Origin of the sequence: Cohnella rhizosphaerae (assembly GCF_029525575.1) — a bacterium.
Taxonomy (GTDB): Bacteria; Bacillota; Bacilli; order Paenibacillales; family Paenibacillaceae; genus Cohnella; species Cohnella rhizosphaerae.
The window spans coordinates 403130-460800 of sequence record NZ_JAPDIA010000003.1 but is presented as its reverse complement, the minus strand read 5'-3'; the positions used below and the strand labels follow the sequence as shown (position 1 = coordinate 460800).

Genomic DNA, 57671 nt, shown 5'->3' with positions numbered 1-57671 from the left:
TGTCAAAATCAACGGGATGAGGCAGCGGTTTCGCTGCTTCGTCCCGTTTGCGTTTTCGTCGCTGGACGGGGCCTCCCCAAGGCCAGCCGCTCACCTGACACTCCAAAATAGCGCAAAATCGTACGCCTGTTGATTATCAAAAAAATGGTAGCAAAAAAGACCGCTCATTCCTGTAAAGTGTTTGTACCCCTACAAACCCTACGGAAGGTGAGACGGTCTTATGAAACATCGTACAATGTTAGCTCCCATTCTTCAATCCCTGATTCCTAACGAGGAGCTTCAACCTTTGTTACAGGAAGCCAATTATGTCGATACAGCAAGGAAATTTACAGTTTACGAGCTCTTTATCTTTCTTGCTGAAGCGGCGCTGGGGAAGTGGGATGGCTATCGGGACGGAGAAAAGCGGATGGTCGCCTGTGGGCTGCGCCAAGCGGATCACTCTACGATCTCCAAAAAAAGCGAAAGAGGTTCCGTTCAGCGTCTTTAAGCAACTGCTTCATCTGTTGATTCGTAAATGCAATCGCTCCACGCGCCGGCGTCTTCGGCTTCCGAAAGAGCCGCTGGCGGTCGATTCCACGACCATTTCCGCCGGTCACAATCGACTGCCTTGGGCGCCATCGGCCAAAGGAGAGAAGAGCGGCATTAAGCTGCACGTATCTTTGTTGACAGAGACCGGCGAAATCCATCGTGTAACGGAATCGACGGGAAAACAGCATGATTCGACCTTATGCAGCAGGGTAACAGACCCAAATTTCATTCTGGTTGCGGATCGTGCATACGGAAAGCATAAGCAATTTGATACCTACATGGAGCAGGAGCAACGGCAGTATTTTGTCATCCGGGTGAGATACAACACGTTCCTGCATGAGCCTGTTTATCGCGATCGAAAACGGCCCTACAAACATACGATTGAGCAAGATTTGACCTGCCAACTCGGAACAAAGGCGCGCTTGACCCGCCATCGATTTCGGGTCGTGAAGCTAAAGGATCCCCAAGGCAACCCGGTTGTTCTCGTGACCAACTTGCACCGTCCCTCGGCGGAGAAAATTGCAGAAATCTACCGACAACGGTGGCAAATCGAAGTATTTTTTCGATGGATTAAACAGCATTTGAATGTGCCCAAACTATTTGGAAGGACACCGAATGCCGTTTACGGACAATTATATACCGCATTGATCGTATACGTGCTGCTTCAGTACGTGTATGTGCAGGGAAATAGCCAGGTTCACCCCAGCGCACGGTTGTCTTTTGCGGCGTTTGACCGACTAATCAGCTTGGCTGCCTTGCCTCCCGAATGGGTGGTTTATTTGGCTCACCATTTAACACTACCATGACCTAGATACTGGTAAATCAACAGGCGTACAATATCGCGCTATTCTCGCACTTCTCGCACTCACTCTCCCGCTCGCAACTCCGCCGCTCCCCATCATGCGGAAAAACAAAAGCGCCCACCTCCCCATCTCCCAATCAAAACGATAGAAATCCAATCGCCGTCTCGTGGATGCGCTTACCGCCAAACCTTTATGATGGATTCATAAGGAGGATGGCCATGTACGCTAAGTTTTATAAACATCGTTGGCAATACTTGATGATCCTGCCGAGCGTCGTGCTGCTGTTCCTGTTCAGCTATATGCCGATGGCCGGCATTCTCGTCGCCTTCCGCGACTTTCAGATCGGGACGTCCATCTGGAGCGCGCCATGGGTCGGGCTCGATAACTTCGCCTTCCTGAACGAACCGCAGTTCTGGACGGTCGTGCGGAATACGCTGTACATCTCCGTGCTGAAGTTTATCTTCGGCTTCCCGGCGCCGATCTTGCTGGCGCTGCTGATCAACGAGGTGACGCATTCCACCTTCAAGCGGTTCGTGCAGTCGGTCAGCTACCTGCCCCACTTCTTCTCCTGGATCGTGGTGGCTTACATGCTGCAATCGTTCCTCACGCTGGACGGCGGGCTCGTCAACCAGCTGATCGGCAAGGCGGGCGGAGACCCGGTGTTCTTCCTCGGATCGACCGAATGGTTCCGGCCCATCGTCGTCGGCAGCGGACTGTGGAAGGAGACCGGCTGGAATACGATCCTCTATCTCGCGGCGATCACGACGATCGACCCGCAGCTGTACGAAGCGGCCAAGGTCGAGGGCGCCGGCAAGATGGCGCAGATCCGGCATATCACGATACCCGGCATCCTGCCGACGATCTCTATCGTGCTGATCCTCAGCATCCCCAGCCTCATCAACGTCGGGATGGATCAGATCTACCCGCTGATGAACTCGGCCAATATGGAGGTCTCAGACGTGCTCGATACGTACGTGCTGCGAAGCGGGCTGCAGCAGGGCTACTTCGGGATGTCGACCGCAGTCGGGCTGCTTTCCTCCGTCATCGGTCTCGTGCTCGTCCTCGGGACGAATCAGCTGTCGCGCAGAATAAACGGCGAAGGATTGTGGTGAGACGATGAAAAAGAATTCCGCGGAAAAAGTTGCCTACGGCTTCATCGTCGCCCTTCTGGCATTATTGTGCTTAAGCGTCGTATATCCGTTCCTGTACATGCTGGCCATCTCGCTCAACGACGGCGCGGACGCGGCCCGGGGCGGCGTCTACATCTGGCCGCGCAGCTTCACGACGATCAACTACGAGATCGTGCTCGGCAACGAGGTTATCCGGCACTCGTACCTGATCACGATCGGCAGGACGGTGCTCGGCACGGTCCTCGGACTGTTCGTCACGCTGCTCGCGGCGTACGGCCTGTCGTACAGGAAGCTTCCGCTTCGTTCGACGATTCTCGCCTACGTGCTGATCACGATGCTGTTCAACGGCGGGCTCGTCCCGCTCTACATTCAGCTCAATAACCTGCACTTGCTCGACACCTTCTGGGTGTTCATTTTCCCCGGCCTCTTCTCGGCCTGGAACATGTTCGTCATGCTGAAGTTCATCCAGGGCATCCCGGAGGCGCTCATCGAGTCCGCCGAGCTGGACGGCGCCGGCCCGCTGCGGACGCTGCTGCAGATCGTCATACCGCTGTCCAAGCCGATGCTCGCCGCGCTGGGCCTGTTCACGGCGGTCGGGCATTGGAACGATTGGTTCTCGGGCGCGTTCTACGTGACCTCCCAGTCGCTCATCCCGGTGCAGACGTTCCTGCAGCAGCTGCTGTCGGCGTCTGATCTGTCGACCGTGCTCGGCTCCAACTCGAACCAGGAAGCGCTCGCCCGAAGCGCCGAGATGCAAAATATTACGCTCATGTCGATCAAGATGGCCGTCGTCATGGTGAGCGCGCTGCCGATCCTGTGCGTCTATCCGTTTCTGCAGAAGTACTTCGTCAAGGGCGTGCTCATCGGTTCGGTCAAAGGCTAGACTTGTATCTCCCGTCGGGTATACGCAAGATGTTCATATACCAATACCACACAGAATAGGGGAAATCGAATGCGCTCCATCAAGAAGGGCAAGGGAACGGTCGCGCTGTCGCTGGCGGCCATGCTCGCCGTGCTCGCAGGCTGCTCCGGCAACGGCGACAACAATGCGAACGCCGGCTCCGAAGCCGCGGGCACGTCATCCGCGCAGACAACGTCATCCGCATCGGCACCCGCCAGCCAGGCTTCGGGCGATCCGCTCGCGTTCAAGCTGTGGCTGGGCTGGACGGCCACGATCAACAACGACAGCCTCGTGCAGAAGTACTGGCGGGAAAAAGAGCCCGGCGTCGACGTGAAGCTCGAAGCGACCCAGGGCGACGCGCTGACGGCGCTGAACCTCAATATCAATACGGGCGGCTTCGACGACGCCGCGATCTTCAGCCGCAACGATACGGTCAAGAGCGCGATGGGCCGCTCCAACCAGATCATGTCGCTCGAGCAGTACTTCGACATGCCGGATCAATATCCGGGCCTCGCCTCCATCCCGAAGCAGTATCTGGATCGGATGAAGGACAAAGACGGCCACATCTGGTCGCTCCCGGCCTGGTTCGACCAGAATCCGAGCGATCCGTGGCCGGGCTGGTCCTCGCTGGCCTGGACGGTGCGCACGGACGTCGTGGAGAAGGCCGGCATGAAGCTCGAAGACCTGTCCACGCTGGACGGCGTCGAGACGTTCCTGAAGAAGGCCGCCGAGCAGAAGGACGCCTCCGGCAAAGCGCTGCTCCCGATGTCGTTCCTGATGGACACGAACGATACGGCGGGCTGGAACGACGAGAACGCCATTCTGACCGCCTTCGGCGTGTCGACTTCCGGCAAGGGCGTCGCGAAGAAAGGCGACGACTTCGTATTTACGTTCGACGATCCGCAGTACAAGGCCGCCTACCAGTGGATGAACAAGCTGTACCGGGAAAAGCTGATCGATCCCGAGGTCGTCACGGACAAGAAGGAACGGTACAAGGAGAAAAACAAGTCCGGCCGCGTCGCGCTTAACGTAGGCAGCTTCTTCAATATCGATACGACGCTGTGGGAGACGCTCGACGGCCCGACCGAACCGGGCTGGTACTACCAGGTGATCCCGTTCCCTAAGGTTCCCGGCGTCGATCAGGTCGGCACCAACCAGGTCGTCAATCCGTACCCGGGCTATGACGTCTACATCAGCAAAAAGACGAAAAACCTCGACGCGATCCTGAAGTTCTTCGATTATACGCTGGCGCCGAAGCCGGAGCAGCAGCAGGTCATCAACGAAGGCCCTGCCGGCTTGTATTGGGACTGGATCGATCAACCGCTTGGAAAGTGGAAATACATCGACGATAATTATAAGGCCGACCGCAACTCGGGCGACGTCGCCCGCAAAGCCAAGGTCACGCCGGAGCTGTACATGACCTCCTCTTACAACAATAAGTGGTATCCGTGGTGGAACAGCGAGGTCGACAAAGCCGGCGCGGCCAAGACGCCGGCGTTCACCGAGGCCGTCGGCAAGATGGGCGGTGTGCGCGCGGCGCACAATTACGACCTGTTGACGCCGAAGGAAGGCGGCACCTGGGAGAAGTACGCGCCCGAGATCGAGAATCTACGCAAGGAATACCGCGCGAAGCTGCTCATGTCCAAGGACGACGCGCAGTTCGAGTCGACCTGGAAGGCGTTCCAGGATGCGCTCGAGAAGCGCGCGCACTGGAGCGAGATGAAGGCCGAATGGCTCGAGACGTACAAAGCGGACGTCGCGGCGAACGGCGAATTTTAAATGAAGCAGGAGCAGCCCTTCCGGGGTTGCTCCCTTTGCCTTTGTAACGGCTCGAGGCGATCAGAGGAACGGGGGAACGGCATGAAGTTCGGACAATCGCTGGAGAGATCGATCATTCGGGCCACCAGGTCCATGAATATGCGGGGCAAGATCGTCCTTCTCTACGGATTGATCGTCTTCATCCCGACCGTCCTGCTGGCGCTGGGCGCGGGCTACCTGACGTTTCACAACGTGCGGTCCAACTACCTGCTCACGATCAAGGAAGCGGTCAGGCAGACCGCGCAGAGCATCGATTTTCGCAAACAGACCTACGATCTGCTCGCGACGCGGACGGCGACGGACGGCGAGCTGATCTCCCGGCTGTCCCGGAATTACGCGGACATGGCGGAGCAGCTCGAGACGGTGAAGTACGTGGACCGCTCCTTCCTGTTCACCGCCAAATACTTGCCCGGCATCGAGGACTTCCGCATCTATCATACGAACGACACGCTGGTGCAGGACGGCGGGCTGCTGTGGAAGCCCGAGGACCGGACGCTCGCCGGCATGCCCGAGCGCGACTGGTACGAGCGGACGATCGGCGATCCGGGCATCCTCAGCTGGACCAACGCCCAAGACGACGCGCGCAAGCTCGTCGTGTCCCGCAAGATCATGGACGGCTACGGCCGCGCGCACGGCGCGATCTACCTGCTCCTCGATTATAACGACGTGTTCGCGGAGCCGCTCGATCACCCCTTTAACGGGGCGGGCGACCTGTATATCGTCGACCAGGACGCGCGGATCATCGCCTCCTCCGAGACCGCCGCGATCGGCGCGGATCTCTCCGCCTCCTCGCTGGGCCGCTACTGGAGCCATGCCAACCAGGTGAACGACGCCATCGCAGGCAAGGTGCTCATCGTGCAGCGGATCGCCGGCGGCTGGTCGGTCGCCGCGCTCGTGCATATCGAACAGTTGGAAAAGCAGTCCAAGCGAATCTACTACGCGGTCGGCGTCGGCATCGCCTTCTTCCTGCTGCTGTCCGTCTTCCTGATCACGGCCGTCGTCAAGAACGTCGTCTGGCGCATCCGCAAGCTCGGCAGCCGCATGACGGACATCTCGCAGGGCGTGTTCGAGGTCACCGTCCGGAACAGGGACCGCGACGAGCTCGGCGAGCTGGAGGTGCTGTTCAACTCGATGTCGGGCCGGCTCGGCCGGCTGGTCGAGGAAAACACGCAAGCGAACCTCAAGGAGCGGGAGCAGTCGTTCAAGGCGCTGCAGGCGCAGATCAATCCTCACTTTATCTACAACTCGCTGAGCCTGATCCGCTGGCGCGCGATGGATTTGCAGGACGAGACGCAGCTGCGGACGATCGACGCGCTGACGACCTTTTACCGGCTGGCGCTTAACAACCGCGTGAACGTGACGCGCATCCGCGACGAAGTCGGACATCTCAAGGCGTATCTGGAAATTCAGCAGCTGCGCTATCCGGAACGCGTCCGGGTGGTTTGGGAGATCGACGAGGATACGCTCGACCTGTATACGATCAAGCTGCTGCTGCAGCCGATCGTCGAAAATGGCTACCTGCACGGCGACATTACGAAGCGTCCGGGCGCGCTCATTCGCATCGCCGTCCGCCGCGAGGAGCGATCCGTGCGTTTCCTCGTCCAGGACAACGGGAAGGGCATGACGGCAGACGTGCTGGCGCGAGTGCGTGCCGGCGACTATGAAGGCACGAACAACGGCTTCGGGATGAACAACATACGGGAGCGCCTGCGCCTTTACTTCGGCGACGAAGGCCTGCTCGACATCGACAGCGCCCCCCGACGCGGGAACGTCCGTCACGATCCTGATTCCCGTCTGCGAGGAACGGCCCGAATTGAAGCGAGGTGAAGGATGATGATACAGGCATTGATCGTGGACGACGAACCGCTGCATATCCAGGGACTCGTCCGCCACGTCGGCTGGGAGCGGCTCGGCTACGCGCCGCCGCTGACGGCCGAATCCGGCGAGGAGGCGCTGGAGCTTCTGGGCGACATGGACGTCGACGTGCTGATCACGGACGTCTCGATGCCCGGCATGACCGGGATCGAGCTGCTCGCGAAATGCAGGGCGGACTATCCGAAGCTCCAGTCGCTCCACACGCTGATGATCAGCGGCTTCGACGAGTTCGAATTCGTGCAGGAGGCCATTCACCTGGGCGCCAAAGCGTACGTGCTCAAGCCGATCCGCACGGAGGAGATCGAGGAGAAGCTGGCTGCCTTCCGCGCGGCGATCGAGAAGCGCGAGCAGATCGAGCGCGAGACCCGGGCGCTCCAGGACAAGCTCACGGGCAGCCTCGACGTGCTGCAGGACCGGTTCGTGAACGATCTGATCGAAGGCCGCTCCGAGGATGCGGAGCTGATGGATTCCTGGCGACGTCTGTTGGACCTGCCCGGCGAGGTGCGCCACCTTCGGCTGTTCCTCTTCGCGTACGATCGCCAGGAACGAGGGGCGCCTGCCGATGCCCGGCGGCGGATTCTGCTCGCGGACGGCCTGTGGAAGGCCGTTAAGATCGGGCTGTCCGGCTGGGAAGGAACGTATGTCGGCAAGACGGGCGCGAGCGAGACGGCGGTCGTTCACCTGAACGCGAAGCCGCTCGACCGGGCCGGCATGGAGAAGCAGCTGCAGTTCATGCAGGAGATCATCCGCGAGCAGTACGACGCCTCGGTCACGATCGGCGTCAGCCGGGACGGCGACGGCTGGGAGGACGTCCCGCCGCTGTACAAGGAAGCGAAGCATATGCTGGCCAAAGCGCGTCTGGGCGGCGGGGGCCGCATTCTGTACTTCGACCGGGCCGAGGCGGAGGAATACCGCGAATACCTGCTTAAGGAAGAAGAGGTGCCGGAGATGATCCGGCTGCTGGAGCGCGGCGAAGACGATCAGGCGCGCGTCATGTTCGACCTGGCGTTCGAGCGGCTGCTGGCCCGAGAGCCCGTGTCCTTTTCGTACGTGCAGGCGTTCGGCATGGGGATCATCAGCGAGCTGGCGAAGATCGGCTCCGGCAAAGAGGACGGCGCGGACAACGCCAACATCCTCGTCTGGCAGCGGCTGATCGACTGCACCGGCGCCGGCGAAGTGCGGGAGGCCGTGCTCGACTACATGGCGCGGTTCAGCCGGTCGATCAAACGGGAGGACGCCGCGCCGCAGCACAATCTGATCCGCAGAATCGCGGACTACATTGCGGCCCACCTGCAGGACGCGATGACGGTCAAGCAGCTGGCGGAGCAGTTCCATCTGAACGCGAGCTACCTGAGCGTCCTGTTCAAGAAGGAGACGGGCCGCACGATCTCGGACTACGTCCAGGACGCGCGCATGACCCGGGCCAAGGAGCTGCTGCGGGACCCGAACGTCAAGATCTACGAGGTCGCCGCGCAGGTCGGCTTCCAGACCGCGGCTTACTTCACGTATTTATTCAAAAAAGGTCGTGGGCCAGACGCCCCAGGAATATCGCGACTATGCCAAATAATCGAGCAGAAGGTGATCGCTTGTTAACGACAATCGACCTGTCCGGGTCATGGAACGTTCAACTGGATGCGGGGAAAAGCGGGCTGCGGCTGCCGTTCGGGGATACGATGCGGCTCCCCGGCACGACCTCGCACGCCAGAAAGGGCCCGCGGAACGAAGCGGTCGAGGCCGGTCATCTGACGGACGAATACAAGTTCGAGGGCTGGGCCTGGTTCTCGCGGGAGGTGGAAGTGCCCGAGGCGGCGGCGGACTGCTCGGTCTTCCTTTACCTCGAACGGACGCGGATGACGACCGTGTGGATCGACGGCCGGGAGGCGGGCGCGCGCGACAGCCTGGGCACGCCGCACTTGTACGAGCTGACCGGCCTGCTTGGGCCGGGCAGGCATACGCTGACGATCCGCGTCGACAACACGGACTATCCGACCAAGGGCGGCCATCTGACGTCGCCGGACACGCAGACCAACTGGAACGGGATCACCGGCCGGATCGAGCTGCGGTTCGCGGCAGCGACGCATCTGCTGGGCGTGCAGGTTTACCCGAGCGTCGCGGACCGTTCGTTCGTCGTGCGCGCGGATTGGGCCGGCTTCGGAGCGCGGCGGCTTGCGGTCTCGGCGTCCGGATTTAACGGGCACAAGCATGCCGCTGCGGAGCGGATGTACGACTTGGACGTGGGCGGCGGCATTGGCGATAGGGATGGCAACGGCGGCGAAAACGTCTCCTCGACCTTCTCGGCTTCCGTCCGGTACGGCCTCGGCGAGGACGCCCGGCTGTGGAGCGACGCGGAGCCGCATCTTTACCGTTTCGACGTCCGGCTGCTGGGCGCGAGCGGCGAGACGCTGGACGCGCGCGAGATCGTCGCGGGGCTGCGCGAGTTTAAGGCCGACGGGGACAAGTTCGCGATCAACGGGGCCCGCACGTTCCTGCGGGGCAAGCACGACGGCCTCATCTTCCCGCTGACCGGCTTCGCGCCGACCTCCGTCGACGAATGGCTGCGTATATTGGGCATCGCCAAGTCCTACGGCATCAACCATTACCGCTTCCATACGTGCTGTCCGCCGGAAGCCGCTTTCGAGGCCGCCGACCAGCTCGGCATTTTCATGGAGCCGGAGCTGCCGTTCTGGGGCACCGTCACCGAGGAAGGCGACGCGAATCACGACCGGACGCAGCAGGATTACCTCATCCGCGAAGGGTTCGCCATGCTGGACGCCTACGGCAATCATCCGTCGTTCGTCATGATGTCGCTCGGCAACGAGCTCTGGGGGGAGCAAGTCCCGGCTGGACGCGATCCTGGCAGCCTACAAAGCGCATGACGACCGCCATCTGTACGCGCAGGGCTGCAACAACTTTCAGTTCGCGCCCGTCATCCTGCCGAACGACGACTTCTACGTCGGCGTCCGGTTCGCGCGGGACCGCCTGTTCCGCGGCTCGTACGCGATGTGCGACGCGCCGCTCGGCCACGTCCAGACGGACCGGCCCGGCACGCGCAAGGACTACGACGCGCAGATCGTGCCGCCGGCGCGCGGCGGGCGGCCGGACGCAGACGCGGGCGGCGAAGGCGTGGATGCGGCTCAGGGCGCGAGTTCGGGCGCTGGCGCAGGTGCGGGCGAAAGCGCCATCCAGATCCAGTTCGGCACGGGCACCAAGACCGTGCAGGCGGATGCCCCGGGCGAAACGCTCGTGCCGAAGATCCCCGTCGTCTCGCACGAGATCGGGCAGTACGCGATGTATCCGCGCTACGAGGAGATCGCCAAGTATACGGGTTCGCTGAAGGCGCGCAATCTGGAGACGTTCCGGGAGCGTCTGGAGGCTAAAGGGCTGGGTGAGCTGGCCGACCGATACTTCGAGGCTTCGGGACGGTTGGCCGTGGCCTGCTACAAGGAAGAGCTGGAAGCCGCGTTCCGCTCGCGGCGGCTCGCCGGCTTCCAACTGCTCGACCTGCAGGACTTCAGCGGCCAGGGCACGGCGCTCGTCGGCATTCTCGACGCCTTCATGGACAGCAAGGGGCTCGTGACGCCGGAAGAGTGGCGTTCCTACTGCTCCGACGCCGTGCTGCTCGCGCGGTTCGACAAGTTCAACTATGCCGCCGGCGAGCGATTCGACGCGCATGTAGAGCTTGCGTACTATCGGCAGGCGCCGCTTGGCTCTATTCGGCTCCGCTGGGCCATCACCGACGGAGACCGCGTGCTCGCTGACGGCAGGGCCGACGCGACTGCGCAGGCCGGCGAAGCATACATCGACATCGCCGATCTCAGCTTCGAGCTGCCCGACGTGCAAGCGATGACCAAGGTCGTCTTCAGCCTCGAACTTGCCGGGACGGACATTCGCAAGACGTACGACCTGTGGCTCTATCCGCGCAAGCCGGCGTGGGAGCCGGCGGCAGCAGGCGTTCACATCGCGCATTCGCTGTCCGACGATACGCTGCGCTTGCTGGAGCAAGGAGAACGGGTGCTGCTGCTGGCGAAACCGGAAACCGCGAAACGGAGCATCGAAGGCACGTACTGCACCGACTTCTGGTGCTACCCGATGTTCCGCTCGATCTCCGAGAGCATGAACAGGCCGCTGCCGGTCGGCACCCACGGCCTGCTCATCGATCGGGAGCACCCGGCGCTCGCGGACTTTCCGAGCGAAACGCATTCGACCTATCCCTGGTGGAGCCTGGTCCAGCATTCGCGCGCCTTCATCCTCGATGATCTCCCGGCTGATCTGGAGCCGATCGTACGGACCATCGACAACATCGAACGCAACCACAACCTGGGCTTCCTGTTCGAATGCCGCGTTCTGAACGGCAGCCTGCTCGTCTGCGCGCTCGATGCCGCGCAAGCCGCGGACACGCCGGAGGGCAGGCAGTTCCTGACCAGTCTCGCCCGCTATGCCCGTTCCGACGCGTTCGCGCCGCAGGTCGAGGTATCGGTCGCGGACTTGCGCAAGCTGCTCTAGTGCAGCACGGCCTGTCGCGTACTTTTTCGCGATGGCGGACACGACAAACGGATAGGGGCTGCCCCAAGTCGTCGGTGAGACTTGAGGGCAGCCCCTCTTTCGCGTATGGCTCGGAATTCGGCGGCCGGACCCGTCTTCGCCCGCGGACACGCCTGCTTTTTGCGAGAATTCGTCTTATCCCAAGCCCAAATGACGCAGCTTATCCGGATTGCGAAGCAAATATACCTCCTGGACGCGGTCGCCCTTGAACGCCAGACTGACGAGCGTCGGATACGGCTCAAGCGGGCTGGTCAGCCAGAAGCCGAGCTGCCCGTTGATTTTCACAAGCCGCACCTCGCCCAGACCGCCGCCCTTCGATACCAGTCCCTGAATGAACGCCAGGACGCGTTGGCTCGACGTAATCGGCCTGATTGCGGACAGAACTTTGCCCCCGCCGTCGCTGTACAGGACGATATCTTCCGCGAGCATCGCCAGAAGCCCTTTCATGTCGCCCGAAGCCGTCGCGTGGAGAAAACCCAGCACGAGCTGCTCGCTCTTGTCGCTGGGGACCGGTTCGGAGATCGGCTCTTCCTGGATCTTTCGCTTGAGCCGGCTGTAAATTTTGCGGCATCCGATCTCCGTCTTGCCCGTGAAGTCCGCGATATCGCGGTAGTCGTACTCGAAGGCTTCGCGGAGAACGAACACCGCGCGCTCGATCGGCGTGAGCCGGTCGAGCAAGACGAGGAAGGCGTAGGATATCGTATCCTGCAGCACGATCGTCTGGAGCGGGTCGCGTCCCCCGGCGGAGTCTTGGCCTGCCGCGTAATCCTCCACGAGCGGTTCGGGCAGCCAAGGCCCGACATAAACCTCCCTTTTGCGCCGCGCGGACTTCAAATGGTCGAGACAGCGGTTCGTAACGATTTTGCACAAATAAGCCTTTAAATTAAGAATCGGTCCTCCGCGGCCATCCGTATCCTGCTGCTGAACCGTGACGAACGCATCCTGCACGAGGTCCTCGGCCTGCGAGACCGAGCCCAGCATGCGATACGCCAGGGATAGAAGCAGCGGTCTGTATGTCCGGTACGCGGCATCAAGCTCCACGATGCATCCCTTCCTTGACTGTGTCCTTACCCGCAATTATACATTGGGCGGCCTCCCGCGCGCTCGCCAAAGAGGCGTTCAGCAGCATGCCCGAAGCGCCGACCCAGTCCCCGGCAACGTAAAGTCCCGGCCTGCCTTCGACGGCCGGCCCGGGTCTGCCTTCGAATCCGCCGCTGCTCGCTTCGACGACGGCATGCGAGACGAGCATGCGCGGCAGGAAGCGGCGCTGCACGACATGCGAGCGCCAGCCCGGCTGGATCAGGTCGAGGAAGCCTTCCAGCTCCCGTTCGTCCTGCGCGGCATCCGATTCCTTCGATACGGGCAAATACTTCATGACGTGCACGACTTCGCGCCCGGGATGATCGGAGAGCGCGGATACGGACGAATGGTTGGAAAAATACCAGGGTTCGTCGGCGCCGAGCACGAACCGGGTCTTCGGCTGCGGCATGCCGGACACGACGAGATCCAGACAGGCCGCCCGCACCGGCGTCAATCGTTCGTACAGCGCGGCTTCCGCGGGCGTCGGCGCGGGGTTCAGCAGGCCGAGCGTCTCCGCAGGGCCGGCAGTCGAGATTACGTGACGCGCCGACAGCAGCGTCCCGTCCTTGAGCGCGACCGTCATGTCGGGAGCGCTGCCGCAGATCTCCCGCACGGGCGAGCGCGCGATAAGGGTCGCGCCTGCCCGCTGCGCTTGCTCCGCGAGCCGGTTCACGATGGACTGCCAGCCGCCGTCCACGTACATGACCTGGGCCTGGCCCAGCTGTTCGACGACGGCGCCGGCGCTCAGCAGATGCGGGGCATTGCAATACGTTGCCACGCGCACGAGCGCCAGCACGGCGCTGCGTACGCGCGGGCTGCCAAGTTCGGATTCCAGGTACGTCTGCAGGCTGACCTTCTGCAGCGCGGCGGTATCGATCTTGCGGAGCTTCGCGTAGAATCGGAGAAGCTGGGTCTTCTCGTGCCACTTGAGGAAAGAGCCGAGCAAGAGCTGCCCAAGCGGAAGCGCCTTGTTCCGGCCGTCCGCTTGCTTGAACACCAACGCGCCCGACGTCTTGGGCATGCCTCCCGCCGGTTCGACGCCGACCTCGCGCAAGATCGGCAGCGCGCTTTTGTACAGCGCATGGCCCCCCCATGTTGACGCGCGAATCCGCGATCTCGTTCGACATCGCGCGGCCGCCGAGGCTCGCGCCTTTGTCGAGCACAACCACGCGCCTGCCCGCCTTGGCCAAGTAGATCGAGGCCGTCAATCCGGCGATGCCCCCCTCCGATGATGACGACGTCCCATTCCTTTCGATCGCCTTTTTCCGTCATGCTTGATCCATCCTCTCCGGTCTGATGCCAACATGACGATCGGGGGGCGGCGTTTGTGACACGTATATTTTCAAAGGGGGTCGAAGCATAGATGGCCAAAGCCGTCCATAGATTCTAAGAAAACGGCCACCGCACGGATTATGGGGGGGGATATCGGTGTATGTAAGCAAAAAGGCCATCTTGATCGTAGCGGGTCTCTTGATTGCGCTGCTCTCCGGCGCGAGCGTCTACGCGGCCACGGCCGCGACCGCGAACAAACAGACGAGCACGATTTACGCCTGCGCCAAAGGTGACGGGCAAATTCGTCTCGTTGCGAAGGGCGCGTCGTGCAAAAAGACGGAGAAGGCGATCTCCTGGAACGTGGTCGGCCCCAAGGGGGATAAGGGCGAGCGCGGCGCCGCCGGACCGGCGGGCCCGATGGGAGCGAAGGGCGATACAGGCGCGACCGGGCCCGCGGGCGCGGCTGGGACGACCGGACCGACCGGGGCGACGGGACCGCAAGGCGCGAAGGGCGACACCGGCGTTGGCGGACCGACCGGGGCGGCGGGACCGCAAGGCGTCAAAGGCGATACAGGCGCTGCCGGTCCAGCCGGACCGCAGGGACCGCAAGGCGTAAAAGGCGACGCCGGAGACGCTGGCGCGACCGGGCCGCAAGGGCCGAAGGGCGATACGGGACCCGCAGGCGCGGTAGGTCCGCAAGGCGCGAAAGGCGATACAGGCCCTGAAGGCGCAACCGGACCGCAGGGTCCTCAAGGGCCGCCCGGGACCCCCGGCGCGGCAGGCCCGAAGTTCGGCGACCCGTTCATCGCCGACGGGTCGGCAGGCGAAGGCGGCAGCTCCGCCGGCTACATTGGAGAAGTGTGGCTGTTCGCGGGCAACTTCGCCCCGGCCGGCACCCACGTATGCGACGGCTCGCTGCTGCCGATCGCGCAAAATACGCCGCTTTTTGCGCTGATCGGCAACCAGTACGGCGGGGACGGGAAAACGACGTTCGCGCTGCCGGATCTGCAAGACTACGCGCCGGCGGGCGTCAGCTACGTCATCAACATCTCGGGAATTTTCCCGCCTCGTTAAAGATTCAGTCTGAACGCCAACACCTTGATGCCATCGTCCGCGGGGTAAAAATCGTATTGCGGCAGCCGCTCGAAGCCCAGCTTCTCGTACAGTTGGCGCGCATCCTTCATGAACTCTCCGGTATGCAGGCCGACTGCCCGGCTGCCGGACGCGCGGGCGCGTCGCACGCATTCGGCGATCAGCGCGGAAGCCACGCCCTTGCCGCGATGCGCCGGAGATACCGCCAGCATGCGGATCTCCGGGTAGTCCTGCTTGTCGGCATGGCCGTCATAGGCATCCGTATTCGCGGGAAACAGGACGACGCTGCCGGCGATTTGTCCTTCCGACTCGGCCACGATCAGTTCCGCGCCGGGCTGGGCGTCCGCTTCTGAGTCTATCGCCTGTGCCAGCGCCTGCCAATGGCCATCCGGAACGGACTGCGCGTGCTCCCGATAGGCCTCCAGCCGCTGAGACCGGATCATAGCGCGCTCTTGCGGCGCGGCATCGCGTATATGCATCTTTTTTTGACTCCTCCCGGTTCATTCGCGTACGAGGAACTTCGCTTCCCGCCCGCTCAGCCGCTGCCTTCCGTGCGGGGTGTCCCAAACCGCGAGGTCGGGTCCCTTCGGCAGGATGTTCACTTCCTGCTTGTCCGTCGCGATGGTGATCGACAGATGATAATGGCGCTTGATCGCGTCGAAATCGGTCGTATCTCCGAACCCCGGCGTCTGGTAAAGATCGCGGGCGTAGCCCCACAAATGCTCGAATTCGCGAAGCAGATTGCGGTTGGTCCGGAACCCCGTATAATACGCCGCGTCGAATCGGGCTAGCGTCGTATACAGCCGTACGTCGGAGTCCGTGATGAAGTCCCCGTGCAGGAATCGGCTCGTCGACAAGCGCTGCTCCAACTCGTCCAAACGCGCGAACAATGTGTCGTAGGCCGCGTCGTAGGCTTCCTGCGAATGCGCGAAGCCGCACTTGTACACGCCGTTGTTGATATCGTGGAAGATCACCTCGTTCAAAGCGTCGATCGACTCGCGCAAAGCTTCGGGATACAGATTCGGAGCTTGCGGTTTGTGAAAAGGTGCCCAGACCGTCTCGAAATAGTTGGTCAGCTTGAAGTAGTCGTTGTTCGCCACCTCGCGCTTGCGCATGTCCACGACGACGGGCACGGTCGGCCGGCCGGCGTAGTCCGGGTCCGTTTTCAGGTAGATCTCGCTGACGTAACGGATTCCAAGCGCAGGATCGACGCCGTCCGGGTCGAGCGAAAATTCCCAGTCGACGCGCGGGAGTCTCGGCCGCATCGGGCTCACGGTTCCCAGGCCGATCGCCTCCTCGAGCCCGAGCACCCGGCGGACGATAACGGACCGATGCGCCCAAGGGCATGCCGCCGACCATAGCAGTCGGTACCTTCCCGCTTCGACGGGCAGCTCGCCCGGACCGTCGCCGAACGGCGTCGTAAAGCGGTTGACTTGACGCTTGAACGAACCGTCCTTCGTAATCTCGGCCGGCTTGCTGCCGGCTTGTTCGCTTGCGGACATGGGCTTCATTCCTTTGCTGGAGTTTGGTAGCTATATTGTAGCCGATTCGGGCCGAAAAGGCCCGCGGGCCATATCTTTGCAAAGAACGTGACATTATAGCCGGCGTTAGTGCCCTTTGGCGCTTATCGGCACCGGACTGAGCGTCGCCGAGGCGGCGTTAGTGCCCTTGGGCGCTTATCGGCACCGTTCTGAACGTCGCCGAGGCGGCGTTAGTGCCTTTTGGCGCTTATCGGCATCGTTCTGAGCGTCGCCGAGGCGGCGTTAGTGCCTTTTGGCGCTTATCGGCACCGGACTGAGCGTCGCCGAGGCGGCGTTAGTGCCCTTGGGCGCTTATCGGCACCGTTCTGAACGTCGCCGAGGCGGCGTTAGTGCCTTTTGGCGCTTATCGGCATCGTTCTGAGCGTCGCCGAGGCGGCGTTAGTGCCTTTTGGCGCTTATCGGCACCGGACTGAGCGTCGTCGAGGCGGCGTTAGTGCCTTTTGGCGCTTATCGGCACCGTTCTGTGCGTCGCCGAGGCGGCGTTAGTGCCTTTTGGCGCTTATCGGCACCGTTCTGTGCGTCGCCGAGGCGGCGTTAGTGCCCTTTGGCGCTTATGGCACCGCACCGCCCCCCTCGCGGCGCATAACGTCGGATCATTTGGCGCTTACGCCGTCGACGACATACAGCGTCGCGCCTCCTCCGAAGCCATTAAAATCGCCGAACTCGCCGTTCGCCCGGCCGCCCCCGGCATCGAACTGCGCAGCAGCGCCGGTCGCCCGCCATTCGGACGCCGGAATCTCCTTGCCGTGCGCCTGAATCCACTGCGTGACCTCCGCATTGCCTCCGCGGCCGCCGCCCCCCATGCCTCCGCCGCCGATCAGGAAATACTTGACCTCGCCCGTGGCTATCAAAGCTTGCAGTTTCTCTGCCGTATAGACCCGATCCGAGCCGTTGAACCCGTTCAGAATGACGACGGATTCTCCCTTGTCGATCATATACGGAGCCGCCGTGCCGTAGTCGGATACCGCGAGCAAATATTTCTGTCCCGTATTGTGCGCCTTCAAATAGGCGTAGAGCCCCTCGTCTACGCTGCCGGCCGATTCGCCGCCGCCTTGACCGCGTCCCTGGAAGCTGCCTCCCTGCGGTCCGTTCGTCTCGCGGGACGAGCCCGGACCGACGATCGGCGTCATGCTGCTCACGCCGTACGCGATCGGCGTCAGCGCCCAATAAACGGGGCCGATCAGCATCGTCAGCAAGCCTGCGATCGCCCATAGGCGGGCGGGGCGCAGGTTTTCCCTCGTTCGCCAGACGATCAGCAGCGCCGTCGCGATCACGCCGGCGAGCCCGATGCCCGCGGCCCACCCGCCGCCGATCGTCGCATCGTACGGATGAACGATATAGTAGGCGAACGCCGTCGTGGCAAGTATCGCTGAGGGGAGCAGCCAGGACTGCCATCCCGCCCGGTCCCTGTACGCCCGCCACAGCTCGATGAATCCCGCCCCCCGTCAGCGCGGCGATCGGAGGCGCGAGCATGATCAGATAATACTGATGGAAAAAGCCGGCTACGCTGAAGAAGGCCGCTGCGGGGAGCAGCCAGGACAGCCAGAAAATCGTCTCCTTGTGCTTGTCGGTCCACCTCCGCCTGCGGATGCTGCCAAGCAAGCCGATCGAGCCGATGAGCGCGAACGGAATCAGCCAGCTGGCCTGGTCGGACAGCGACGCTTGGAACAAACGCAGCGGTCCGGCCTGGCCCGTCCCGAACATGCCGCCGCTTCTGCCCCCGTTCGGACCGCCGAAGCCGCCGGCGTCGCCAAATCCGCGGCCCCATCCGCCGCCATCCTGCCGGAAGCCGCCGCCAAAACTGTCGGCGCCGCCCTGCTGAGCACCCTGGAAGCCGCCACCGTCTTGCTGGCCGGGCGCCTGGTTCTGGCCGGGCGTCCGACTTTGGCCGGCCCCGTCTCCCTGGCCTGGCGTCTGACCTTGGCCGGCCCCATCGCCCTGGCCGGGCGACTGGCTTTGGCCGGCCCCATCGCCCTGGCCGGGCGCCTGGCTTCGCACGCCCCCTTGACCTTGCTCGGGTGCCTGGTCCTGGCTAACCCCCTGGCCCGGCCTCTGGCTTTGCCCGCCCGCCCTGAAGCCCCCGCCGTCACCGCTAAAGTTCGGCGCGCCGCCCCCGCCCTGACCGCGGTCGCCCGTGAGCCGGGACACGCCGTTGTAGCCGAATGCCAGATCGAGCACCGAATTCGTGCCGCTGCTGCCGATATAGGGCCGCTTGTCCGCGGGAATCGCATCGACGGCGACCGCCCACGACACCGAGACGGCCAGCATGAGCGCCGTAGCCCCCGCCAGTACGCCCGTTTTCTTTTTCCAGGAACGACCCGAAGCGATCCAATAGAACAAATAAAAGGCCGGCAGCACCATGTACGCCTGGAGCATCTTCATGTTAAATCCCGCGCCGACCATCGCGAACGCGCCGACGACGCTCCACGCGCTGCCTTTTCGCACGCCCCGAAACAGCCATGCAGCGGCGAGCAGCAGCGTAAATACGAGCATGCTGTCGATGTTGTTCGTGCGGCTGACGGCCACGGCGATCGGCGTGCATGCCATGAGGAGGGCAGCGACCCGCGCCGCGGCCAGGCCGAAGGACGGCTTGACCAGCTTGTAAACGAGGAGCACCGAGCCGATGCCGGCAAGCGCCTGCGGCAGGATGACGCTCCAGCCGTGGAGCCCGAATATTTTGGCGCTGAGCGTCTGGATCCAGAAGACGACGGGCGTTTTGTCCACCGTGACCGAGCCCGCCGAATCGAGCGAGGCGAAAAAGAAGTTATGGAAGTTTTCCATCATGGCCGCGACGGCCGTCGTGTAGTACGTATTGGCGTATTTGTCCGTCCAGATGCCGTAACCGTTCAAAAACGCGGACAACAAAACGATAAAAAGCAGCGGAATATCCGCTTTCGATTTTGCGGGAGCTTTCATTCGGAGGCCTCTCCTTTAACTTTCGCATCCTTTAACTATGGACGCAGAAGCTAAGTCGGAGATTAAAATGAACTGAATGTTTTCTGAAAATGCAGCCGGGCCATTCGATGAATCGCCTGGCTCCGGGCAGGATGCAACCGGACGCATTGCCGCTAACCGCTCGCCCGCGCCTGATACGACAGCAGCTTCCCGAACAAGCCGCCCCGCTCCTCGGAGAGCTGCGCGTAGCCACCTTGCTGAACGACCGCGCCGTTGTCCAGCACGATGATCTGGTCCGCGCCGCGGATCGTGGACAGGCGGTGGGCGATGACGATCAGGGTCATCCTGCCCCGCAGCCGTTCCAGCGCTTCCTGAATGCCGGCTTCGCGCTCGCCGTCCAGGGCGCTCGTCGCCTCGTCCAGCACGAGGACGGACGGATCGCGGAGGATCGCCCGCGCCAGCACGATTCGCTGCCGTTCGCCGCCGGAGAGACGAATCCCCCGGTCCCCCAATACGGTATCGAGCCCTTCCGGCAATCTTTTGACGAACGCATCCGCCGCCGCGAACCGCAGCGCTTCCCACATCTGCGCCTCGCTCGCGTCCGGAGCGGCGATCGCCAGATTGTCTCTTACGCTCTCGTGAAACAGGAACGGATCCTGCGAAACGTAGCTGACGGACCGCCTCAGCTCGCAGGCTTCGCCCGCGCCGAGCGGCTTGCCGTCCACGAGTACCTGCCCGCGTTCCGGCTGCACGAGTCCGATCAGGACGTCGATCAAGGTGCTCTTCCCCGCGCCCGACCGGCCGACGACGGCCGTCATCCGATGCGAAGGAATCCGCAGGTTCACGGCTTGAAGGGCATAGGTCTCCTGCTCGCGGTCGTAACGGTAGTACACGTCCCTAAGCTCGAAGCCCTGCGCGACGCGAACGGCGTCTCCTCCGCCAAGCCCGGCCGCCCCAAGCCCGGCCTCTTGCGCGGCCAGGGCCGCCTGCTGCAGCTCCCGCAAATGCCTGAAGGCGGGAACCGTCTGGCCGATCTGCTCCAGGTTGGACTGCAGCGACGCAAACTTGGGCCACAGCCGCGAGAAGACGAGCACGATCAAAACGAGCGTCTCGGCTTGAACATGGAGCACCGCAAAGGCAAAATAAACGAATCCGGCGATAAGGACGCTCGCCGCGGCTTTGTAATGGAATTGAGAGGCGGACTGCAGTCTCGTAAATTGAACGAGGTTGCTCTCCAGGCGGTCGCACAGGGCGCGGAACCAGGATATATGCTGCCGCTCCATGCGATTGCCCTTGATGTCCTTGATGCCGTTGAAATGATCGGTCATGCCGCCCACGTAGCGCTGCATCAGCTCGGTCGTCTCCTGCCCGATCGCTCTCGACTTCCTTAACTGGGACCGGGAATACGCGGCGAGCGCCAGTCCGCACGCCAGGACGGCCAAGGTGAGCGGCGCGGACAGCCACAAGGCGAAGCCGATCTGGATCAGCGTGAAGAGCAGCGTCGTGGCGAGGCGCAGGCACATGAACACGCCGAAGCTTACCCTGGGCAGTTCGATCGTCGCATGATGGATAAAATCCGACCTTCTTCTTTTCAGAAAAAACGCCCAGTGCGATCGAATCAGACCCTGATAGAGTTCGAGCCTCAAATGCCGGATAAAGCCCTGCTCCAGCCGGGCGCTCAGGTTGGCCAGGAGACGCTGCAGCAGTCCTTGGCCCAGCAGCAGGATCAGGAAAACGGCGAGTACGGCGGGCAACCTCATCTCTGGCGACAGGTGCTGAAGCGGCTTCGCCGCGGCGGACAACAGCGGGATGCTTCCGGAGGACGCGTCCATCAGCCCGATCAGCCCCAGCATCGGGGCCAGCAGGAAAATGCCGACGCCCTCCAGCAGGCTGACCGCGATCGTCCCTGCCAGACTCGCATACAGCCGGGGCCCGGCGAACGCGCGCAGCTTCTGGAGATAAAAGAACACGGGCGCGACGTCCAGCCTTCTTTGGCCCCTCATCCCTGCACGACCTTCTCGCCGCCAAGTACGGTACGCAGCACCGCCTCTGCCATCTCCTGCGCCGAGAAACCGCCGGCGGGCCGCTGCAATCTGAATACTTCGATCCGGCTCGCCATCCCGGTCACTGTCGAAAAATGCCATGGATCTCCCACTAGTCGCGAGACCAAAAAGGGCCGGTACGTATGGATCCGCAGGAGCGCCAGCCTTGCGAGCGCCTGACAGCGCGAGAGCGTCACCTCGTCCCCGTCCGTTCGCGACAGCTCGAACACGCCGGCCAGCGGCACGGCATCGACGGAAAATCCGGCGGTAACGGGTATGGCATACTTCGACATATACAGATGGCGATAACGGTCGGACTGCAGGCCCAACTGCTCGATGCTTTCCTGCCAAAGCTTCTGCTGCGGATAGGCGGGCATGACGACCGGGGTGCCGCCGTCCTCGCCGCCGGACGCCACCGCGATCACGTCGTCCGTAAGCAGCCGATAGCCGCGGCTTCGGAACGCGGCCGCAAGCGTCGACTTGCCGGCGCCCGATTCTCCGATGAACGCATACGCGCGCCCGTCGACGACGACGGCGCTGCCGTGAAGCGGAAGCGTCCGGCGCTGCATCAGGATCGCGCCCATGCAAGTGCCGAGCAAGTAAAGGCGAATGCGTTTGTCTTCGGCGCCGGCGAAGGGCGAGACGATAATCTGTCTCCCGCCGCGAATGGCGTAGACGGCCACTTCCGGCACGTAAAACAAAAAGCGGTCGTCCTCGAACGCATAAAAATCGTCCTCGACCTCGGCCGCGCGCCAATCCCGCGACAAATCCCCGAGCTTGATCTCGACGTCCGCCCCGCCGATCCGCGCGGTCGTCACCAGCTCCGGCAGGCTTATCTCGCTTGATATATGAAGGCCGAACGCTTGGTACATGGTCGGCCCGAATTTATTCTTCATTCGAATGCGCACCCGCCTTTCCCGCTTGCATGCGTCGAACAAGGGCCCTATACACCGGATGTATAAGGGCCCTTGAACGTTTCCATCTAATTTTAAGAAGCCTCCGGGGCATGGGGATGGCCATTGTTCGCGCCTTTGCCGTTGCGATCCGGGTACAGGCCGTTCGGTCCGCCGAACGTCTGGTTCACGTCGAGCACTTCGAGCGTCGGCTGGTTCCATTCTTGCTTCATCGGTGTCTCACCTCCTTCCAAGCCGGGGTCATCAGGCGCATTGCTTGAGAAACCGGTACACGACCAGGCTCTGCATCAGCAATCTCGCGTGCCGGTCGAAGGCGCGGTCGGGGCGCGGCGGATCGCCCATCTCCGCCAGCGAACTGCGAACCTGCGCGACGTTCAGCAGCCCCGAGGCCCGCGGATCCTCGCATAGCAGACGCAGCTCCTCCGCCAGCTTGCCCCACGACGGGAGCACGCGATGGATCCAATCCGCGCCCTGCACGCCTCGGACGCGCTGGTTCAACCGGACCGAATCGGGCAGATAGCCGGCGGTCGCCCGCCGGACGAGCGCGCGGTCCATGCCGCCCTGCACGTACTGTTCGACCGGCACGGACAGGCAGAACCGGACAACTCTGGGATCGCAGGTCGGGTCCCGCTCCCGGACGGCATAGCGCAGCGACAGCTTGGTCGACGACGTCCCTTGATGATTCAGGACCGACAGGTTGTCGAACTGATACGTCCGGGCTTCGAATTCGTTCATCCAGGCGTCGGTCAATCCGACGTCGTGGCCTTTCAGCCTGTCGAATACGCCGGTGCGCGCCGCCAGGTCCGGATGAATCAGCATCGGGATATCCGCCAGCGGCTTCCGGGACGGATTCGCGAACGCCAGCTTGCCGATATACGGCAGGAGCCGCGACCGGCCGACGCGCATGTTTTTGCCGTACTGCGCCAGTTCGCGGTACAGCCGCACCCAACGAAGCCGTCGCAGGAGCACCGCATAATAATCCATCGCCGGCCCCCACGAGATGGAGTAGTTGCCGTTGCCGCCATGCAGCAGCACGCCGACGTCCTGCTCGCTCGCTCGCGCGAGAATGCCCTTGAACCAGTAAGAATTTTCAAAAAATTTATAGGGCGCTTCCATCGAACCGAGCAGATCGTCGATCTCATCGAAGGAATTGCTGCCCGCAAAGTCCATATAGCTGTGCGAGATCGGGCCTACCCGATCCACGATGTCCCTGATGTACGGCGTCTCGTCGGCCGCCATGCTCCGAGGTGTCCAGTCCTTGAAGTCCTCGCGCGGCACGTAGCTGTACGTGTGCAGCGTCTTGCCCCGCTCGCGCAGCGGCGCGGCCGCGAAGCTGACGACGGCCGCCGAATCCAGCCCCCCCGCTTAAGCTCGCGCCGACGTTCCGGCAACTGCGAAGCTTCGATACGACCGCTTCCCTGAACACCTCGCGAAACGCTTCCTCGTATTCCCCGTCCGTCTTCAGCTTCAGCTTCGGCACGTCCGCCGCCAAGGAGCCGTAGCGTCGCACCTTGAGGCCGCCCTTCTCGAAGGTAAAGGAATGGGCGGGCGGGATCTGGCCGATGCGGCGATAAACCGTAGAGCGAACGTCGATCGTATCCAGAATGATCGGGATCGCGAGGAACTCGGCCAGCCAGGACTCGTCCAGCTCGCTGCCGACGCCGGGCAGCGCAAGCAGCGGGCTCATCACCGTGCAAAAAGCGAACTGCTCCGGCCGATGGACATAATACAGCGTGCGGCTGCCCGCCAGATCCCTGGCGCCGAACAAGCGGCGCCTGCCCTCGTCCCACAGGACGAAAGCGAAGTCGCCGATCAGATAATTCGGCGCTTCCTCTCCCCCACTTGCGGTAAGCCGCCAGGATTAAGTCGCTGTCCGTCATCCGCTGCCGGCGGTCGCGCTCGATCTGCAGACGGGCGAAGAGCTCCTCCCGGTTGTCGATGATCGCGTCCGCGGCAATGACGAGCGATTGACCTTCCTCGCGGCAGGGCTGCCGGTCGTGCACCGACTCGGGCGTGAACCACTGCGCGTGGCAGCCCAAGAACACATGCCGGTCGTGCCAGGTACGCACGTGATGGGTCGGATATTTCTCCAAAGCCCTCATCATCAGACTCGCCGCCTCGACGGCAACAGGCTCCTGCTCGTTCAGCAATCCGGCTATAGCGCTCATAGTTCTCCTGTCATGGACGTGATAGCGTTTTACCTTGGGGCCTATTATATCAATTTCGACAAAAATTCAAATGGCGCGTGAGGAGTATCCCGGGATAGCGGAAGGTAGTATGGACAGGCAAAAAGCGCGGCGCGAAGATGGTTTGCGCTCAGTCGCTTGCAATATATTCCCAGACTGCAAGCTTTAAAATCCGCAGCGAACGGACCAAGGCGCCGTTATTTTTGTTCCTGTCGCGATTTGCGGCCCGCTCGCGGACCCAGTTGCCGCTATCGCGGGATCGCCGGCCCTTTTTTTGCCTTGAACCGGTCAATAACGTCGCTCCAGTCCGATTCGATCGCCATAGGGAACGGTTTTTGAAAAATAACGACCCCTGTGTCCGATCCCCCCGTGCCCGACTCGCATGTCACGGCTGCCCGCAGCTCTCATTTTCGCCAACTCGCGAGGGAGACCCTGATTTTTCCGCAAAAAAAAATCGCCGGGGGCGCGCTGCCCCGGCGATGCTGTCCATACGGCGCGTCAATCGGCCAAAATGCTCCGCATCCTCGCCTCCAGTTCGGCCCGCGCCTCGGCGCCGGCCACTTCCTCGAAGACCGCCATGCCCGCGCCGAGATTCGGCTTGCGATTCACGTTGTGGGCGTCGGTCGCGAGCGTATGCGCATGTCCGGCCGCAATGAGCGCGCGCCCGTACGCCTGCGCCTCCGGTCCGAAGTTGCCGACGAGGCTGTCCGCCGACACCTGCGTCCACAGGCCGAGCTCGATCAGCTGCGGCAGCAGCTCCGGATCGTCCCTGAAGAACGGATGACGCTCGGGGTGCGCCAGGATCGGCGTCACGCCCGAATCCAGCAGCCGCTGTACAATCTCCGGCGTGTCCGGGTCGTAGCCGCTCCAGCGCTGCTCGATGAGCAGATGCGTACCCGTCCGGCCGAGCCGGGAGTACGCGCGATTTCTCGTGTGCTCGTCGAAGAACGCCGCGCTCACCAGTTGGACCTCGTTGCCCGGATGCAGCCGAACGTCGACGCCCTGCCTGTCCAGCTCGCGCTCCAGCTCCTCGAGCTTGCGGTGCACGATGTCGGACACGGTGAGGTAGAAGCCGTTGAAGTGAGGCGTCACGACGATATCCCGTATGCCGTCCGCGTAGGCGATCCGCGCCATCGCCACGGACTCGTCCAGATCCTTCGCGCCGTCGTCCACGCCGTGCAAGATGTGGCAGTGTATATCGATCATGTCAGCACCCCCCCTCGTATTTTCCCTATGGTAGCAGAAGGTTCGGCGATGGACAAGACACGATATCGCGCCGGGCTTACAGTCCCGACAGCCAGCTCCGGCAATCCGACGCCAGCTCCTGGAGCGCCTTGAACAGCACGCCCGCATGATAGCCGTCGCAAACCGCGTGGTGAAGCTGCGCCGACACCGGCAGCAGAAGCTTGCCGCCCTGCCTTTCATATTTTCCCATCGTAAAAATCGGAAGCAGATAGGCGCCATCGCCGTAAATATTCAGGTTGAATCCCGTAAAATGGACCCAAGGGATGCTGGAGATCGGAAAGGTATTCGGCGGCTCGTCGGTGCATGGAAATAACTGCTTCGCGTCTTTGTACTTCCCGACTTGCTGCTGCCATCGGTCGTAAAACGCCGCGAAGGCCTCGCTGTACGGCGCCCATAGGCTCGAGAAGGTATTGTCCGCTTCATGAAAAATCGTGAAGCTCGGCGACATCGTCTCCCAGACGCCCAGCCTGCCTTCGGCGTCGAAGCAAGTCCGGAACTCGGGATGGCGATTCACCGCAGTCGCGATCATGTGGATCAGCGCCGGATATAACTTGACGCCATTGCGCTTGAGCTGTTCCCGCAGCAGGGTAATGTCGACGTTGGCGGTCATGCTGTACGTGCAGCGCACCCGGTCGAGATAATGCTCGAAGTACGGCCTCCTGCTCCACTTTTCCAAGTCGATCGGTTGAAATTTCATTGGTTTCGCCCTCCTAAAATAGAATCGAATTCTCATTCCAGGAGGGCGAATCGACTGCTTTAACCATATCCGTTCACGTTCCCTTGCGATTTGTAAGAAAAATCATATCACGTCATTAAATCCCTCGTTCGATTTAAAAGTATGAACCGGATAAATATCGATCTCCCATCCGAGCCGTTCGCCCGCCCCCACCTGAACGGTCGGATGCAGGGAAGCGATCCGGATCGCTTCTTCCATGCTCTGCGCTTCGACGAGGAAGACGCTGCCCGGCGTCCCATGCGAATCGTTCGCAGGAACGTTCGCCGCCTCCACTTTGCCGCCGCTCCGCCGCAGGCGCTTCGGTCCCCGATCGAGGCCGGCATCGATGACGACCCGACCGGTGCCGTGGAACGTCTTTAGATGCGACTGGCATTCGCGCATGAGGGCATCGACTTCTTCATTGGGGAGTGCATCCATTCGAAGCGCATCCAAGTACCCTATACATATAAACTTCATATCCGCATCCCTCCCGGTTCAAGGCCCATCCGCGCCCTTATCCTAAATCGCTTCGCATTCGTACGAATGCCTTTTTCCGTGCGATTTTGTTCCATAAACGCGCGTAAAATCTCGAAGTCGCCCTTCTCTTGCCCGAATCCGGGGATGATCGGCGTATGCTTCAAAAGGAAAATCAAATCCTCGGACGTTCGGTAGTATTCCGCCGTATCGAATTCCGCGACCTGAATATCCGAAAATCCCGCTTCAGCCAATTCCAGCTTATATCGCTGCAATAACGCTCCATCCGGTTCCCCGTAGCTCTGGCCTCGGCCGAAGGCCTGCTTCAGATTGAGCTTGTCGCCTTCGGCAACCTGCTGAGTGAGGAACTGGCCGTCTTGGCACAGCACCTTAGCCACCTGGCGCGCACTGAACCCGGCATGCCGGCAGGTCACGAGGTTGAAGAACTGAGTTGGAAAATCGATTTGGCCGGCGTCCATTTCGACAAAACGTACGTTCGAAGCCCCGGATTTCGCCAAGTTTGCCTTCGCCGTCCTAATCATGCCGGGCGAACGGTCGATCCCCACCAGCAGCAGCGCCGAATCGCGAAGGGCCAGCACGGCCTCGCCTCCTCCGGTGCCGATATCCAGCAGCAGATCGGAGGGCTTGCACGCCTGCCTGACTTCTTCGTAGATGTCTGCCTGCATCCCCTCCGTCAGCACCTTCAGCTTGCTGAAGTCCCAGCCGTTCGACTGCCCGACGCGATCGTAGAACGCTTTGTATTCCGCTTCCTTCACGACAGATCCGCCTTTCGGATGAAGTCCCTCTTGTTCCTTAATCAAATTTAACCGAAAATGGATGCGTAGGTAAATTCCTCGCAAAAGGAGTGATGGTGTGTGAATACGAACCGCCATACGAATACGCCCGCGAGAGGTCGCTGCCGTTAAACGACCGGACCTCTCATCGGGTAATGGGAGGCCGACCGGCTAAATGATGCATTTAAAAAAACATGGTGCGCGGCATGGAGAACGATACCGTGGCCAAGCAGTTCATCCGGCATTGGGAGCACGATGCGCAAACGCTGAAGTTTTGGAGGGCCAGCAGCAACTTCGTCTACACGTTTGAGAGAGACGGCATTCGGCAGTTCCTCCGTTTTGTCCATGAAGAAGACAACGCGATCGACCGCATTCAGTCGGAGCTCGACTTCATGCTGTATCTGATCGGGCACGGCTATCCGACCGTATCTCCGATCCGCTCCGCGGACGGCAACTGGATCGAGGCGGTCCAAAGCGAAGAGGATGGCCGCTACTATGGCGTCGTCTTCGAGCAGGCCAGAGGAAGCTATGTATCGCTGGATCAAATGACGGACCGGCAGGCGGAGGCTTGGGGAGCGGCGCTCGGTTGTTTGCACCGATTATCCGAGTCTTACGTGCCCGGCGACACAATCCGAGGAAACTGGCAGGATGCGCTGACATTCATATCGTCCATATTGGATCGGCACCCTCGGGAGGTCGGCGCGCGGCAGGAGCTCGCACGATTAAGAGAGCGGTTGTCCGCGCTTCCTGCCGATGCCGGAAAGATAGGTTTGATTCATTACGATTTCGAAACGGACAACGTCTTCTACGAAGCGGAGGGCTCGCGATTCTATGCCATCGACTTCGACGATGCGATGTACCATTGGTACGCGATGGATGTCGCAGCGGCGGTCTCCGATCTCGCGGAGCAAGACGATGCCGACGCGCGACGTACGATCGATCATTTTCTAACCGGTTATCGTTCGGTCAAGACGTTGGACGAATATGAGATGCGGCAGTTTGCTTTGTTTCAAAGGTTCGCCGATCTTTATCGGTTTGCGCGGATCCTCCGCAGCGTCGAAGGGTTCGACGCAAGTGGCTCGCCGGCATGGGCGATCGCGCTCATGAATAAGCTGCTGGGCATAAACGCTCGGATTCGGGAAGGCTACCGGCCGAAGCAAGTCTGAAGCCCATCGATCGACCTGCATAGCGTCGCTTAGCTACGGGAAGTCGTGCGCGAACGAACGATCGCGACACAACGTTTATTCGCGTTCACGCTTGCTTTAAGATTTGCCCGTCTTGCTTGTCGCGGAAAAATGGCTCATCTCCATCGGGGAGACGGGCTTCTTTTTCGCCCCCTCCCGCTCGTCGCCATCGCATTCCCCGCGGTATCGCCCTAACGCCAGCTTCATGTCGATGAAGTCCACGACCTGCTGGAGCGACGCGATCTGGCTGACGATATTTTCCCGATGGCTCTTTAAGTGGGCGACCAGCTCGGGATGATCCGCGGGATCGGCGTCGACGGACACTGCCAGAAACGGCCGCATCTCCTCTAGCGGCATGCCCGTTTTTTTCAGGCAAGAGAGCAGCCGGATCGTACGAAGGTCCTCTTCCCTATAGACGCGATGCCCGTTGTCCCTCCGCTCCGCCCGGGGCAGCAGCGCGATCTTCTCGTAATAACGGATCGTGTCCTCGGAGACGCCGGTCTGGTCCGCGGTCTGCTTGATCGTATACGCGAGCTCTGTTTTCATCCCTTTTCCTCCCGAAAGATGCTTATGGTATGCATTGTACATCTTGGAGCCGGCTCCAAGTCAAGCGCGTCGAACCAAGGCCGGAGCGAGACGGCGGCACCCTTGACTTGGAGTCGACTCCAACTTTTACAATGTGCGTAATCGGGGCGAATAGCGCCCTGGCATCCGAAGGAGGCGCACGACGAATGAACAACGACGCACGGGAAAATATCGCGCTGGTGACCGGCGCAGGCGCGGGAATCGGTCTGGAATTAACGAGGAAGCTGCTGGCGGAGAATTGGCAGGTTGCGGCTGTCATCCGCTCCAATTTCCCCGCGGACGATACGAACATCCGGGAAGCCTTGCGGCGCGGCCGGCTACGCGTTTATCAAACGGCGGACCTCGCCGATTTTGCCGGCTTGCGGCGGGTTCTGGAAGAGATCAAAGCCAAGGAGCCGCGGATCGACGCGTTGTTCAACAATGCCGGCGGTTCCTTTCCCGAACTGAGCTATTCGGCGCAAGGACGGGAGCGGCATTACGAGCTGATGACCGTCGTTCCTTATATCATTACGATGGAGCTCATGGGGAATTTAGAGCAAGGCAGCCTTAAAACGGTAATCAATACCTCGTCCACGGCGTTTAAGTACGTGAAGTCGCTGAGCATCGAGACGCTGGAACATCCCAAGACCTTCCGCAAGCTGCTCGGTCCTTACGCCGCGTCCAAGCTCGCGCTCTCATTATGGACGCAAGCGGCCGCCCCGAGGCTGCTCAAGGAGGGCATCCGGATTCGCAGCGTCGATCCGGGCGGCAACAATACGCTCCGAAAGGGGAAGCAATCCGGGCTGCCCATCGTCGTGAAAGCCCTCATGAAGCTGTTCTTCTCCCCGCCCACCGAAGGCGCCAACCGCTTGTACGAGGGCGCGTTCGGGGAGCATCGCGCGAAGACGGGCGTTTATCTGGAGAAGGGCCGGGTGAAGGAATTAAAGTTTCAGGCTCAGGCAGCCACGATTCTGGAAAGAATCCGCGCGATTTATGAAGGGGAATTTCTCGCTCGGAGATGACGGTCCAAGAACAATTCCATCGTCTTAAAGAAGTTATTTCGGGAACGGCGATGGGCAACCGAATAACGATGCGGCAGCGTCTTATTCGCGCCGGTGCGGCGGTTCGCAGCGGAATAACGATGCGGTAGCGTCTTATTCGCGCGAGTGCAGCGGTGCGCGGCTGAATAACGATGCGGCAGCGTCTTATTCGTGCCGGTGCGGCGGCGCACAGCGGAATAACGATGCGGCAGCGTCTTATTCGTGCCGGTGCGGCGGTTCGCAGCGGAATAACGATGCGGCAGCGTCTTATTCGCGCGAGTGCGGCGGTACGCGGCTGAATAACGATGCGGCAGCGTCTTATTCGCGCCGGTGCGGCGGTTCGCGGCGGAATAACGATGCGGTAGCGTCTTATTCGCGCCGGTGCAGCGGTGCGCGGCGGAATAACGATGCGGTAGCTTCTTATTCGCGCGAGTGCGGCGACGCACAGATGATGTAAATTAGTCTGTGTACCAGCATCTGGCGTCTAGGCAGCATGCAAAAAAAGTAGGGTATCCTCGGGATTGCGACACCACCAAGGAGGGACCCTACTCGATGACTAATGTACCCCAAAATGCGTATAACGATCTACTGGATAATGCTGTAACGCAACTGATTAAAGACAAACTCGAGCTACTGTTGCGTGAAGAAATCAAAAACTTTATGGAAGTCGAACAGTCCGAGAACGCCCGTAACTTCCGTAACGGTTATTATGAACGCACCTACGATACCCGTTATGGCAAGATCGATGATCTTCGTGTACCTCGCGACCGCAACGGTGAGTTCCATACCCAGCTCTTCGAGCCCTATCAGCGCCGCGAGGGCTGGCTCGAAGAGGCAGTCATCCAGATGTATAAGGGTGGCATGAGCACGCGTGAGGTCGCTAAGTTTATCGAGAGCATGTACGGCGCGCAGTACTCGCCCACTACCGTCAGCAACATCACACGGACCGTCATGGAGGACATCGAGGCTTGGCAGAAGCGTCCGCTTGAGAGGCGTTACTCCGTGATTGATTTGGATGGCCTCTACGTGAAATTGCGACGCAACACCGTAAGCAGCGAGGTCGTCTACCTGGCCATGGGCATCGATGAAAAAGGTTACCGGCAGATCCTGGGCTTTTACGTCGGCGGTCACGAGAGCTCAAACGGCTGGCGTGAGGTGTTAAAGGATTTAAAACAACGGGGAGCAACGGATGTGCTGGTTGGTGCTTTCGACGGTCTGCCAGGGCTCGAAGAAGCATTCCGCGAGATCTATCCGAAAGCCGATGTCCAGCACTGCATCGTGCACAAAGTCCGTGCCACGTTCCCTAAAATCCGGGTTGCCGACAAAACCGAATTCTTGGGCGATCTTAAGCTGGTCTACACGGCGTTGGATGGAGAGGTCGCAAGGGCCGTGTTTGACGGGTTTAAGGCGAAGTGGAGTAAGCAGTATCCCAAAGAAGTGAAGAGTTGGGAAGAGCAGTTGCCGACGCTGCTGACTTTCTACAAATATCCACAGCTCACTTGGGCGGCCATCTACACCACCAATGCCATTGAACGAACCAACAAAGAACTGCGCAAACGTCTACGACCCATGAACAGCCTAACAAACATTGAAGCGGCAGAGAAGATCATCTACCTGCAAGCCACGGATTATAACGAGCAATGGTACGGTAGAGCGATCCGAGGCTTTAGTGATCCTCAGACGAAGGCTGTCTTCGAGAAGATGTACAAGGAAAGATACGGGAGCAACGAGTAAAGCCTCCCGCGCCTTCGCTTGAGCGATGCACCTTTGCAGAACAACTTCATACCGGGCACAATTCCCGATGGATAATCTTACTACACAGACCACTTGACACTACCGACGCACAGCGGAATAACGATGCGGCAGCGTCTTATTCGCGCGAGTGCAGCGGTTCGCGGCTGAATAACGATGCGGCAGCGTCTTATTCGCGCCAGTGCGGAGGCGCACAGCGGAATAACGATGTGCCGGCATCATATTCGCGCGAGTGCAGCGGTGCACAGCGGAATAACGATGCGGCAGCGTTTTATTCGTGCCGGTGCGGCGGCGCTCAGCGGAATAACGATGCGGCAGCGTCTTATTCGCGCGGGATCGGGTTGCGCGAATTACTCCGCTGCGAGCCAGGGTTTGTCCAACGGCCTGGGCACGACGAAAGAAACGATCGTCCCGCCTCCGGGACGGCCGCGGACCTGCAGCCCCTTGCCGTATAGCTGCTTCAACCGCCGGTCCGTATTGGCCAAGCCGATGCCCGCAGGACGTCCCGGCGACCCGACAGGAAGTTCTCCGTGCAGTTGCGACTGCGGCAGCTTATCGGGCGACATACCCTCGCCGTCGTCTTCGATCGAGATTTCCACGCCGTCCCCGAGCTCGCGGACACGAATGCGAACGGTGCCTCCCTCGTGGCGCCTCAACGCGCCGTGCCGTACGGCGTTCTCGACCAGCGGCTGAACGGACAGTGGCGGAATCAGCGCATGAAGCTGGTCCTCCACCTCCCAGAAAGTCTGGATCCGGTCGCCGAACCGTTCCTTTTCGATGTACAAATAGGCCCGCACCAGCTCCAACTCCTTGCCCAGCGGCACGAGCCGATCCGAGTTGGCGGAGTCGAAGCTGGCCCGCAGGTAGTCGCCGAACGCGGCCAGCAGGTCCCGCATCCGCGTCGTATCGACATCCGCCAGCGCGGCGATCGCGTTGAGCGTATTGAACAGGAAATGCGGCTGTATCTGTGCCTGCAGCCAGGCCGCCTCCAGACGCTTCTGCTCCCGGGCAGCCCGCGCGACTTCGGTCAGTGCCTTGACCCGCATCCGCAGCTCCTGCGCGTCGGCGGGTTTGACGACGTAGTCGTTGGCCTCCGCCAAGTAGCCTGCTTCGATATCTTCTGCCCGATAGCGAGCCGTGAGCAGCAGGATCGGCAGCTCGGACGGCGAGAAAATTTTGCGGACGGAACGGGCAACCTCGTAGCCCGAGATTTCCGGCATCATGACGTCCGCGATCAACAGATCCCAGGGCCCCGTATTCAAGAGAGCCAGCGCTTCCGCGCCGCTAGTCGTCGTCTTGATCTCGTACAGCTCCGCAGACAGCGCATGCTCGAGCACGCGGAGATTGACCGGATCGTCGTCGACGGCAAGGATGCGAGAACGATCGCCGCGCGGAGGCGATTCCGGCGATGCATCGGCCGCAGCGACGGTCGCGAGCGCCGTCGGCTCCGAGGCCTGCCCGGTCGCGGCGACTTCGAGCTGTGCCGAGCCGACGTGGTCCGCGCCCGAGGACCCGCCCTTCACGAACGGCGGGGCGGCGTCGGTCTGTTCCGCGACGGCGCGGTCCGTCGGAATAAGCGTCGGCTCTGCGACGGGCAGCGCGAACTGGAACACCGAGCCGACGCCAGGCGTCGAATCGACCGTCAAACGTCCGCCGTGAAGCTCCGCCAGCCGCTTGCTGATCGCAAGGCCCAGTCCGAACCCCGCCGCGTTCGTATCCGGCTGGCGCGCGCCTTGCTCGTAAGGCTGGAAGACGCGCGCCGCCGTGTCCGCGTCCATCCCGATGCCGGTATCCGCGACCCGCACGACGATCTCGTCGCCTTCGACGTCCGCTTCGATCCAGACGCAGCCCTCGTTCGTGAATTTGACCGCGTTATGCAGCAGATTGAACAGGATCTGAACCAGGCGGTTCTCGTCCGCCAGCGCCGCCGGCAGCGAATCCGGCACCCGGTTCTCGAGCCGAACGGGCTTGCCGGCCGCCATGAACCGGACCATGTCCAGCACGCCCGCGGCTTCCGTCTGCAGACGAAGCGGCGCGGGGTTCACCGACAGGCGATCCTCCCGCAGCAGGTTCAGATCGATGAGATCGCGCAGCAGGAAGGACATCCGCTTGCCCATCGCGACAAGCAAGGCGAGACGGTCCCGGTTGGCATCCGCGTCAGTGCGTTCGCCGCTGTCGAGCACGGCCTGGGCCATGTTCAGCATGCCGTGCAGCGGATTCCGCAGCTCATGCGAGGTGTGGACGAGGAATTCATCCTTGCGTTTGTCGGCCGCCCGGAGACGCTCGGCCAATCGGACGGTCTCGGCGGCATTGCGGAAATACCGCTTGAACCAGTAGAGCGCGAGCATCGCGAAAAAGGCGAGCAAATCGAACGGATAATAGCCGCTGTCCAGCGAAACCGTATAGCTGAAAATCCCCCCACATGAGATTCCAGGCGATCGCGACCGCGGCTAACAGCAAATAGATCGCGTCGGGCGCGCCTCGGCGAACCGCGAGATAGATGACGACCGGAGCGGCAATGAACGAGGTGAGCAGCAGCGCCGTGTGGAACCCGTCGGCGTATGGAAGGGTAAAGACGCGAACCGGAGATACCAGCACGAACACGCCAAAGAGGACGCATGCGGCGAAGTGCCAGCGCGTATGCCGAAGAATCCGGAATTCGGGCAGCAGGCTTCGCAGGTATTGCAGCATAAGCGCAGCCACGCTCAAATAGGACAAGTAGAAGACCTTGCCGGCCGTCTCGAAGTCCACGCCGAACCAGGTGGACAGCAGCTGGTCTTCGTTGCACAGGATCGAGAGCGCGCCGCATAGGTTCAGCAGGGAAAAGAGCAGGAGCGCCCGCTGCCTGGCCCCGATGAAGTAAAGCGCGATCGCATACAAGCCATGCATGGCAGCCAACAAAATCAATGCGGCTTGGGCGCCGTCGGTCACGCGCTGCGTCCGGCCCATCGCCTGGGCGGTGCCGAGCCGGACGGACTCCGTCAGTCCGCCGCTGATACGGTTGTCGTAATTGGCTGCCTGGAGCGTGAGGTCCAGCACGTCGCGATCGGCGGCGAACGTGACGGCGTAAGGCACGACGCCCGCGGTATAAGCGGCGGCGCGATCCGCCGGACGGCCCGCGCTTCCCGTAAGGCGCCCGTTCACGTAGAGCGCCGACGACGAGGAGATGCCGGGCACGCGGACGGTCAGCTCCTGCCCCGGCAGGCCGCCGGGCGGCAGCAGGATGCGCAGCCGATACGTTCCGAATCCGACGGCGCCGCCGCTTGAAGGACCGAACGCCGCTTTCCAGCTGCCCGGCACCTTCAACGTTCGGACGGCTCCGTCCCCGAGCGCGAGCGCGCCGTCCGAACCGGGCGCGACTAACTGCGAGGGGTAGAACGTCCATTGTCCGGACAGGGAAAATATCGGCTGGGACGCCGGATCCCAGTCGCTTAAGTCCACAAGGCCGTTTACGGCTTCCGCTCGCGTATCGTTCGTCTGCAGGCCGTTCCAGGCCAGGCGAATTCCCGTCAGTACGACCAGGAACAGCCCGACGACGGCCAGAATGGTTCTTTTTTTCATCATAAGATACGGATTCGACAAAAGGGCGCCAAATTCCTCCGGAGAAGCGGTCAAACCACCCGCCTGCGGATCAGCGAGACCGCGTACACGACGAGCACCGGCACCGTGCCGCAGGTGAACACCCATAGCGGATGGATGCCCGACACGATAAAATCCCAGTTCGCTTGGCCGCGCAAGCCGACCGCGATCGAGATCAGCGTCGTCAAGAAAGCGAGCGGGAATAAAAGCTGCCGATTGTCCCGAGGCAGCTTGAGCAGGCTGTTCAGCGTCAGATGCGCCGAGTAGAGCACGATGGTCGCCTTCATGAAGGAAGCGACGATCATGGAATAGCCCATCAGCGCCTCCAGCCGCTCGAAGATCTCGGTCACATAGACCGTCCGGGCGACCTCGAACATCGAATATTTGCGTTCTCCCGACAGCGGGCCGAAGATGAGCACCGTTGCTTGCGTGACCGCGAGCAGCGAGGCGGCGTTCAGCGCGACGGCCAGCGCCAATTTCCGCCCGGTGCGTTCCTGGGTCCGGGCCTTGCTGCGGACGAGCGGCAGCAGCATGCAAAACATCGCCAATTCCCCGTAAGGAAAGCCGTAAATAAAGTAGATCCCGTGCCAGATCGGCTTGAATCCCTCGTCGAAGAGCGGGATCATGTAGGCGGGATGAAAGCCCGGAGAGGCCAACGAAATATTGAAGACGACGAACAGCATGACGGAGAGCATCAGCAAGCCGAACATTCCCGCGAACCGCCCGATGCCGACTCGGGCGGTCAACGCCACCGCAAGCGAGATCAGGACGGTGAAGTAGCCGTAGGACGTATTGCGCATCATCGAGCTATTGAGAAACATCGAGATGTCCATGATAATGCCGGCGGTCATGTGCACTTGCAGCGTCAGGAGCATCACGCCGAGCACGGCCGCGACCGGCCGGGTCACCAGTTTGGCCCCGTATTCGATATAGTCCATTTCGGGGAATCTGCGCGCGAGACTGACGAGCGGGATCAGGAGCAGCAGGCCGAGACCGGCCGCCGCGAGCAGACAGATCCAGGATTCGTTGTCGCTGATCGCGATGAGCGGCGCCGGAATGTTGATAATGGAGGAGCCCGTTAGAAAGACGAACAGCAGCATGGCAGCTTGCTTTGGCGTGATGGCGTCGTGCACGGCTAAGCTCCTCCTTCCGGACTAAAATAGCCTACGATGCGCGCCGCGAGTCCACCGTAAATTTGTTCGAAAAGATCGTAGTACGACGGCGCGGAGATCGTGCCCGCGACGAGCAGGAAATGATAGACGGCGATCGCCAGCAGCAGCATATAGACGGCCTTGGTCCGCGATCGGGCGCTTCCCAGAAGTCCGGCCTTCCAGTCGTAAACCAAAAAAGGCGATCAGTGCCGCGACGAGCAAGGCCCGCATCACGATTCACCCGTCCGCTTGTCGACCGGCTTGCCGACATTGGTGCCCGAGGTGAGGATCGTGACGTCCGCATGCACTTCATAGGCCGAACGCGCGAACCGGTCGGGCCAGCCCGACTTCCACTCCCGCCACAGCTTCGTATGGCGCTCGAACAGCCGGTTCCCCGCCCCGACGACGTCGAGCCGTTTTTGCAACAGCCAGTCCATGCTCTCGCTCATCGACTGCTCCATCTTTTTCTGAATCCGCAGCCGCAGCTTCCCGCTCCCCCCCTTGGGCGTGAGCGCCAGCCCGCAGGCGAGCTCGGAGAGCGCCGTGACGGCCTTCACCCGGAAATTCAAGTCGAGATGATCTCCCGCAGGCCGGACGGTCATCGCCGTCTTGGTCGACAGCACCTCCACCGCGTCCTCTTGCAGCATCGTCTCGCCGGTCGGATCGGCGGAGCAAGGCACCTCGACGATGCCCGACTTGTAGCCGTTTGCCAGCAGTAGGACACCCTCGAGCAGCTTGGACGGGATGATCTCCTTCATCCGGCCGTCGACGAGGACGGCTGCTCCCGCTACAGTAGGCGCCGGCTTCTGAAGGGACTCCCGTTCGTACAAATAAGGGATCAGCGCGACCGCCGACGGACTGCGAGATTGCAGCGCGAGCTGCAGCAGGTTTGCGGAGACCGACTTGCCCGTCATTTGATGCGAGGATTTCTCGCTTAAGTAGTATTGTTGGCTGACCGAATTCTCAATGTAGGGAACCGTGTCCAGGTAATGAGAGGCAGCTCCCTTTGTGACGAGCAAGTGGGTCGTCAGCCTCGGCTCGTGATCCCGGTACAAAAAATCGAGCAGCCGCACGACCGAATGCTTGCGCGCGAGCGATTCGCCGACCAGGATGATCCGCATATGACTCCACTGGGCTTTTCGCCCGAGATGGAGCGTAATATCCCTCACCGCTTCGATCACCGACTCGTCGTCGGTCTCAATGTTGATGTAGGACTGGCTGGGCTTGCCGCGTCCGACGATGCTCTGGGAGGGCTTGTAAATTTGCACGGTCAACCCGATCCCCCCCTGCGGCGCTTCGTCCAGCGCCAGTCCCATCACGAAGCCTTTCTCCGGAAGCTCGGCCCGATCCCCGCAGCCGGTCAGCAGCGAACCGAGCAGCGTCGCCGTCAGCACGAGCCGGACCATGGTCGCAAATCGGAGTCTCATACGGCACCTCTTCAACGATCATTTAAGTAGAGCGGGGCGGCTTCGGCCTCCGGATCAACGCGGGCAGCTTGGTCCGAATGAGCGTATCCCGGAACTGGCCGGCCTTCCACGGCGCGATCGGCGTCAAGTAGGGCACGCCGATCGAAGTGAGCGTCGTCAGATGGAGCCAGATGAACAGATAGCCGAGCAAGATGCCGAAGCCGCCCAGCAGGGAAGCGAGCGCCATCAGCGGGAACTGAATCAGCCTCAGGGCGATGGACAGGTTGTACTGGGGCAGCGAAAACGAAGCGATCCCCGTCAGCGCGACGACGACGATCATGATAGGCGAAGCGATGCCGGCGTTGATGGCGGCTTCCCCGATGACCAGCGCGCCAACGATGCTGACCGCAGAGCCTATGGCTCTGGGCAGGCGGATGCCCGCCTCCTTGAGCAGCTCGAAGAAGAACACCATAATGACAGCTTCGACGAACGCGCCGAACGGGATGCCCTCGCGCGAGTCGACGATCGCGAGCAGCAGGACGGTCGGGATCAGCTCGGTGTGAAACGTCGAGATCGATATATACAGACTGGGCAGCGAGATCGCGATGAAGAGGGCGATGAAGCGCAGCCAGCGGATAAAGTTCGATACGAGCACGCGCTGATAATAGTCCTCGCTCGACTGCAGCAGGTCGAAGAACAGACCCGGGCAGATCATGATCGAGCCGGAGCCCTCGACCAGCAGGACGATCTTGCCGTTCAGCATCGAGGCCGCGGCGACGTCGGTCCGCTCCGTATACCGGAACTGGGGAAACGGCGACAAAGGACGGTCCTCGATCAGCTCCTCGATAAAGGAAGTATCGATGATGTCGCCCTTCCCTTTGCACGTCTGCAGCCTCCGCTCGAATTCGGCCAGCATGCCGGGGTCGACGACGCCGTCCAGATATCCGTAACCGATCATGGTATTGGAGTGTCCGCCCGCTCTGAAAAATTGAAATTTCAGCGCCGGGGTCTGCAGCCGCATGCGGATCATGCCGACGTTTTTCTGAAGATCCTCGACCGTGCCCTCGCGCGGCCCCTGGACGACCGGTTCGGTCTCCGGCTCCGAGACCGGACGGGTCTCCAGCCGCTTCGTCTCGAAGCAGAGCGCCTGGTCCCAGCCGTCGACGAGAAGCGCCGAACGGCCTTGCAGCAGAAGTCCGTCGGCGGCCGCCCATTCGCTCTCCTTGCTCGCGCTCTCCGCCGATACGCCCTGCGCGTCGAAGAACAGGCGGATCATCTCCGGCGTGACTTCAAGCCCGGGGCCGATCGTATGATTCGACAGATCCTGCAGGACGCTTTTCATATAATTCGTATCGTTGTCCGCCAACGTCGAAAAGCGCACGGAGGCCGCCCGGTGCTTCAGGTCCGGCCCGTACCGCCATTCCTTGATCTCCAGATCGCCGCATTGCTTGTAAACGCGCCGCAGCCGATCCAGATTGGCGGTCAACGACTTGGACATTCGTTCCGCAGCGATGAATATCACCTCCGGGCAGCGAATCGGTTGTTTATGTATGGTTTTCCAAACGGAAACCAATTTTATGCAATAACGGATGCATGCCGTCGGAAGTCGCTTCACCGTAAGCATCGATTTGGGATGCCAGGTCGAATCCGATATAATTGCAGTAGCATGTACTCATTAGCGAATGAAGGAGTGTCTATCGTGGCGCAGACCATCAAAGGAAAAGTAGCGATCGTGACGGGGGCCGGCAAGGGGATCGGCAAGGCGGTGGCGCTCGAGCTCGCCCGGGAAGGCGTCCATGTCGGTCTGATCGCCCGCACGGAGAACGATCTGCTGGACGTCGCGCGCGATATCGAAGCGCTTGGCGTCAAGGCCGCTTACGCGGCGGCGGACGTGTCTTCGCTCAAGCAGGTCGAGCTGGCGGTCGGCAAGATCGCCGGGGAGATCGGCAACGCCGACATCTTGATCAACAACGCCGGGATCGGCACGTTCGAGAAATTGGTCGAGATGGACCCCGAGCATTGGAAAAAAATCATCGACGTAAACCTGCTCGGAACCTATTACGTAACGCGTACCGTCCTCCCGCAGCTTATCGCCAAAAACGCCGGAGACATCATCAACGTCTCCTCGACGAACGGGTTGAGCGGCGCGCCCGGCTCCAGCGCCTACAGCGCTTCGAAGTTCGGCGTCATCGGCCTGACCGAATCGCTCGCGCAAGAAGTGCGCCGCAACAATATCCGCGTGACCGCGCTGACGCCCAGCACGATCGCGACCGATCTGGCCAAGAGCTCGTCCCTGATCGCGGAAGGCAAGGAAGAGCAGTACATGCACCCGGAGGATATGGCCGAATACATCGTCGCCCAACTGAAGCTGCCTCAGCGCATGTACATCAAGACGGCGAGCATGTTGAATACGAATCCGTACTGAGGATGGGAAGCGTCCGCCGATGAGAGCACTTCACGACAATCCCGACCGTCCGTTCCGGGACAATCCGGATTTTTACGTCTCCCACTTCGGCAAAGAGGATTGCGTCCCCGGCCATGCCTTCGGCCCCGGCGTGCGGGATCATTACAAGATCCACTTCGTGCATCGGGGAACCGGCATCGTGCAGGCCGGCGGCCAAACCTACAGGCTGACGGCGGGCCAAGCCTTCCTCGCCTATCCGGACAAGGTCATCTTTTACCAGGCGGATGCGTCGGAACCATGGACGTATTCGTGGATCGGATTTCGCGGCGACCGGGTGGCGGACGTGCTCGCGCGAACGCGGCTGACGCCGGAGGCGCCCGTATTCCCGATGGATATGCGGCTGATGCCGAATTTGTACGAGCTGCTGCGGGAAGCCGAAGGCCGGCCGGTCAACCGCGATCTGCGGCTCACGTCGCTGCTGATCGACGTGCTCACGTCGATCGTCGAGCAAATGCCGGCTTCCGCGGACGAGGGAGGCGGCATCGCCCTGCCCGCCCGCAAGCAGGATGCCTACGTTCACCGCAGCCTGGACTTCCTTCACTGTCACTTCAGCGAGCCGATCACGGTCGAGCAGCTGGCTGCGACGCTCGGGCTGGACCGCAAATATTTGTCGGTCATCTTCAAGGAAGCTACGGGGCTGCCCCCCGCAGCAATATTTGCTTCACTATCGGATGGAACGGGCCGGCGAGCTGCTCAGAAAAGGGCATTACACGGTCGGGGAAGTGGCGCGTTCGGTCGGATACAGGGATGCGCTGCTTTTTTCGAAAATGTTCAAAAAGCTGAAGGGCGTCCCGCCCAAACAATATCGCTAGTCGCGAAGAACAGACATTATGCCATATTTTCCTTCCATGCGGATATAGGCTCATTCCTGTAGTCGAACTATAATGAGCCTAATCTTATGAGAAGGAGTGCTCAAATTGACCTACTCGGCAAAGCAAGACCGATACGACGCGATGACATACAATCGCAGCGGCAGGAGCGGCGTGAAGCTGCCGGCCATCTCGCTCGGCCTGTGGCATAACTTCGGCGGCATTAACACGTACGAAAATGGCAGGGCGCTCGTCAGACGCGCGTTCGACCTCGGCATCACCCACTTCGATCTGGCGAACAATTACGGCCCGCCTGCCGGATCGGCGGAGGAGTCGTTCGGCCGCATGCTGAAGGACGACCTGCGTCCTTACCGGGACGAGCTGATCATCTCAACGAAGGCCGGCTATTATATGTGGCCCGGTCCTTACGGCGAATGGGGCTCCAAGAAAGGCCTCGTCGCCAGCCTGGATCAGAGCCTGAAGCGGATGGGCCTCGACTACGTCGACATTTACTACCACCACCGGCCGGATCCGGACACCCCGCTGGAAGAGACGATGGCGGCGCTCGATCTCGTCGTCCGCCAGGGCAAGGCGCTGTACGTCGGCCTTTCCAACTATAGGCCCGAGCAGACGCGCGAGGCTTCGCGCATCCTGAAGCGACTGGGGACGCCTTGCCTGATCCACCAGCCGAACTATTCGATGATGTCGCGGTGGATCGAGGACGGTCTGCAGGACGTGCTCGACGAGGAAGGCATCGGCTCGATCGTATTCTCGCCGCTGAACCAGGGCATCCTGACCGACCGGTACCTGAACGGCATCGCTCCCGACTCGCGCGCTGCCGGACCGAGCGTGTTCCTGCGCTCCGAGGGCATCGACGAGGCTCTGATTGCGAAGGTTCGGCAGTTGAACGAGCTGGCTGCCGAACGCGGGCAGAAGCTGTCGCAGATGGCGCTGGCCTGGGTATTGCGCGGCGGCCGCGTCACGTCCGCGCTCATCGGCGCGAGCAAGGTCGAGCAGATCGAGGACGCCGTCGGCGCGCTCGCCCAGCCGTCGTTCACGCAGGAGGAGCTGGACCGGATCGATCGGATCTTGGCATAGACAGTTAAGAAGGGAACGTCCGGGAGCGCGCAGCTCCCTGGCGTTCCCTTCTTTGCATGCAGGGCCGGCCCGGTTTTCCGCTTGCCGCCGCGCTTTTCTCGCTTGCAGCGCGCCCCAGCGCCTCCGTCGCTCCAGGAACGTTGCTCTTGTAGCTTGCAGCGGCGGCCTGCTTCTGTCGCCGCGCTTTTGTCGCTTGCAGCGTGTCCCGGCGTCTTCGTCGTTCCAGTAACGTTGCTTTTGTAGCTTGCATTAGAGTAACTTTTTGCCCTTACAGCACCATTTAGACCATGCCGCAAGACTATAGAGTAACTTTTTGTCCCTACAGTACTGTTTAGATCGCACCTCAAGGCTGTAGAGTAACTTTTTTTTCTTTACACCAACGTTTTGACCGGTTCGCGAGGCTGTAGAGTAACTTTCTACCTTTACACCACCGTTACCGTATCATGAGCCCGCGAAAATAACTTTATGACCGGCTCCCCCGTTCTTTATACGTGCGTCGTTTAGAACCTGGCATAGAGGTTTTAGATGCACTGCGATCCAATCCGTGTATACAATTTTCGATCGCGGCGCCGGCTTGGGTGCCATGTCAGAATGTTTGCAAAACGATTGCTTGCAGCGCGCCCCAGCGCCTTCGTCGCTCTAGTCTGTGTTTTTCGGCATTCTGCTGTAGCCTCGCTTTTCTCGCTTACAGCGGCGGTTGGACGCCAAAACAATTAGTCCTGACTCGTCACGGCAATCCGTATTTATCCGATTCGCTCGGCCAACTCCAAAATGATGCTCTCCGGCCCGCGGACGTAGCACATCTTATAGATATCTTTATAGTTTTGGATGTCGCTGAACGTTTCCATGCCCTTCTCTCTCATCTTGGCGACCAGCGCCTCGATATCATCGACGGCGAAGCAAATATGCCGGATGCCTAACGTATTCGAATGCGTCGGCTGAATTCCGTTCTCGTCCGAAGGCGCGATATACTTGATCAGCTCCAGCCACGTCTCGCCATCGGACGAGCGCAATGCGACGCAGGATGTTTTCACATTTTCAAGACCGACGATCTCGTCCAGCCAAGCGCCTTCCGCTTCCCATTCTCCGTGCACCTCGAGTCCGAATTCGAGAAAAAACGCTTTGGCGGCGGCCAGATCGTTGACGTTGATGCCGATGTGGTCCATGCGGTGGATTTTCATGATAATGCCTCCCCGAACAGATACGTTTTCTTTTTGATCTTAGCATACCGCGCATCTTTTTCCAGCATAAAAAAGCGCAGTCCAGCCGGCACTGAACAACCCGGCGGACTGCGCTCTGATATAAACCATTATGAAAACCGAATAACCAACGCGCCGTGGATGTCGAGCTTCGGCACGGACGCTTCCAGCTTGCCGTCCGACCAGTGCCAGTCGACCGATGCGCCGCCGGGCTCCCAGACGACGGCGGACGGGCGGCTGTCGAGCAGGATGCCGAGCCGGATCGGACCGATCGGCGGTACATACTCCGCGTAGGCGCGCCGGTTCGAGACCGGCATATTCGCCAGGTTCAGCAGATGTACGCACAGCTCGCCCTCCGCCGTCCGCCGGAGCGCAAGGTCGACGCACGAAGGCGCGTCGGTCTTCACGGCGGGCTCGGGAAACAGACGCTCGGCCAGCCGGCGAATCCAGCTTCGCAGCGCGGGATGATGCGAATGGAAGTAGCGATCGGCGACCGGGCCGTACACGGCGGCGACCTCGCCCGCGCCATAGCGGTTCACCGTGGCGGCGATCTCTTCCGAGCGATGGCGGAGGTGCGCCGCCGACACGCCCTCGCTCCGCGTATCGAGGTACGAATGGCGGCCGTGGACGCCTTCGCCCTCGTAGCGCATGGCGACGGTCTCGGCCGTCGTCGCTTCGACGCGCTGCCACAAGCCGGGGCAGCCGACTTTGCCCGCCGGCGAGACGAGCTGCGCGTTCGCCGCCCGCGGCTCGCCGAGCAGCTCCGCGCCGAGCGCCTCGCCGAACAGCCGCACGCAGCGCTCGCCGAGCAGCAGCAGCTTGCCGCCGCCTGCGACATAGTCGAGCACGCGCCTGCGGAACGCGTCGGACAGCGCATGCGCATCGGGAATGACGAGCAGCGCGAATTCCTCCAGTCGGCTCTCCAGCATATGCTCGGCTAGAATGTCGACTGAATAATGCGATTCAAGCAGCGCGTGCAGCGCGCCTTCAAGCTCGTTCAGGGGCGTGTCCCACCAGGTGAACACCCGGTCGGAGCGGTCGAACTGGCTTTCGCTCGAATGAAGAAGCGCCACCTGCGGCACCGAGACGCTGCGATGCGAGAAGCGTTTGCGGGCCCGGCAGAACGCCGCCACCTCGGCGGCGGTCTCTTCGATCTCTTCATTGATGTACCCCGACCTCGTCGGCAAAAAGTACATCATAAAGCCTCCGCCGTGCATCAGCACGACGCCCGCCTCCTGCTTGAGCTGCGACGGCGACTTGAGCAGCTCCTCCTGACCCGAGGCATTGTCGAAGCCCCATGCCTGAAGCTCCCACGGCATGCCGACGTTGCTCAGATAGCGCGTCTCCGTACGCGCCCGGTCCGCCGACAGCATCGGGTCGAAGTCGCCCGAGATGTAGTCGATCCCGGCCGCGACCGGCTTCGGGCTCATCGTCGTGTACGCCCAGTTGCTGGCGACCTGCAGCTTGGGAAAGGCGCGGTGAAGCGCCTCCGTCCAATGCCGCAAATAATTCTCGAATGCCGCGCGGTGAAAGTTTTTCCACTGCAGCCATCGCGGGTCTTCGCGGCCTGCGGGCGCGTCTTCCCAACCGGTCGCTTCGCGCCAGGCGGTCAACGCAGCCGGAGAATAATCGAGCTTCGCGCCCCAGCATTCGCCGTCCAGCCAGATGCTGTCCAGCCCGTAGCGGGCCACGATCTCCTGAAGCTGGGGAATCATCAGCTCGTCGGCGTACGGTCCGAAGACGCTTGTCGCCTCGGCGTCCGGCTGTCCCTCGGCGTCCTGACGCGCCCACTCCGGATGCCGGCGCACCGCGAGATGATCGACGACGCCCGAGTAGTGAATGCCCAGCGAGATGCCCAGCTTCCGCGTCGCCTCCCGCCAGACGGCGAGCGAATCGCGGACGATCCCGGGAGCCGCCCAGCCCGTGCGAACCGGGCAGCCTGTGTAGCCTGGGTGTCCCTTGCAATCATAATGTACATAGTCCGGGCGAACGCGCCGCAGCAGCCGGTCGACCCGCTCCTCCGTCACGTCCGCGCCCAGGCTGTCGTCTTCCTCCGTCGGATGGAGGTCGAAGTGAAGCCCGAGAAAAGCATGCTTGCGGTCCATCATCCGAACGATCTCTCCTTTTCTGGTTGCCTATCCTCGCCGCCGGCCGCTCAAGGACGCGACCAGACGACGCCGGTCTCATGATCGGGATCGCTGCCTTGATGGACATAGATCTTGCCGTCATCTTCGACCGAAAAGTAGCAGGCGCCGCTCCCGCCGGTACCGGTCGACCACAGGTAGCCCTGGTTGTCCGAAGGTCCCGTGCCCTTGTAGACGACGAAGTTGCCGTCGCTCTGCATGATGGCGAAGTAGGCGCCCGCAGGGCCGGTCGCGCCCGACTGCCAGACGACGCCGGTATTGCCCGCCGGATTCGGCCCGCTGTAGAGCACCAGATTGCCGTCGCTCTGCAGCGTCACGTTGTAACCGCCCGAAGGCGCGGCGAGGAACTGCCCCGCATTCAACTGACGTCCTGCGGTCAACAGCTGACGGTCGGCGGCGGCAGGGACGTCCTCGTTCACGCCGACGCCGAACAGGCTCGCGCCCCAACCGTCCGCTGGGCTGGCGTCGCCGAAGCGCACGTAGACCGTCTTGTCCGGATTGCCCGCCAGATACGCCGACAGATCCAGCTCCACCGTCGCGCGGTTGCTCGCGTCGTGGATATCCGCCGGAGCGGTCGCCTCCGTCGTCCAGCTCGCCTTGTCTTTGGACACCTCGATCTTGTAGTTGTTGGCGACGTCCAGCTTGACGTCGAGCGCGGCGGCCGTGTCCGCCAGATCGAACCGGTAGGTCCAGCTCGCCGTGCCGTCCGCCACCCGGTGGTCGCCGTCCGCGATGTAGCTGCCCGCGTCCGCCTCTGAGAAATCCGCTCTCCCCGTGCGAGAAGCTCGCCAGAAAAGCGGCCTGGCCGATGTCCGCGTACGTCTGCTCCGCGTATTGCTTGTACAGATCGACCAGCTCGCCGGGCGAGACGACGACGAAGTTCGCGGGCAGCGAATCGATCGTGTCCGTCAGCAGCTCCGTATTGACGTACTGTGCCGCCACGCTGAAGAACGCAGGTCCGCCGCCGTCGTAATCCACGATTTGATCGATGTCCGCGTAAGAATAATTGATGAAAATCGGCTTGCCCAAATACATAAAGTTCGTCTCCGCCAGCTCGGCGACCGAGGGCCGCTGCGGATCGGCGCCGCCGTACCCCGCGAATACGCCCTCGACGCTTGGAATGGCGGTATACGGAATCGCGTCGAAACGGTCGTAGTTCATCGTGCGCAGCAGCCGGTACCGCATGTAGTCCATATAATCGTCGGTCAGCTCGAAATAATCGTCCCGATAAGCGGCTGAAGGCGCATATTTGAGATAGCCGACGCCGGTGACCGGGTTGACGTAGGTGTTGGCGCCCCGCTCCTCCGCGTAAAATTGCGCGGCCAGCGGATCGAGCTCCCCCGATTGTCGGAGACAGCTCCCAGCCGATCGGGTAGTTCTCGCGGTCCGCCAGACCGAACCAGCGAGGATACTTATATTGAAGAAAGAGCAGCGTGTCCCCGTCCGTTTCCGTAAAGCTGATATATACCTTCGAAGGGTCGTACGTCAGATTGCGGTTCGTCTCGCTAGCCGAAGGACGTACGGACGGCAGCCCGCTCGTCCAGCTCATATTGAAGCTCTCGCTGGTGACGAGGGAGAACTTGCCTTCGGGATTGAAGTAGCGGCCGAACGCGTCTTCGTCCGTGGTCCCGCCCCAGACGCCGATCACCGGCGTATTCGGCCCGCTCCGGTCCGCGATCTCGTCGGTCAGCGTCTTCTCCGCCGCGCTGAGTCCCGTTCCCGCAGCCGGGTCGCCCTTCAGATTAAAGACGAAAATTTTGTTCGCGATCAGGTAGTCGAACATCGCGATGCTGAAGTTGGGGTTGTTGGCCAAAATATCGGTCCGCATGTCCGCGTCCAGATGATCCATCGCGTACTGGTAGCTTTTTTTGCCAGGTGGAGAGGTCCAGCGTCCGCGTATCGGCCAGCACCGGCAGCGTCACGCCGTAATCGTCAGCCAGCGCGTCCAGCTGATCCTCCGTCAGGGCGATCGCGCCGTACTTGGCGCACAGCATGGCCGTGACGTTGAGCTGCGCGACGACGGTCTCGGACGGCTGGAAGCCCTTGTTGGCCTCCGCATACTGCGAATCGTCGTTCGTCGTATAATAGAAGCTGCCGACGTTGCCGTTCGCGCCGGAGGCGGTATCGAGCATGTCCGGATCGTAGAGTACCGCGCCCGACAGCTCCGAAGCGAAGCTTTGCACCAGCTCCAGCGGGTCGGTATGCGCGACCTTGGTGTACCCGGACAACCGGTCGAACCAGAAGGTGCGCCCGACCATCGTCGAATAGGCGTCGAAGCCCGGCGCGGCGTCGTACATTTGGATCGGATTTTTCAGCACCCAGATGCGCGGCTCCGACCGGTTGACGATCCCCCTGCAGCGACTCGACGGTGAGCAGATCGCCGATCGTATAAGACGAACTTTCCATATCGATGTAATCGATCGTCGACGCCCGGCTTGCTGCGATGCGCGGGGGTAGACCGTCGCGCCCGCGGCCGATGCCGACGCGCCCATGAGCGCCGTCGCCAGGAGCAGCGCGCCCAACTTGCGCAGCGCAGCGCGCGCCCCGCCACGCCGTTCACTGCCGCGTCGCGGGCCGCCTTCGCCGCCGCCCGGGTCGCTGCCTAAATCAGGCGCGTGCATCTTTACCTGCATTCCCGCCTGCTTTTCTGCCTGCTTCTCTGCCTGCATTTCCGCCTGCATATCCGCCTGCCTCATCGCCGGCTTCTCCGTCAGCATCTCCGTCTCCTCCGCCTGCGTTTCCCCCATGCCTCACCCTTTGCTCCATCCTCGTCCGTTCCCCTTCCCTAATCGAATCGGATCACGTACGCATGCCGGCACGGCAACCGTTCCGGAGGCAGCACCGGCACCTCCACGCTCAGCCCTTCCACCGTCTGACCACAAGTCAGCGGCTCGTCCAGGCCCAGCATCCGCGCTCGCGTCTTGCCGGACAGGCCCGGCGCCGTCAGCGTCGTCTCGCTCGCCGGCCAGCGCAGGAAGATCGCGTATACCGTCTCGCCCCGCACCGTATAGCGGACGTCCTCGTCCGCATCGCTGCGCGCCTTCCAGCAGCCCGTGCCGTAGATCGCCTCGCCGTTCACCTGCAGCCAGTCGCCGAGCTGCGCCAGCCGCTCCTCCATAATGACCGGGATCAGCCCGTCCGCGGTCGGCCCGACGTTGAGCAGCAGGTTGCCGCCCCGGCTCACGGTATCGACGAGCAAGTGAATGACGTCCTTTTCCGTCATATACGCGTCGAGCGTCTCATGCCGGTTGTAGCCGAACGAAGCGCCGATGCCCCGGTTTTCCTCCCATTTGCGCTCGCGGCTCATGTGCAGCTCCTGGCCGTCGGGACCGAAGCCGACCTCGCCGTACTCCGTCGTGAAAATGCCGCCGTGCCGGCCCCGCGTCTCGCTGCCCCAGCGGTCGTTCACGACGATCTCCCCGCCGACATCCGGATGCGCGAACAGCCAGTGCAAGAACTCCTCGCTGTGCCATTTCTCGCTCGCATGCTCCCACTCCCCGTCCGTGAACAGAACGGAGGGACGGTAGGCGTCGATCAGCTCCTTCATCTGCGGAATCATCCGTTCGGTCGCATACGCCTCCGGATCGCTCAGATAGAGCGGGTTGAACCACTCCAACAGCGAATAATACGCGCCCATCCGCAAGCCCTGCCCGCGCACGGCGGCGGCCAGCTCGCCGAACAGATCGCGGCCGGCGCCGATGTCCGCGCTGTTCCAGTTCCAGGCGTAGCGGCTCGGCCACAGGCAGAAGGCGTCGTGATGCTTGGCCGTCAGCACGACGTAGCGTGCGCCGGATCTGCGGAACAGCTCGGCCCAGCGCTGCGGCTCGAACAGCTCGGCCCGGAAGCGGGGCGCGAAGTCCTCGTAAGTCGTGCGCGCCCCGTAGGTCCGCAGGTGGAAGTCCCGGTAGGGACTCCCTTCTTGACGCATGGCGCTGCCGTACCACTCCGCGTAAGCCTCGCCCGATACGTTAACGCTCTCGCGCCTGGGCGCCCAGGACGGCACCGAATACGGCCCCCAGTGAATGAAAATACCGAATTTCGCGTCGTCGAACCAGGCCGGCACCGGCCGATCGTCCAATTGCTCCCACAGACTCATATCCACGCTCCTTCTCGTCTTTCCTTCTCATGCTCCTTCTCGTCTTTCCTTTGCATGCTCCTTCTCGCTTTCCTTCGCATGCTCCCTCTCGTCTTCCTTCGCTCCGCTTACATCTTGCCTTTGTACTGCCGGTCGTAAGCCTTCTGCGTCAGCTCCGTCAGCCGGTCGTAGCCGATCTTCTTCAGCTCGGACAGATACTTGTCCCAGTCCTTGTTCAGATCCATGCTCCCGGTGACGAACTTCGCCACGCTCTCGTCCAGGTACTGGATGACCGCGTTGTTGAGCTCCTCCCATTCGGTCGCTTCGTCTTCCGGCATCATAAAGCTGCCCGGCATGACCTGCTTCGGTCCCTTGCCCTCGTATTTGTTTTTCGTCTCGTCGTACAGGATCTTCTCCGAGTTCCACACGCCCGGCGTGACGACCTGACCGTTGCGCCATTCGTTCGTCATGAACGAATTCAGGCCGTTGCCCCACGTGAAGTTGTTGGGCTGCTCCCCGCTCTTGAGGACGTTATACTTGGCCGGGCTGCCGTCCAGGCCGACCTCGCCCGCCTTAGCCTTCTCCCACACGTCGCCCTCCTGCCCGTACAGGTTGTAGTCGCCTTCAAGATAGAGCTGATAGATCGCGTCGCCGAACCGCATCGCCAGCTCCGGATTTTTGGCCGCCTTCGTGATGACGAAGTTGCCGACGCCCATGCCGAACGCGTACTCCTTCGCCAGCGAGACGCCAGCCGGACCCGTCAGCGGCGGGACTGCGACGTAGTCGTCCTTCACCGTATTGGCGTCGCTCCAGTCGACCCAGCTCAAGCCGCCGCTCGCGACGGCGCCGACCTTGTTGTCCGCCTCGGTCGTGCCGGTCAGAATCTTCACCTTGTTGTCGTCTTCGAGGAGGAACTCGGGGTCGATCAGCCCTTCGGCATACAGCTTGTGCAAATAGGAGAGTCCTTCCTTCCATTCCGGCTGAACGGGCGCCTGCACGACCTTGTCGTCCTGCAGCATGAGCCGGTTGCCCGCCTCGTTGTCGATGAAGGCGTTCATGAGGAAAAAGTCGATGCCCCCCTGCCACGAGCCGCGCGTCAACGGAATCTCGTCCGCCTTGCCGTTGCCGTTCGGGTCCTTCTCCTTGAACGCCTTGAGCACCGCGTAAAACTCGTCGGTCGTCTTCGGCATTTGCAGTCCCAACTGGTCGAGCCACTTCTGGTTGATCCACATCTTGTGGCTGTACGTGCAGTGGAAGCATTCGTTGATCGAGGGCAGGCCGTAGATGTTGCCGTCCGGCGCCGTGATCGTGCTCTTAATGATCGGATTGTAGTCGAATACCTGCTTGGTCGCCGAGCCGTATTTGTCGATCAGTTCGTTCAGCGGCAGGAACAGTCCCTGCGAGCCGTAGGCGATCTGCTGCGCGTTGCTGATGCCCCAGGACAGGATGACGTCCGGCAGGTCGGTGTTGCTCGCGAGCAGCAGGTTCAGCTTATCGCGGTAATCCTCCATATTCGCGCGGACCCAGTTGATCTTGATGTTCGTCTTCTCTTCGAAATACTTCGTGAACCAGTTCTCGTTCAGGTCTCCCACCCAGCTCGGCGGGCTGGCCCAGACGGTCAGCGTCTCCTGGTTTTTGACGACCGGCAGCGTGCCCGGCGCGTTGAAGTTGTCTGAAGCCGACGAGGACGCGGACGCCCCCGCGGATGCGCTCGATTCGGCGTTGCCGTTCTTCGACCCGCTGCAGCCCGCCAGCAGCATCGTCAGCGCCAGCAGCGCCGCGGCATAAGCGGTGAATTTCTTTTTCATGTACGTACCCCTCCGATAATTAATGAATGACTGCATGCGATGCTGTCCGTATGCGTTCCTGCCGTCGCGACTTGCCTTTCCCCGGCTTCGTGCTCGCTCGCGTCTTTCACGCTGTGGCTGCGGGGGGAGGCCTCACCTCCTTTTCCTCGTGTACGACCGCCTCCTTGCATCCGGCTCGCGCCGCTGCGCTAGCCCTTGATCGAGCCGATCATGATGCCGCGGACGAAGTAGCGCTGCACGAACGGATAGAGCAAAATGACCGGCAGGCTGGAGACGACGATGAGCGCGTACTTCAACTGCTCGCGCAGATTCGCCCGTTCGGCCAGCGCCTTCGAATCCATCGCCGCCGTCATGCTCGGGTCGATCTGGTTCTGGATCAGGATGGACCGGAGGATCATCTGCAGCGGCATCTTGTCGTTGTCCTTCAGATAGATCAGCGCGTTCTGGATGTTGTTCCAGTAGCCGATCGCGTAGAACAGCGCGTTCACGGCCAGGATGGCGCCGGAGAGCGGCAGCACGATCCGCCGCACGAACGTGAAGTCGTCGCAGCCGTCCAGCTTCGCGGCCTCGAGCAGCTCCGGCGGGATGCCGGTCTGGAAAAAGGTGCGGGTGATGATCAGGTTGTACACCGCCAGCGCCGACGGCAGTACGATTGCCCACCGCGTGTTGTACAGGCCCAACTGGTTGACGAGCAGGTAGGTCGGGATAAGGCCGCCGCTGAAAAACATCGTCAGCGTAAACAGGAACATGAGCGGATGGCGCGCCTTGAAGTCGGAGCGGGACAGCGGGTAGGCGGCCAGCACCGTCAAGGCGACGCTGATCAGCGTCCCGCCTCCCGCGTACAGCAGCGTATTGTAGAAGCCCCGCCAGATGCCTTCGTAGCGGAACACCGCCTCGTAGCCGTGCAGGCTCGGACGGACGGGCCACAGCCACACCTCCCCCGGACGTTACGGCCGACGGCGCGCTGAACGAGGAGCTGACGATGTAGACGATCGGATACAGGGTGACGACAAGGGCGACCGTCAGCAGGACGTGAACGGTCAACGCGAACCAGCGGTCCCCTTTCGCCGCGCGAGCGCTGTTCATGGACGATTCTCCTTTACCATAGACTGGATTGCTGCACGCGCTTCGCGAATTGGTTGGCCGCGATCAGCAGCGCGAAGTTGATCGCCGAGTTGAACAGGCCGATCGCGGTGGCGTACGAGAAGTTCGGCAGCGAGGCGGCCATGCCCGTCTTGTACACGTATGTCGAGATGACCTCGGAGCGGTCCAGGTTCAGCGCGTTTTGCATCAGAAAAATTTTGTCGAAGAAGCCCAGGTTCATCACTTGTCCGATCGCCAGAATAAACGTAATCACGACGGTCGGCATAATGCTCGGCAGATCGATGTGCCGCATCCGCTGCAGCCTCGACGCCCCGTCCATGACCGCCGCCTCGTACAGCGCCGGATCGATGGACGACAGCGCGGCGATATAGATGATCGCGTTGAAGCCGGCCCCCTGCCAGATGTTCGACCAGGTGTAGATCGAGCTGAACCAGCCCGGCTCCGTCATGAACTGGATCGGCTGGCCGCCGAAGAAGACGATGATCCGGTTGACGATGCCGTAATCCTGCGTCGACAGAAATTGATGCAGCATGCCGACGACGACCGTGACCGAGATGAAGTACGGCACGAACGTCGACAGTTGAACCGCTTTCCGAAAGCGCTTGCTGTTTGTGTTGTTTAAAAGCAGCGCAAGCAGCACGAAAATCGGAAAGCCCGCGAGCAGCGTGTAGAAGCAAACCTCTACCGTATTGAGCAAAATCGCGGAGGCGTCGTAGGCGTTGAAAAATTTGCGAAAATACTTCAAGCCCGCCCAAGGGCTTCCCGTGATGCCGTCGACGGCGCGGAAGTTCCGGAAGGCGATCTGCACGCCGTACATCGGCACGTACATGAAGACGATCAGCCAGACGAGCGGAATGGAGATCATCGCATACAATTGATAATGGTCCCGGAGTTCTCTGCGCAGCTTGGCGATCGGCCCGGGCGCGGATACGGCGCTTGTCTGTCTCATGGTCCTCAATCCTCCTGGCGGCGTCGGCGAACGCCGCTCGTTTTTCGAGGTCAACGTACCATGGGCGACGACGCCCCGGATAGTGGATATCGGTCGGAAAGCATGACGTTTTCCCGATTTTGGACCCGGATTCTCTCCGTACGGCGTGAATTCAAGGCGGTGGGGCAGTCCTGCAGCCATTCGCCCAGCGCGATCGACCCGCGCAGAGGCGCGAGCAGGCCAGCCGACAAACGCCGACTGGCCTGCTTCCCTCTCTCTATGTGCCCTCATTCTGCGGGCAGCGCCTGACGGTACACGGTCGGACTGACCCCGAAGCAGCGCTTGAACGCTTTGTAGAACGTATTCGGATTCGCATAGCCGCACATCCGCGAGATGTCGCCGACGGAGACGGCCTGATCGCGCAGCAGCCTGACCGCCCGCTCCATCCGCTTCGTCTCCAGATAATGACTGAAGCTGTGGCCCGTCAGATCCTTGAACAGCTGGGAAGCGTACTTCTCCGTCATGCCGAGCGACTCGGCGAACTTGTACAGCGACCAGTCGTCCTCCAGATAGTGCGTCTCGACCAGGCGCAGCATCTGCCCGGCGAGCGCCTTTTGCCGATCGTTTTTCTGCCGCCCCACCCATTCGCACATCGCGCAGAACAGCGCTTCCGCCCGGTCGAACAGCTCGTCCGCGGACAAGTCGCCGCGCAGACTCTCGATCGGCCAATCCGGCCGGTCTTCGTCGCGGACCGGGATGCCGGCGAAGCTCTTTTTCAGCTTGACGGCCGTCCCCCCTCAGCTCGAAGGCGAGCGGCTCGATCGTCGCGAAGGCGCTCCCCGCGCCGGCAAGCTCGCGATTCGTCTCCCGCAGCTGTCCGAGCACCGCCGCCGCTTCCGTCCAATCACCCGCCTTGACGAGGTTGATCAGACGGGTCTCGATATCGAGCGGATAGTAGTAGTCGTCCTTTTCCCGGACCAGATCCGCGTGGAAGACCGGCGATCCGGACGCATCGTCGCCCAGCGCATCGAGCGCCTGCGCCGCCTCCTCGAAGGAATCGCGAATCTGGATCAAGCCCTGGCACGGACTCCCGACGCCCACCCGGATGTCCGTGCCGCAGGACTGCAGCAGCAGCTCGGCCGTCACCGCGACGGTGTCGGACAGCGCGTCCCGTACGGACGCCCATGGCACGCCTTCGATCGCCAGCAGCACCGCCAGCTTGTCGTGATCGATGCTGTAGTCCTTCAACGGATAGGGGAGCTTCTCCATGAAGATTCGGCGCACGAGCACTTTGGCCGTATCGAGCCGCTCCAGTTGCCCATGCGACATGTCCGCGTCTCTGCCGGCGTCGATCGCGACCAGCACGGCCGCGTAAGCGCCCTCCGGCAGATCGAGGCCGATATACGAGCGGACGCTGTCGATCTCCTTCTCCCGGGAGAAGCCGCCGCGCAGCAGCCGCTCGAAGAACGTCGCCCGGACCAGCTCCTGCTGCTGGGCCAGATCGGACCGCATCGCTTCGCGATTGTCCAGCAGCTGCGTGATCGTGCCCGCCAAAAACGCATAATCCGATTTGTCCGAGGCGGGCGATTCGGCCAGCCCCTGCCTCAGCTTGCGGATGATCTGCAAGATCGGCCGGCTGCTGCTGTACGAGAACGCCACCGCGATCAGCAGTCCCGCGACGATGGCGACCGCCATGGTCGTCTGATACATCGTCTTCATATAACGCACGTTGCCGATGACGGCGTCGTACGGCACGCCTGCGACGTACTTCCAGCCGCTTTCCGCGGACACGGCGTACATGACGAGCTGCTTTTCGCCCTCCCGGTCCCGTACGATATAGCCGCGTTCGCCTTCCGGCAGGCGGAGGCCGCCCCGTTCGCTGCCTGTCCGATCCAGCCCGGTCAGGATGCGGCCCTCCGCATCCTCGACATAGGACCACGCCTTGCCGTCGTCCACGACGGTCGCCAGCAGCTTCCTCACTTCCCCGGCATCGATTAAAGCGACCAGCGCGCCTTTGTACGTATGAACCGCCCCGATCGGCACGGATTGAACGTACGTCAGCACCTCGGGCCGGTCCTGGCCGAGCCGGATCCGGTTCTCCGGCCAATAGACGGAGTAGTGATATCCGCCGAGCAGCGCTTCCCGCCAGCCGGCATAGTCCATTCCGTCATAAGCGAGCAGCGGGCCGTACAGCAAGCTCACGTTGGTCGTAGGCAGGACGGAGGAGATGAGCGTCTCATTGTTCAAATAAAGGAATATGTCGCGGATGAACCGGTTGCTGTATCGATAGGTCGCCAGACTGTCGGCGATCTCCTTGATTCGTATGATGTCGTCGCCGGAATAAGGCTTCTTGGCGCTGAGGAAGTGACGGACGCGCGTGTCCAGCGACAGCTTGCGTCGTGAGGCTCTCGACCTCCTTCAGCCGCGCGTCGACCAGTTCGCGGGTTTTGTCCAGCTTGGCCAAGCCGGATTCCATCGCCTCCTTTTCCGCATATTGCACGGACCGGTGATAGAGGAAGGCGCCGACGCAGGACAGGACGAGCAGCAGCACGACATAATGAATGACGAATCTGGCGAAAACGGTTCTGACGCTTGGGAAGCGGGCTCTGACCAAACGCATGGAAATCCCCCTTATATATGTAAGCCCTTTCATCCGAGAAGGATAACCCTCATCTTAGCATCGGCCTTCCGGCTTGCCAACCGGATTGGCTTTCCAGAAGCGGGAATACGGAATATTTCATGCCGAGCCGGATATTTTCCGCCTCTGTCCGCCACGCGAAACAGCCAATTCGTTTACATAAATTGCAACATTTCCTTAACCTGGAACGTCCACATATCGATCGGCGCGTTACGCAATAGAAACATGCTTGTAATCTTAATGTAACAAAAAGCGACAGAAGGGCATCTGTTATTGAAAGCGTTAACCATTATGCGGAGGTGTTCGGGATGAAGAGGAATTGGAGCATGGTATCCGTATTGTTGCTAGGCGCGCTGATCGCCGGTTGCAGTTCGGGCAGCGATAACGAAGCGTCGGGTGAAAGCGCGCCGCAGTCGGTAACCAGGTCGGACTCGGACGCAGCGGCGGCATCTCGCGCCAAAGAATTATCATCCTCGGCCCCCTACGATATGTTTTTCGAAGATTACGGCACCAATCCCTACGTGTCCACGGCGGACGACCGGCTGTCGACGTTCGCCATGGACGTGGATACGGGCTCTTACACCCTGGCGAGGAGCTATATCGAGGACGGGAACGTGCCGCCCCCCGAGGCGATCCGACTGGAGGAGTTCGTTAATTACTTCGACCTGAACGACGCGCCGCCCAAGGAAGGCAAATTCGCCATCCATGTCGACGCCGGCCCTTCTCCGTTCGGGGAAGCAGGCACGCAGCTCGTGCGGATCGGCATCAAGGGCAAAGAGATCGAATCCGCGGACCGGAAAAGAGCGAATCTGACGTTCGTCGTCGACGTGTCCGGCTCCATGGACCAGGACAACCGGATCGGATTGGTCAAGCGAAGCCTG

Annotated in this window: 43 protein-coding genes and 6 pseudogenes (1 of these 49 cut by a window edge); 17 read left to right on the top strand and 32 right to left on the bottom strand. The window is 61.5% G+C overall.

Annotated features, from left to right (window positions below):
- The first annotated feature begins 305 nt into the window (after positions 1–305).
- The 8 genes from OMP40_RS07655 to OMP40_RS07620 all read left to right on the top strand — a co-directional run bounded on the left by OMP40_RS07655 (position 306) and on the right by OMP40_RS07620 (position 11558).
- Complete coding sequence (locus tag OMP40_RS07655; protein WP_277530477.1) at positions 306–1334, top strand: IS4 family transposase; 1029 nt, start codon at positions 306–308, stop codon at positions 1332–1334.
- A gap of 215 nt (positions 1335–1549) precedes the next feature.
- Positions 1550–2443, top strand: coding sequence for an ABC transporter permease (locus OMP40_RS07650; RefSeq protein ID WP_277530475.1), 894 nt, complete (start codon positions 1550–1552; stop codon positions 2441–2443).
- A gap of 4 nt (positions 2444–2447) precedes the next feature.
- Positions 2448–3344, top strand: coding sequence for a carbohydrate ABC transporter permease (locus tag OMP40_RS07645; protein ID WP_277530474.1), 897 nt, complete (start codon positions 2448–2450; stop codon positions 3342–3344).
- Between the two features lie 69 nt (positions 3345–3413).
- Positions 3414–5141, top strand: coding sequence for a type 2 periplasmic-binding domain-containing protein (locus tag OMP40_RS07640; protein WP_277530472.1), 1728 nt, complete (start codon positions 3414–3416; stop codon positions 5139–5141).
- An 81-nt stretch (positions 5142–5222) separates the two neighbouring features.
- Positions 5223–7007, top strand: coding sequence for a cache domain-containing sensor histidine kinase (locus OMP40_RS07635; protein WP_277530471.1), 1785 nt, complete (start codon positions 5223–5225; stop codon positions 7005–7007).
- Positions 7008–7010: 3 nt separating this feature from the next.
- Positions 7011–8648 (top strand): response regulator, encoded by a 1638-nt coding sequence (locus tag OMP40_RS07630; protein ID WP_277530469.1) that lies wholly within the window; start codon positions 7011–7013, stop codon positions 8646–8648.
- Positions 8642–9931: a glycoside hydrolase family 2 protein gene (locus OMP40_RS07625; protein ID WP_277530468.1), complete on the top strand. Its 1290-nt coding sequence runs from the start codon at positions 8642–8644 to the stop codon at positions 9929–9931. Before OMP40_RS07630 ends, OMP40_RS07625 begins: the two co-directional genes overlap by 7 nt.
- A gap of 124 nt (positions 9932–10055) precedes the next feature.
- Positions 10056–11558, top strand: coding sequence for a hypothetical protein (locus OMP40_RS07620; RefSeq protein WP_277530466.1), 1503 nt, complete (start codon positions 10056–10058; stop codon positions 11556–11558).
- A 174-nt stretch (positions 11559–11732) separates the two neighbouring features.
- Here the strand turns inward: OMP40_RS07620 and sigJ are convergent, their stop codons facing one another.
- Complete coding sequence (gene sigJ / locus OMP40_RS07615; RefSeq protein WP_277530464.1) at positions 11733–12638, bottom strand: RNA polymerase sigma factor SigJ; 906 nt, start codon at positions 12636–12638, stop codon at positions 11733–11735.
- Positions 12628–13755 carry a phytoene desaturase family protein gene (locus OMP40_RS07610; protein WP_420871951.1) on the bottom strand — a complete coding sequence of 376 codons (1128 nt, stop codon included), beginning with the start codon at positions 13753–13755 and terminating at the stop codon, positions 12628–12630. The genes sigJ and OMP40_RS07610 overlap by 11 nt, the downstream gene beginning before the upstream one ends.
- 350 nt (positions 13756–14105) lie before the next feature.
- Here OMP40_RS07610 and OMP40_RS07605 point away from each other — a divergent pair, with 350 nt between their 5' ends.
- On the top strand, positions 14106–15023 hold the full coding sequence (locus OMP40_RS07605; RefSeq protein WP_277530460.1) for a tail fiber protein: 918 nt from the start codon (positions 14106–14108) through the stop codon (positions 15021–15023).
- Here OMP40_RS07605 and OMP40_RS07600 read toward each other — a convergent pair.
- The 11 genes and pseudogenes from OMP40_RS07600 to OMP40_RS07550 form a co-directional block, all read right to left on the bottom strand.
- A complete protein-coding gene (locus tag OMP40_RS07600; RefSeq protein ID WP_277530458.1) occupies positions 15020–15520 on the bottom strand; it encodes a GNAT family N-acetyltransferase in 501 nt (166 codons plus the stop codon). The genes OMP40_RS07605 and OMP40_RS07600 overlap by 4 nt on opposite strands.
- A gap of 21 nt (positions 15521–15541) precedes the next feature.
- A complete protein-coding gene (locus tag OMP40_RS07595) occupies positions 15542–16543 on the bottom strand; it encodes a glutathione S-transferase family protein (protein ID WP_277530456.1) in 1002 nt (333 codons plus the stop codon).
- A gap of 632 nt (positions 16544–17175) precedes the next feature.
- A pseudogene (locus tag OMP40_RS07590) lies at positions 17176–19498 on the bottom strand (glycosyltransferase family 39 protein).
- 152 nt (positions 19499–19650) lie between these two features.
- A complete protein-coding gene (locus tag OMP40_RS07585) occupies positions 19651–21480 on the bottom strand; it encodes an ABC transporter ATP-binding protein (protein WP_277530452.1) in 1830 nt (609 codons plus the stop codon).
- On the bottom strand, positions 21477–22415 hold the full coding sequence (locus OMP40_RS07580; RefSeq protein ID WP_277530450.1) for an aldolase: 939 nt from the start codon (positions 22413–22415) through the stop codon (positions 21477–21479). Before OMP40_RS07580 ends, OMP40_RS07585 begins: the two co-directional genes overlap by 4 nt.
- Before the next feature lie 92 nt (positions 22416–22507).
- The gene (locus OMP40_RS07575) at positions 22508–22645 is read right to left on the bottom strand and encodes a paeninodin family lasso peptide (RefSeq protein ID WP_110468972.1); all 138 of its coding nucleotides are present in this window, start codon (positions 22643–22645) and stop codon (positions 22508–22510) included.
- 31 nt (positions 22646–22676) lie between these two features.
- Positions 22677–24601: pseudogene (locus OMP40_RS07570) on the bottom strand (asparagine synthase-related protein).
- Positions 24602–25117: 516 nt separating this feature from the next.
- Positions 25118–25825, bottom strand: coding sequence for a tyrosine-protein phosphatase (locus tag OMP40_RS07565; protein WP_277530447.1), 708 nt, complete (start codon positions 25823–25825; stop codon positions 25118–25120).
- Between the two features lie 76 nt (positions 25826–25901).
- The gene (gene catA / locus OMP40_RS07560) at positions 25902–26561 is read right to left on the bottom strand and encodes a type A chloramphenicol O-acetyltransferase (RefSeq protein WP_277530445.1); all 660 of its coding nucleotides are present in this window, start codon (positions 26559–26561) and stop codon (positions 25902–25904) included.
- Positions 26562–26663: 102 nt separating this feature from the next.
- Complete coding sequence (locus tag OMP40_RS07555; RefSeq protein WP_277530443.1) at positions 26664–27056, bottom strand: YciI family protein; 393 nt, start codon at positions 27054–27056, stop codon at positions 26664–26666.
- The gene (locus OMP40_RS07550) at positions 27053–27829 is read right to left on the bottom strand and encodes a class I SAM-dependent methyltransferase (RefSeq protein ID WP_277530441.1); all 777 of its coding nucleotides are present in this window, start codon (positions 27827–27829) and stop codon (positions 27053–27055) included. Before OMP40_RS07550 ends, OMP40_RS07555 begins: the two co-directional genes overlap by 4 nt.
- A 239-nt stretch (positions 27830–28068) precedes the next feature.
- On the opposite strand from OMP40_RS07550, the gene OMP40_RS07545 reads away from it, so the two are divergent.
- Positions 28069–29013, top strand: coding sequence for a phosphotransferase enzyme family protein (locus OMP40_RS07545; RefSeq protein ID WP_277530439.1), 945 nt, complete (start codon positions 28069–28071; stop codon positions 29011–29013).
- 96 nt (positions 29014–29109) lie between these two features.
- On the opposite strand, the gene OMP40_RS07540 is transcribed toward OMP40_RS07545, so the two are convergent.
- Positions 29110–29577 carry a MerR family transcriptional regulator gene (locus OMP40_RS07540; protein ID WP_277530438.1) on the bottom strand — a complete coding sequence of 156 codons (468 nt, stop codon included), beginning with the start codon at positions 29575–29577 and terminating at the stop codon, positions 29110–29112.
- A 185-nt stretch (positions 29578–29762) separates the two neighbouring features.
- On the opposite strand from OMP40_RS07540, the gene OMP40_RS07535 reads away from it, so the two are divergent.
- Complete coding sequence (locus OMP40_RS07535; RefSeq protein WP_277530436.1) at positions 29763–30617, top strand: SDR family NAD(P)-dependent oxidoreductase; 855 nt, start codon at positions 29763–29765, stop codon at positions 30615–30617.
- A 570-nt stretch (positions 30618–31187) separates the two neighbouring features.
- Entirely contained in the window at positions 31188–32369 is a 1182-nt protein-coding gene (locus tag OMP40_RS07530) for an IS256 family transposase (protein WP_277530434.1), read from the top strand.
- Between the two features lie 368 nt (positions 32370–32737).
- Here the strand turns inward: OMP40_RS07530 and OMP40_RS07525 are convergent, their stop codons facing one another.
- Genes OMP40_RS07525 through OMP40_RS07500 form a run of 6 tightly spaced genes read right to left on the bottom strand, consistent with a single transcriptional unit; the run spans position 32738 to position 40021 of the window.
- Positions 32738–34753 (bottom strand): ATP-binding protein, encoded by a 2016-nt coding sequence (locus tag OMP40_RS07525; protein WP_277530433.1) that lies wholly within the window; start codon positions 34751–34753, stop codon positions 32738–32740.
- Positions 34638–35969, bottom strand: a complete 1332-nt coding sequence (locus tag OMP40_RS07520) for a 7TM diverse intracellular signaling domain-containing protein (RefSeq protein ID WP_277530431.1) — start codon at positions 35967–35969, stop codon at positions 34638–34640. The genes OMP40_RS07525 and OMP40_RS07520 overlap by 116 nt, the downstream gene beginning before the upstream one ends.
- A 29-nt stretch (positions 35970–35998) precedes the next feature.
- Positions 35999–37099 carry a GerAB/ArcD/ProY family transporter gene (locus tag OMP40_RS07515; protein WP_277530429.1) on the bottom strand — a complete coding sequence of 367 codons (1101 nt, stop codon included), beginning with the start codon at positions 37097–37099 and terminating at the stop codon, positions 35999–36001.
- 2 nt (positions 37100–37101) lie between these two features.
- Complete coding sequence (locus tag OMP40_RS07510) at positions 37102–37311, bottom strand: hypothetical protein (RefSeq protein WP_277530427.1); 210 nt, start codon at positions 37309–37311, stop codon at positions 37102–37104.
- Between the two features lie 36 nt (positions 37312–37347).
- Entirely contained in the window at positions 37348–38544 is a 1197-nt protein-coding gene (locus tag OMP40_RS07505; RefSeq protein ID WP_277530425.1) for a Ger(x)C family spore germination protein, read from the bottom strand.
- Positions 38545–38566: 22 nt separating this feature from the next.
- The gene (locus OMP40_RS07500; protein ID WP_277530423.1) at positions 38567–40021 is read right to left on the bottom strand and encodes a spore germination protein; all 1455 of its coding nucleotides are present in this window, start codon (positions 40019–40021) and stop codon (positions 38567–38569) included.
- Between the two features lie 201 nt (positions 40022–40222).
- On the opposite strand from OMP40_RS07500, the gene OMP40_RS07495 reads away from it, so the two are divergent.
- Genes OMP40_RS07495 through OMP40_RS07480 form a run of 3 tightly spaced genes read left to right on the top strand, consistent with a single transcriptional unit; the run spans position 40223 to position 42894 of the window.
- Complete coding sequence (locus tag OMP40_RS07495) at positions 40223–40948, top strand: 3-ketoacyl-ACP reductase (RefSeq protein WP_277530421.1); 726 nt, start codon at positions 40223–40225, stop codon at positions 40946–40948.
- 19 nt (positions 40949–40967) lie between these two features.
- A complete protein-coding gene (locus OMP40_RS43065) occupies positions 40968–41861 on the top strand; it encodes an AraC family ligand binding domain-containing protein (RefSeq protein WP_459076906.1) in 894 nt (297 codons plus the stop codon).
- 43 nt (positions 41862–41904) lie between these two features.
- The gene (locus OMP40_RS07480; protein WP_277530419.1) at positions 41905–42894 is read left to right on the top strand and encodes an aldo/keto reductase; all 990 of its coding nucleotides are present in this window, start codon (positions 41905–41907) and stop codon (positions 42892–42894) included.
- Positions 42895–43637: 743 nt separating this feature from the next.
- Here OMP40_RS07480 and OMP40_RS07475 read toward each other — a convergent pair.
- The 3 genes from OMP40_RS07475 to OMP40_RS07465 all read right to left on the bottom strand — a co-directional run bounded on the left by OMP40_RS07475 (position 43638) and on the right by OMP40_RS07465 (position 46950).
- Positions 43638–44075 (bottom strand): VOC family protein, encoded by a 438-nt coding sequence (locus OMP40_RS07475; protein ID WP_277530418.1) that lies wholly within the window; start codon positions 44073–44075, stop codon positions 43638–43640.
- 128 nt (positions 44076–44203) lie between these two features.
- Positions 44204–46201, bottom strand: a complete 1998-nt coding sequence (locus OMP40_RS07470; RefSeq protein WP_277530416.1) for an alpha-amylase family protein — start codon at positions 46199–46201, stop codon at positions 44204–44206.
- 47 nt (positions 46202–46248) lie between these two features.
- Positions 46249–46950 (bottom strand): hypothetical protein, encoded by a 702-nt coding sequence (locus OMP40_RS07465; RefSeq protein WP_277530414.1) that lies wholly within the window; start codon positions 46948–46950, stop codon positions 46249–46251.
- A 95-nt stretch (positions 46951–47045) separates the two neighbouring features.
- Here OMP40_RS07465 and OMP40_RS07460 point away from each other — a divergent pair, with 95 nt between their 5' ends.
- On the top strand, positions 47046–47210 hold the full coding sequence (locus OMP40_RS07460) for a hypothetical protein (protein ID WP_277530411.1): 165 nt from the start codon (positions 47046–47048) through the stop codon (positions 47208–47210).
- Positions 47211–47591: 381 nt separating this feature from the next.
- Here OMP40_RS07460 and OMP40_RS41315 read toward each other — a convergent pair.
- From OMP40_RS41315 to OMP40_RS07430, 9 genes and pseudogenes are all read right to left on the bottom strand, one after another.
- Positions 47592–48020, bottom strand: a pseudogene (locus OMP40_RS41315) (hypothetical protein); the annotation flags it as partial.
- Positions 47980–48984, bottom strand: coding sequence for a hypothetical protein (locus tag OMP40_RS07455; protein ID WP_277530410.1), 1005 nt, complete (start codon positions 48982–48984; stop codon positions 47980–47982). The pseudogene OMP40_RS41315 and the gene OMP40_RS07455, both read right to left, overlap by 41 nt.
- 38 nt (positions 48985–49022) lie before the next feature.
- The gene (locus OMP40_RS07450; protein WP_277530408.1) at positions 49023–50333 is read right to left on the bottom strand and encodes an alpha-L-fucosidase; all 1311 of its coding nucleotides are present in this window, start codon (positions 50331–50333) and stop codon (positions 49023–49025) included.
- 107 nt (positions 50334–50440) lie between these two features.
- A complete protein-coding gene (locus OMP40_RS07445) occupies positions 50441–52120 on the bottom strand; it encodes an extracellular solute-binding protein (protein WP_277530406.1) in 1680 nt (559 codons plus the stop codon).
- Positions 52121–52308: 188 nt separating this feature from the next.
- A pseudogene (locus tag OMP40_RS07440) lies at positions 52309–53206 on the bottom strand (carbohydrate ABC transporter permease).
- Between the two features lie 13 nt (positions 53207–53219).
- A pseudogene (locus OMP40_RS41310) lies at positions 53220–53849 on the bottom strand (ABC transporter permease subunit); the annotation flags it as partial.
- A 590-nt stretch (positions 53850–54439) separates the two neighbouring features.
- Positions 54440–54676, bottom strand: a complete 237-nt coding sequence (locus tag OMP40_RS41305) for a helix-turn-helix transcriptional regulator (protein WP_420871950.1) — start codon at positions 54674–54676, stop codon at positions 54440–54442.
- A 511-nt stretch (positions 54677–55187) separates the two neighbouring features.
- Positions 55188–55664: pseudogene (locus OMP40_RS41300) on the bottom strand (CdaR family protein); the annotation flags it as partial.
- A 724-nt stretch (positions 55665–56388) separates the two neighbouring features.
- Positions 56389–56772, bottom strand: coding sequence for a hypothetical protein (locus OMP40_RS07430; RefSeq protein WP_277530401.1), 384 nt, complete (start codon positions 56770–56772; stop codon positions 56389–56391).
- A 326-nt stretch (positions 56773–57098) separates the two neighbouring features.
- Between OMP40_RS07430 and OMP40_RS07425 the strand changes: the two genes are divergently transcribed.
- Positions 57099–57671, top strand: the 5' portion of a protein-coding gene (locus OMP40_RS07425; RefSeq protein ID WP_277530398.1) for a vWA domain-containing protein. 945 nt of this gene lie beyond the right edge of the window; only the first 573 of its 1518 coding nucleotides appear in the window; it begins with the start codon at positions 57099–57101; the stop codon falls past the right edge of the window.

What these genes read in the sequence shown, in the direction of transcription:
- OMP40_RS07655 (WP_277530477.1), top strand. Translation starts at nt 306, where the DNA reads ATGTCGATACAGCAAGGAAATTTACAGTTTACGAGCTCTTTATCTTTC.
- OMP40_RS07650 (WP_277530475.1), top strand. Translation starts at nt 1,550, where the DNA reads ATGTACGCTAAGTTTTATAAACATCGTTGGCAATACTTGATGATCCTG.
- OMP40_RS07645 (WP_277530474.1), top strand. Translation starts at nt 2,448, where the DNA reads ATGAAAAAGAATTCCGCGGAAAAAGTTGCCTACGGCTTCATCGTCGCC.
- OMP40_RS07640 (WP_277530472.1), top strand. Translation starts at nt 3,414, where the DNA reads ATGCGCTCCATCAAGAAGGGCAAGGGAACGGTCGCGCTGTCGCTGGCG.
- OMP40_RS07635 (WP_277530471.1), top strand. Translation starts at nt 5,223, where the DNA reads ATGAAGTTCGGACAATCGCTGGAGAGATCGATCATTCGGGCCACCAGG.
- OMP40_RS07630 (WP_277530469.1), top strand. Translation starts at nt 7,011, where the DNA reads ATGATGATACAGGCATTGATCGTGGACGACGAACCGCTGCATATCCAG.
- OMP40_RS07620 (WP_277530466.1), top strand. Translation starts at nt 10,056, where the DNA reads ATGTGCGACGCGCCGCTCGGCCACGTCCAGACGGACCGGCCCGGCACG.
- OMP40_RS07600 (WP_277530458.1), bottom strand. Translation starts at nt 15,520, where the DNA reads ATGCATATACGCGATGCCGCGCCGCAAGAGCGCGCTATGATCCGGTCT.
- OMP40_RS07595 (WP_277530456.1), bottom strand. Translation starts at nt 16,543, where the DNA reads ATGTCCGCAAGCGAACAAGCCGGCAGCAAGCCGGCCGAGATTACGAAG.
- OMP40_RS07585 (WP_277530452.1), bottom strand. Translation starts at nt 21,480, where the DNA reads ATGAGGGGCCAAAGAAGGCTGGACGTCGCGCCCGTGTTCTTTTATCTC.
- OMP40_RS07580 (WP_277530450.1), bottom strand. Translation starts at nt 22,415, where the DNA reads ATGAAGAATAAATTCGGGCCGACCATGTACCAAGCGTTCGGCCTTCAT.
- OMP40_RS07575 (WP_110468972.1), bottom strand. Translation starts at nt 22,645, where the DNA reads ATGAAGCAAGAATGGAACCAGCCGACGCTCGAAGTGCTCGACGTGAAC.
- OMP40_RS07565 (WP_277530447.1), bottom strand. Translation starts at nt 25,825, where the DNA reads ATGATCGATATACACTGCCACATCTTGCACGGCGTGGACGACGGCGCG.
- catA (WP_277530445.1), bottom strand. Translation starts at nt 26,561, where the DNA reads ATGAAATTTCAACCGATCGACTTGGAAAAGTGGAGCAGGAGGCCGTAC.
- OMP40_RS07555 (WP_277530443.1), bottom strand. Translation starts at nt 27,056, where the DNA reads ATGAAGTTTATATGTATAGGGTACTTGGATGCGCTTCGAATGGATGCA.
- OMP40_RS07540 (WP_277530438.1), bottom strand. Translation starts at nt 29,577, where the DNA reads ATGAAAACAGAGCTCGCGTATACGATCAAGCAGACCGCGGACCAGACC.
- OMP40_RS07535 (WP_277530436.1), top strand. Translation starts at nt 29,763, where the DNA reads ATGAACAACGACGCACGGGAAAATATCGCGCTGGTGACCGGCGCAGGC.
- OMP40_RS07530 (WP_277530434.1), top strand. Translation starts at nt 31,188, where the DNA reads ATGACTAATGTACCCCAAAATGCGTATAACGATCTACTGGATAATGCT.
- OMP40_RS07505 (WP_277530425.1), bottom strand. Translation starts at nt 38,544, where the DNA reads ATGAGACTCCGATTTGCGACCATGGTCCGGCTCGTGCTGACGGCGACG.
- OMP40_RS07500 (WP_277530423.1), bottom strand. Translation starts at nt 40,021, where the DNA reads ATGTCCAAGTCGTTGACCGCCAATCTGGATCGGCTGCGGCGCGTTTAC.
- OMP40_RS43065 (WP_459076906.1), top strand. Translation starts at nt 40,968, where the DNA reads ATGAGAGCACTTCACGACAATCCCGACCGTCCGTTCCGGGACAATCCG.
- OMP40_RS07475 (WP_277530418.1), bottom strand. Translation starts at nt 44,075, where the DNA reads ATGAAAATCCACCGCATGGACCACATCGGCATCAACGTCAACGATCTG.
- OMP40_RS07470 (WP_277530416.1), bottom strand. Translation starts at nt 46,201, where the DNA reads ATGATGGACCGCAAGCATGCTTTTCTCGGGCTTCACTTCGACCTCCAT.
- OMP40_RS07460 (WP_277530411.1), top strand. Translation starts at nt 47,046, where the DNA reads ATGTCCGCGTACGTCTGCTCCGCGTATTGCTTGTACAGATCGACCAGC.
- OMP40_RS07455 (WP_277530410.1), bottom strand. Translation starts at nt 48,984, where the DNA reads ATGGGGGAAACGCAGGCGGAGGAGACGGAGATGCTGACGGAGAAGCCG.
- OMP40_RS07450 (WP_277530408.1), bottom strand. Translation starts at nt 50,333, where the DNA reads ATGAGTCTGTGGGAGCAATTGGACGATCGGCCGGTGCCGGCCTGGTTC.
- OMP40_RS07445 (WP_277530406.1), bottom strand. Translation starts at nt 52,120, where the DNA reads ATGAAAAAGAAATTCACCGCTTATGCCGCGGCGCTGCTGGCGCTGACG.
- OMP40_RS41305 (WP_420871950.1), bottom strand. Translation starts at nt 54,676, where the DNA reads ATGACGGAGAAGTACGCTTCCCAGCTGTTCAAGGATCTGACGGGCCAC.
- OMP40_RS07430 (WP_277530401.1), bottom strand. Translation starts at nt 56,772, where the DNA reads ATGCGTTTGGTCAGAGCCCGCTTCCCAAGCGTCAGAACCGTTTTCGCC.